Origin of the sequence: Asaia bogorensis NBRC 16594 (assembly GCF_001547995.1) — a bacterium.
Taxonomy (GTDB): domain Bacteria; phylum Pseudomonadota; class Alphaproteobacteria; order Acetobacterales; family Acetobacteraceae; genus Asaia; species Asaia bogorensis.
This window is the reverse complement of sequence record NZ_AP014690.1, coordinates 2,772,547-2,830,217: the sequence shown is the minus strand read 5'-3', so window position 1 is coordinate 2,830,217 and position 57,671 is coordinate 2,772,547. Positions and strand designations below refer to the sequence as shown.

Here is a 57,671-nt window from a genome sequence, read left to right as displayed (position 1 = left end):
CCTTGCGCACCAGATCGGGCATTTCGCGGTAGAAGAAGGTCATGAGCAGAGAAGCGATATGCGCCCCATCCACGTCAGCATCGGTCATGATGATCACGCGTCCATAGCGCAGTCGGGTGACATCGAAGCTTGAGCCCGATCCGCAGCCAAGCGCCTCGACCAGATCGCGCAGTTCCTGATTGGCCTTGAGCTTGTCCGCCGTGGCCGAAGCCACATTGAGGATCTTGCCACGCAGCGGCAGCACCGCCTGCGTTTCACGATCGCGGGCCTGACGGGCTGAACCACCAGCCGAGTCGCCCTCGACCAGAAAGATTTCGGTGTCGGCGGCATTTTCGCGCGTGCAGTCTGTCAGCTTGCCGGGCAGGCGCAGGCGACGCGTGGCGCTCTTGCGCGGCGTGTCCTTGGTTTCGCGTCGGCGCAGACGCTCTTCGGCGCGCTCGATGATGAAAGCCAGAAGGTTATCCGCCTGAGCCGGGTTGCCGCCCAGCCAGTGATCGAGCCGGTCGCGTAAGGCGCCCTCAATAAGGCGGCTGGCCTCCTGCGTCGTCAGCTTCTCCTTGGTCTGACCTTGAAAATGCGGGTCGCGAATAAAGACCGAGAGCTTGACCGCCAGCGCACCGAGCGCATCTTCCGCCGTTACTGCCGCCGCACGCTTCATGTTGCGGCTCTCACCCCAGGCGCGCAGCCCCTTGACGAGGGCCGATCTGAAGCCGGCCTCATGCGTACCGCCCTGAGGGGTCGGAATGGTATTGCAATAGGAGGTCATGCTCGACGCTCCCTGCTCCAGAAACGCCACGGCCCATTCCAGCTTGCCCCCGGTCCGGCCATCAGCGGCCTGGGGCAACTCTGCCTCACCCGCCCAGACCGGTGCCAGCAGGGCGGGGCTGGCACCCAGCTCTGCATTTAGGCTGTCTGCCAGACCATTGGGAAAGTGAATGGTCGCCTCGGAGGGTATCTCGTCCCCTGCCTTCAGCAGAGAGGGATCGACACTCCACCGGATCGTGACACCGCGAAACAGCGCCGCCTTGGAGCAGCAAAGGCGATAGAGCCGCAGCGGGGAGAAGCTGAGCCCGCCGAAGATTTCGGGATCGGGAGAGAAGCGTATGGTGGTCCCCCGGCGGTTGGGCGCATTGCCAACCTGCTGCAGGGGCGTCACCGGCTTGCCGCGGGCGTAATCCTGACGCCATAGCAGCTTTTCGCGGGCAACCTCGACTTCGAGCCGGTCCGAAAGGGCATTGACCACCGATGAGCCAACGCCATGCAGACCGCCTGACGTGTCATAGGCCTTGCCTGAAAACTTGCCGCCAGCATGGAGTGTGGTGAAAATCACCTCCAGGGCTGAGCGGTCGCGAAATTTGGGATGGGGATCGACCGGGATACCACGACCATTGTCGCGCACCATCAAAAGGCGGGGGCCCTCAAGGGCGAGGTCGATGACGCTGGCATGGCCTGCCACGGCCTCATCCATCGCATTGTCGAGAATTTCAGACGCGAGATGATGATAGGCTGTATCGTCGGTTCCACCGATATACATGCCCGGACGCCGTCTGACCGGTTCGAGCCCTTCAAGGACTTCAATCTGGTCAGCGCCATAATTTTCCGGCACGGGGGCCTGCGCGGCCTTTCTAGGCCGACGCACGGGCTTTTCATCGCTCTTGAAGAGGTCGTCGTTCATATTGCGTTCTTGACGGCCTCGCCGGGGCGTCGTCAAGCGCCCCGTGCAGGAAGAGGATCAGATTTTAGGCGCGTGTCTTGCGATGGGTGCGCCGTGTGGTCGTGCTGCGGCTATGGGAGACAGCTTCGGGGGCCGAGCAGGTTTCGAACGAGGCCGGCTGAACCACGTCCTTCGCATCAGCGTAATGCGCAAGATCGGCACCATCATCGAGGGCATCGACCTCGTCGAACATCGCGACCCGCTGCTGACAGAAGATCGTACCGGCCTTGAGGCCGCCTTCCGACTGCACATTGGCAAGCTGCGTGATGTAGTCGTCATGCGCCTTCATGGCGTTACGGCCATAGGCTGACTTGAAATAGGTGTTGAGGCGTTCTTCCTCGGCAGCCAGCTTGGGGCGGAACTTCGCTACGAACGCATTGTAGCGGTCCTGCGCGCTGCACGAGAGCGCCGTGACCATCAGTTCGCTCTTGAGACCCTGCACATTGAAGGCTTCATGGGCGGGTGATTCGCTGCACCCGGCGGCGTAAGCGGCACCGGAGGCGAAAAAGCTGCCAGCGACAAAGGCGCAGGCGGTGAGACGCGCAAACGGGCGCAGGAGACGTTGCCGGGCTGAAAACGACATCAAGGGACTCCACAAGGGCACAAACTGGAAAGCCGGAAATGCTCCGGGCAGGGCAGGCGGGCAGCGCACCGGATCACGCGGTGCGCTGCAATACGGAACTTTATTCGATTATGTCGCAGCAATTGCGGCGAGAAAATGCCCGTAGGCAAGGGTATAGGCCGATTTTGTAAAAAAAAACCTGAGCGCCCTTTTCTTTTGTTTCAGCCCCCGCTTCCCCCTTCCTGCGGGGCGCGGCTTGCGCTAGGGCCATTGATGAATTTGTTTTCAGGTGCGCACGGCGCGCGTCTGAACATCTTGTGTCGGGCCTGCTGGTACAAAGAAGGCAGAATCGATTTTCGATGACATGTGATCAGTGGAGTTGATGGTGCGACTGCGTGGTTCTGCAATTACTCTCGTTTCGGCCCTGACCCTGGCGGCCTGCGCAACAAAGCCTGTCGTGCAGCGCGTCGTGCCCCCCAATCCCTTCGGCTACCAGAAGGTCTCTGCTGTCTGTAAGACGACACCGGTCAAGACGGCGGCCGATGGCAGCATGACGGTCGACATGACCGTGCGTAGCGATGACGGTCTGTGTGCCCTGTCCGTGCAAAAGCCGGGCAACACCAATTACCGTTCGTTCGGTGTCTCGCCTGCTCCAGAGCACGGCAAGGCATTCATGTATAATTTCGACGACCACACCTACATCACCTACACGCCCAGCACGGCTTATGCAGGCAAGGACAGCTTCACGGCGATCCTGATCCCTGGCGGTACCGAGCCGCGTACGAAGCTGACCGTCAATGCCATGGTCGATGCGACCGGCGTGACCGTTGCTGCCCCGCCAGCGCCTGTTCTGGCCCCTGCTGCCAAGAAGCCGGTTGCCAAGCGTACGGCTACACGTCGCAAGACCAGCAAGAAGTAAGGGTCACAGCCGGGGGGGCTTTTTCGGGAGCCCCACCGGTCGACCCTTCCAGGGGCGGTGCCAGCCCTTGGGCCTGAGTGCGGCGGGATTGTCTCCCCCGCACGTATTATCTGCCCGACCCTGCGTTTTCTTCAGATCGAAAACGAAATCGGCTCGTGGACGGGCCGTCGGAGGCCTGCACCCTCGGCGCGGCGCACCATTTCCTCAAGGGTCAGGGCGGCCATTTCACTGCGAACCGTCTCATCCAGAACCTGCCAGCAAGGCTCGATAACGCTGCGGAAGAGCGCTCCCTGAGCTGTCTCCTCGGTCCCCGCATCGTCTGACACGACCACTCGAACGATCTCATCGAGGCCGATATCGCGTTGCGGCCGCCCGAGGCGATAGCCGCCACGGGGCCCACGCACGCTCTCCAGCAATCCCGAGCGCGACAGAGCCTGGAGCAGGGGCTCGATCCCACGGCGGGCCAGTCCCGCGCGCTCGGCGATATCCCCACCGCTCACCAGGCTTGAGCGCCCTGCATGGAAGGCCACATCGACCATGATGATCACGGCAACCATCGCCCTGTCCCTGCGGAGATACATGCAGATTTTTCCTCAATGACAAATTACGCGTAATGTAGCAGTTATTGCCTGCAAATCACAGACCGGCATCGCAGGAAAGCCGACATTGCAGGAATCATCGTCCTGCCATCTGATACGAGGGACCCATCTATGACCATTCGACACGAAAAGGACGAGGCGCGTGGTTTGGCGTCGCGCTATGCCGCACCGAGGGGCCGTGTCTATGAGTCGATTCTCGAAACGGTAGGCGGTACCCCGCTCGTGGCCGTGCCGCGCCTGACCGAGGCTGACAAGCTCCATGCCCGGTTGCTGCTTAAACTGGAATTCTTCAACCCGCTCGGCTCGGTAAAGGATCGTATCGGCCTCGCCCTGATCCAGCAGGCCGAGGCCAGGGGCGACATCACACCGGGGCGTACCGTTCTGGTGGAACCGACCTCAGGCAACACGGGTATCTCTCTGGCTTTTGCCTCGGCGGCTCTGGGCTACAGGCTGATTGTGACCATGCCCGAGAGTGCCTCGATCGAGCGACGCAAGATGCTGCGCATGATGGATGCCCAGCTTGAACTGACGCCCGCAGCCCGCGGCATGGCCGGGGCCATTCTTCGCGCAGAGGAACTCGTCGCCTCGCTGCCCGATGCCTGGATGCCGAGCCAGTTCGATAATCCCGCGAATCCGGAAATCCATGCCCTGACCACCGCCGAGGAGATTTGGGAGGATACGCAGGGCAAGGTCGATCTGGTGGTGGCAGGTGTCGGCACAGGAGGCACGCTGACAGGGATCGCCCGCACCCTGCGTCCCCGAAAGCCCGAGATGCAGTTCTGGGGCGTCGAGCCCGCCGAAAGTGCGGTGCTGAATGGCGATGATCCCGGTCCGCACGGTATCCAGGGTATCGGCCCCGGATTCTGTCCGAACACGCTCGACTCCTCACTGCTCGACGGCGTGCTGGCGGTGTCCGAGCGCGATGCGATGGCTGCGGCCCGGCGCTGTGCCCGCATTGAGGGTATCCCCATCGGTATTTCTTCCGGGGCCTCGCTCCATGCCGCTCTGGCGCTGGCGCAGCGCGAGGAAAACGCCGGCAAGACGATCGTCTCCATCGTGCCGTCCTTTGCGGAGCGCTACCTCTCGACGTCACTCTTCAACGGGCTGGTCTGATCACCGGGCATGAAAAAGCCCTGAAGCCGCCAAGCGGCTCAGGGCCTGTTTCATTGTCATCCGACCATGTCCGTAGCACGTCGATCCATCACGCGGCCCATCAGGCAGCGTGATGGCCCTGATCAGTGCAGGATGATCTCCACACGGCGGTTCTGTGGTTCACGCGTGTTGGGGCCGGTCTGGACAAGCGGGTTGCTCTCGCCATAGCCCTTGACGGCAATCAGCCCACCGGCAACGCCGTCACGGATCAGCTCGGCACGCACGGCATCGGCACGACGCTGTGAAAGCTTCAGGTTGTAGCTGGCGCCACGGGCGCCCGGATGAGCGGCGCTGTTATCCGTGTAGCCATTCACTTCGATGCGGGTCAGCTGCGTGTGGGTCGAGTTCTGCGCGGCCGTACCGACAATCGAGCGTGCCCTTTCGGTCAGCTCGGCACGATCCCAGTCAAAAAAGATCAGATAGCTGCGCGCTGGTGCAGGGGCAGGGGCGGTCATGACCGGAACGCTGCGCGGCGGCGGCGGGGCAGGATTGAACTCGTAGCGCAGACCCAGCAGCAGGGAGTGGCTGAAATCGTTGCGGGTGACACGATTGCCATCCATCGCCCCTGCAGGGCGCGGCGTGTCGTAACCGCCGATGCTGCCATATCCCGTTGCGTGATGGCCGTTGGGGCCAAGCAGCGAATAGAAGCGATACTCGGTGGTGAAAGATAAACCGACGGCAAAAGGCACCGGGAAGGACAGGCCGAAGATGCCCTGATAGGCAAAATTGCTCGTCGTCCCGCCAATTTTCTGGCTGAGATAGTTGTTCGGTGCGCGTACAGATGCGTTCATGGCCTGCCAGCCATAGCCGATACCAGCGCCGAAATAGGGATAGACCCAGTTGGCACCGATATCCATGTCAAACAGGGCATTGGCCATCACGCCATAACCCTGCTGACGACCACCCGCCGCTGAAGGGAAGTAGCTGGACTTGAACTGCTGCAGGCGATTGTTGCGGTAATTGCCTTCGACTTCGACGCGGAAGCCGTTGCCAAGCCCCCAGCCGACCGAGCCCAGACCCGTCACGCCAGCATCATAATGGTCACGACCGCTCGGCAGAACGGGTGACAGGCGCACGGTCTGATCCTGATTGAAGCTCGCGCCACCGGAGCCCGCCACATACAGACCCTTCACAACCTGTGCCTGGGCTGGTGCTGCAGCGAGGCCGAAACCGACAAATCCGAAGCCGGCAAGCGCGGTCAGGTTCAATCCCTGTCGGCGCATGAGGCGGGAGAAGGATCCGACCACCTGCCGGACATCGTAAAACGGGCGGCAAACGGTCTCACCGCGCGTTCGGTGTTCCAGCGTCATATCGTCTTCTCCATCCTTTTCACGCGGCAGACTGAGAGAAGGCCAGTCTCCTGGCCGTCCGCAGCGATCTGAATGCCGTCTTTTCGCTGAACTGTCATCCCTGTGCAACGCATGTTTCCTGTCCCGGTGCGTTCACCATGTGAGGCGCTTCCTTCTTCCTGCACCGAGTGTGGGATGGCTGCAACACTCCCCTGTATTGTGCTGAGGGTGTTCAGGTGCCTGATGGTGCGGGTTCAGGCCATCCTGCCGGGCAGGGTGGTCTCGATGGGCTCGGCCACATCGTGCACCGTAAATTCGAGAATCCATAGATCAGGATCGTAGCGTCTCTGGCGCTCGAGATACGCATCGAGGGCGCCGGCATCATCCATGGGAAGGCGTTCCCAGCCTTGCCCGAGGGCCGCGACGCGTAGAACAACAAGCTGGTTTTGCCTGTCTGTCAGGACGATCAGCAGGGCGCCGGCGTCCTCGTCGCCCTTCTTGAGCAGCATGGCCCCGTGGCCCTGCCCTTGCACCAGACGCATGAGCGCACGTGCCCATAATCCTGTTTTCAGGCGAGCTTCCGTCATGGCGAGGCGTCGTCCATATCATCCGGCATGGCGGCGAGGGCAGCGCGATAGCTGTCCGGGCGGTGCAGGAGCATAGCGGCCGTGTCGAGATCGGCATCCGTGCCCAGGGCAGCGGGGCAATGGCGGCGTATATCGAGAATGCGCGAGACGCTGACCGGGAAACGGATCTCGCGGCTGGCGCGCACCGTCTCGGCATCCAGCAATTTGCCTTGCCCCAGAGCACTCAATTGCTGTTCGAGCGAAAGGGCCCCGCGTGAGGTGCAGATTTGTGGTGTGACACCCAGACCCTGAAGCGGCCACCCCAAAGGCGCAATCACGCGGCTCCAGGTAACAAACAGCTCACCCCCGTCGGGCATCTGGCCAATGGCCTGCACCAGCCCCTTGCCCAGTGTCGCGCTGCCAATCACCACAGCCCGTCGATGATCGGATAGGGCCGCCGCCATGATTTCGGCGGCGCTGGCCGTTCGCCCGTCCACCAGCACCGTGATCGGCAGACCATGGGTCATATCGCCACCCTGAACCGCCCATATGTGGTTCGATTTCGGGTCCCGGCCTTTTGTTACCACCGCAATGCCCTGATCGAGCACCAGAGCCGTCGCGGTGACGGCCTGCTGCAGCACGCCCCCGCGATCGCCGCGCAGGTCAATGATCAGCCCTACAAGTTTCTTGTCCTGAAGGGCCTGGTCGATATTCTGGCTCAGCTCCTCAGCGGTATCGGATGAGAACGAGGCGATCCGCATGACGGCAATATGGTCATGCCCGCTGGCGAAAACGGTCTGAGGGGGCACGATCTGGCGTTCCAGACGCATGATGGCGCCGTGATGCCCTGGATCGGCAAGAAGAAGCCTGACCTTGCTGCCCGGTGCGCCGTTCAGCCAGCCTTCAACCGTGGCCGCGTCCTGATTGCGCGTTGAATGGCCATCAACCGCCAGAAGTTTCTGCCCGATATTGGCGCCAGCTGCCCAGGCGGGGCCATTGGCATTGATTGCACCGATAACCAGCCCCGTTCCATCGCGCTGGAGAGAGAGACCCACCCCGGCCACATCGCCCGTACGATTGGCCCGGTCATTGCCCGCGGGCGCAGGTGCAACATAGCGCGAATAGGGGTCGAGGTGATTGAACAGCTCGTCGAAAAAGCTCTGGAGCAACGCATCGCGGCCAGCACTTCTCAGTGCCGGCGAGGCACGCCACGCTGCATCCATGATCGACACAAGAACGCGGACCCATTCGCCAGTCTCGTTCTCTCCGGGCTCGCGGAATTCCGCAACGGTCTTCTGGCTCAAGCTCAGGCGAAGCGAAGCAGCTTCCTTCGGGCCGTGGGTCGGTTCCTCGATCGTGATCGACGGGTCGATTGCCGTCAGCCCATCCAGCCCCCACAGACTATAGGTACGGCTTGAGTGAGCATCGAGTGTCCTGGGCGTGAGGAAACGGAACGCGCTGGATAATACCGAAGACAGGAGCCCGGTATCGAGCGTTGCGCCCCCCTGTCCGCCTTCTGGCTGCTGCGTCGCGCGGGTTGGCGTGACGGCCGCAGGCGGACCGGCCTGCGCCAGCTCTGCCGGCTGAGGCCGTCTGGCACCCGAACGTGCGGCCTGGGCCGGCGTGATACCGGCCAGCATGGCTCCGGACAGCGTGGCCACGGCAACGGCCAGCCCCATTGCGCCCATAAGCCCTCGCGGGGGCGCGCCAGTCAGGAAAGGAACGTTGTTCAGAGCCGGTGACCTTGACCATCAGGGCGATGGCTTTCCCCATCGAGTGCCGCTTTAACGGTCCTGCCTGGACCGCGATAGGGAGCCTAACAGGGGGAGCGACGTTTTTGCCACGGTCTGTGGCATCAAAAACGCAAATTACGCGGCGTCATCACCATCTGTTGTCCCTGAAGCGCGCGATTTCCTTGCCGGTTTCTTAACCCCCTCTTTTTCAGGGGCTTTTTTCCCGGCTGACGTCGCCTTTTTGGCTGCCGGTTTCTTGGCAGCGGCTTTGGGGGCGGCCTTCTTGCGTGGCGCGGCCTTTTCGGGCGCGGCGTCGGCCGACGCAGCCTTTGTCGTGGTCTTGCGCGTGGTCTTGCCCTTGGCCTTCAGGGGTTTCCCCTTTTCAGCCAGAAGCGCCAGCGCCTCATCAAGGGTCACGTCATCCATCATCTGGCCCTTGGCCAGATTGGCCACGACCTGCCCATGCTGCACGTAAGGGCCAAATCGTCCCTTGCGGACCATCACGGCCTCGCCATCCTTGGGATGAGCGCCAAGATTGCGAATCGATGCCAGTTTCTTGGCCAGCGAGTCGATGGCGCGATTGAGCCCAACCGTCAGCACGTCATCGTCGGCATCAAGCGTACCGAAAATGGACCCCATCTTCACATAGGGGCCAAAACGCCCCAGCCCGGCCTCGATCATCTCGCCGGTTTCAGGGTGAGGGCCCAGCTTGCGTGGCAGGGAGAGAAGGCCGATCGCCTTGTCCAGCGTCAGCTTGTCGCCCTCCAGCCCCTTGGGAATGGTGGTGCGCTTGGGTTTGATCTTCTTGTTCCCGGGGTCGGCCTCGCCGCGCTGGATATAAAGACCGTAAGGCCCGCGACGCACGGTCACTTCCTCACCCGTTTCCGGATCCTGACCGAGGCTTTTCATCCCTTCCTTGAGCGTCTCGCCCTCGCCGCCATCCTCGGCCACGAGGCGACGGGTGAACTGGCAGGTCGGGTAGTTCGAGCAGCCGATAAAGGCCCCGAATTTGCCAAGACGCAGCCCCAGGCGCCCCGTACCACAGGCCGTGCACTGCCTTGGGTCACCGCCATCTTCACGCGCAGGGAAGAAATGCGAGCCCAGATCCTCATCGAGCGCATCGATGACATCCGAGATCTTGAGGTCCTTGGTCTGTGCTACGGCCGCCGAAAAATCGCGCCAGAACGCAGCCATGATGTCGTGCCAGTCGGCACGACCATCGGAAATGTCATCGAGCTGCTCTTCGAGCGTCGCCGTGAAATCGGTGTCCACGTAGCGTTCAAAGAAAGAGGTCAGGAATGCCGTGACCAGACGGCCGCGATCCTCGGGAATGAAGCGCCGCGCATCCAGACGCACATAATTGCGGTCGCGCAGTACGGTCAGGATCGAGGCATAGGTCGAGGGACGGCCAATGCCGATCTCTTCCATACGCTTGACCAGGCTGGCTTCGGAGAAGCGTGGCGGCGGCTGGGTGAAATGCTGGTCAGCCTCGACACCACGGGTCGAGAGCGCATCGCCCTCGCTCATGGCTGGCAGGACGCGGCCTTCATCCTCATCCGATTTGGTATCGTCACGCCCCTCGCTATAGAGCTTGAGATAACCGTCAAACGCGATGATCGAGCCATTGGCGCGCAGAATGGTGCGCTGCGCGGCATCGGACAGATCGACCACAACCTGATCGAGCTCCGCCGACTGCATCTGTGACGCGACAGCGCGTTTCCAGATCAGCTCGTACAGACGCATCTGCTCACCCGAGAGATGCCGGGCCATCGATTCAGGCGTGCGCGTGACATCGGTGGGGCGAATAGCCTCATGCGCTTCCTGCGCATTCTTGGCCTTGCTGGTATAGACGCGCGGCTTCTCCGGCAGATAGGGCGCTCCGTAACTGCTCCCGATCATGTCGCGGATGGCGTGAACGGCTTCGGCCGCCATCGTCACACCATCGGTACGCATATAGGTGATCAGACCGACCGTCTCGCCGCCCAGATCGACACCTTCATAGAGCTGCTGGGCAGCACGCATTGTCGATTGCGCGCTCATGCCGATCTTGCGCGAGGCTTCCTGCTGCAGCGTCGAGGTGGTGAACGGCGCAGGCGGGTTGCGTCTGGCCTTCTTGCGCTCGACGGAGCGGACCTTGAAACCTGTTGAGGCGACGAGATCGCGCGCCGCATGGGCTTTCTCGGCATTGTCCAGATCGAACTGATCGAGCTTGCGGCCGTCAAGATGCGTTAATCTTGCCGAAAAGGCAGCATTGCGCGGTGTCGCGAAAGACCCCGTGACCGACCAGTATTCGCGGCTTTTGAAAACCTCGATCTCGGCCTCACGCTCGCAGATCAGACGCAGCGCGACGGACTGCACGCGACCGGCGCTGCGGCTGCCGGGCAGTTTGCGCCACAAGACGGGCGAGAGGGTAAACCCGACCAGATAATCGAGCGCACGGCGGGCCATATAGGCATCGATCAGAGGCTGATCGAGCGCACGCGGATTCGCCATGGCCGTCTGCACGGCTGATTTGGTGATTTCATTGAAGGTGACGCGCTGCACGTTCTTGCCGCGCAGCAGGTTCTTCTCTTCCAGTGCGGCACGTACATGCCAGGAAATGGCCTCGCCTTCGCGATCCGGGTCAGTGGCGAGATAGAGTGTGTCGGCGTTCTTGACCGCTTTCGCGATAGTAGCGATCTGTTTCGCCCCACGCTCGTCGGTCTGCCAGTCCATGGCGAAATTCTCGTCAGGTCGCACACTGCCGTCTTTGGGCGGCAGATCGCGGACATGGCCGAAGGATGCCAGAACGATAAAGTTATCGCCCAGATATTTGTTGATGGTCTTTGCCTTCGCCGGGCTTTCGACCACTACGACATCAGTCATCTCTACTCCAGAACCGCTCCGGCCTGTTCGTAACCGGTGGATCAGGCTGTCAGGACAACCTGCCCCCCGGGAAGGAAGGTCGCTGTGCCGCCAAGTTCGAGTTCTGACAGGGCGGACAGCACCGTGGAAACCGAGAACTGGCAGTGCGCCACGATATCGTCAACTGCCACAGGCGTCGGAGAGAGAAGCTCACATATTCTTTTTTTGACGTTCTCGGGGTCCGGAGGCGGTAAAAACCCTGCGCTTTCGGGCTCTGAAAAGCCCGGCAGGCCTGTCCATCGGGGTTCGATACGGGTGCTGGCGCCGCTCTCGATCTGGTTCAGGACATCCTGCGCCGTCTCGGTCAGAATCGCGCCCTGTCGCAACAGGTCGTTGCCACCGCGTGAGCGCGGGTCGAGTGGCGAGCCGGGAACGGCAAACACGTCCCGTCCGTAATCGAGGGCAAGGCGCGCGGTGATGAGCGTGCCAGAGCGCATCGCGGCCTCGATCAGGATGACACCTAAAGAAAGGCCGGCAATCAGACGGTTACGCCGCGGGAAATGACTGGCCTGGGGAATCGTGCCGAGAGGGGCCTCGGTCACAACGCAGCCCCGTTCAGCAATGGCGCGATAGAGCCCCTCGTTTTCGGGGGGATAGAAACAGTCAAGGCCGCCCGCTGCGGCACCAACCGTCATGCCCTGATGCAGGGCGGCACGATGCGCGACAGTATCGATCCCGCGGGCCAGGCCCGACACGATCACACAGCCCTCATGAGCAAGAGCGCCGCTCAGGCTCTCAGCAATGCGCAATCCTCCGGCTGAGGCATTGCGTGCGCCGACAATTCCGATGGCCCGCTGTGAAAGCTTTTCAGCCTGGCCCCATAGGCTTAGAACGGGGGGCGCATCGGTAATGCGCGAGAGAAGGGCGGGGTAGTCCGGGTCGCCAAGGAGCAGCATGCGGCCACCGAGTCGTGTCAGAGCCTCCTGCTCGGCTTCGACACTGTCTCTCGACGGGATGGCAATGGTGGCGCGCCGTCCCGCCTTGCGCACGCGCTCGGGCAATGCCTCGATGGCGGCGCCGGCTGTCCCGTGTTCGGTCATCAAGCGTCGGAAATTGACGGGGCCGATGCCGTCCGTGCGGGCCAGGCGTACAATGTCGAGCCGTTCATTTCCCTGGGATACGGCCGACATGATGGGTCAGATTTCCTGCTTGGTCTGGGGCGGCGGGTCGATATTGATTCGCGATTCCCGTCCCGTGAGCAGACGCCGGATATTGCTCGTGTGACGCAGGAGAATGATGAGTGTCAGGATGAGTGTCGCGATGGAAAGCGGGCTGTGCACGGGCTGTTCGCTCAGCGGCGCCATGATGAACGGTGCCACGGCAAAAGCGGCCAGCGCCCCTGCTGACGAGATATGGGAGAGTTTGGCAACCGCCAGCCAGACCAGACAGCAGGCAATGCCCACGGGCCAGCACAGGGCAAACAGCGCCCCCAGCCCGGTCGCAACGCCTTTGCCTCCGCGAAAGCCGAGCCAGACCGGAAAGCAATGACCGATCACGACACAGACTGCGGCGACAGCCATCCCTGTCTGGATGCTGCCATCGAGAAGAAGGTGCACAACCAGCACAGCCAGTGCGCCCTTCAGCCCGTCGAGCAGCAGGGTTGCCGCAGCCAGTCCTTTCCGACCTGTGCGCAGGACGTTCGTCGCGCCAATATTGCCCGAGCCTATCTTGCGTATGTCACCCGCCCCGCCGACATGGCTGATCAGCAATCCAAAAGGGATACTGCCCAGCAGATAGGCGATACCGGCACAAAGCAGAAAAGGGGGCGTGAGCAGATGATGGATCATGATGCGGCACCATCGAAAACGCGCTGTCCGTTCTTCCACGTTCCCAGAACGCGTCCCTTGAGGCGCTTGCCGTCGAAGGGTGTGTTCTGCGCGCGTCCGGGCTGTTCGCCTGCTTCAACCACCCATTCAGCTGCGGGGTCGAACAGGCACAGATCGGCGCTGGCGCCGTCGTCCAGGGTTCCGGCCTCGCTGCCCAGCAACCGGGCAGGACGGCGGGTGAGCAGCGCAATGAGTTGCGTCAGGGTAAGCACGCCGTCATGCACCAGAGACAGACCGACACCAAGCAGCGTGGTCAGGCCTGTCCCGCCGGCGCAGGCCTGAGCGAAAGGCAGGCGCTTGTCATCGGCGTCCCACGGCGCATGGTCCGAGGCAATGGCGTCAATTGTCCCATCCGCGAGCGCCGCACAGACCGCAAGACGGTCCTCTTCCGCACGTAACGGAGGCGAAAGCTTGGCGTAGGTACGAAATTCGCCAATCGCCTCTTCATTCAGCGCAAAATAGGGGGGCGCCGTGTCACAGGTAATGGCCAGACCCCGGGCCTTGGCCTGACGGATCAGATCGAGCCCTTCGCCGGTCGAGACATGGCCGAAATGCAAGGGGGCGCCGGTCATTTCCGCAAGACGGATATCGCGGGCAATCAGAATGGCCTCAGCAGCGGCGGGTATCTGGGGCAAGCCCATGCGGGTTGCGAGCGCTCCCGCCGTGGCGGCCCCCCCTTTTGCCAGAGACGGGTCTTCCGGGTGCTGCACCACCAGAGCGCCAATCCCCTTGGCATAGGCCAGAAGCTGGCGCATGCGCTTAGTGTCGGCAATGGCATGAATACCATCGGTAAAGGCAACGGCCCCGGCCTCGCGCAACATGCCAAGCTCGGCCATTTCCTCACCCTTGCAGCCCTTGGTGAGCGCGCCGTAGGGCAGGATGGTGACGAGGCCTGTTTCCTCGCCACGGCCACGCAGCAGGCGCACCAGAGCGGGTTCGTCGATGGCAGGTTTGGAGTTGGGCAGGGCCGCCAGCGTTGTCACGCCACCGGCAACCGCGGCGCGGGCGCAGGAGGCGATGGTTTCGCGATATTCAAAACCCGGCTCGCCAATCGCGACACGCATATCGACGAGACCAGGGCAGAGAACCGCGCCCTGACCATCAATGCTCTGGGCACCTTCCGGCGCACCTTCGGCACCAGCCTTGTCACGCCCCGCGATGCGACCATCCGAAACACGCAGGCGCGAAAGCGCCTCCTGACCCGTTACCGGATCGATCAGCCGGACATTTTCGAAAATGAGATCGGTCATGACGCTGTCCGCATACGTGAGAGTCGGTCGAGCACGGCCATACGCACGGCCACGCCCATTTCGACCTGTTCCTGAATGACGCTCTGCGCTGAGTCCGCTACGTCCGAGGCAATTTCGACACCACGATTCATTGGACCCGGATGCATGACCAGTGCGCCGGGTTTCGCCAGGGCGAGGCGGCGGCTGTCGACGCCATAGAAACGGAAGAACTCGCGAGCACTCGGCACCAGCCCGGCGCCCATGCGCTCGCGTTGCAGGCGCAGCGTCATGACCACATCGGCATCACGCAGGCCGCTTTCCATATCATGATGGATCGAGACCGAACCCAGCGACGCCATTGCAGCAGGAACGAGGGTGGGCGGTCCCACCAGACGCACCTTGCTGCCCATCGCGGTCAGCAGATGGATGTTCGAGCGCGCGACACGGCTATGGCCGACATCACCACAGATCGCGACAGTCAGCCCGCTGAGCGTGCCAAGATGGCGCTTGATGGTCAGGGCATCGAGCAGGGCCTGTGTCGGGTGCTCATGCATGCCGTCACCGGCATTGACCACACTGGCCTCGACCTTCTGGGCCAGCAGGGCTGGCGCACCCGAGGCTGCGTGACGGACCACCAGCAGGTCGCAGCGCATGGCGTTGAGCGTGGCTGCCGTGTCGAGCAGCGTCTCACCCTTGTTCACCGAGGAGGTGGCGACCGTCATGTTGATGACATCCGCCCCCAGACGCTTGCCCGCCAGCTCGAAACTCGTGCGTGTGCGGGTGCTGTCCTCGAAGAACATGTTGATCACCGTCCGGCCGCGCAGCGCATCACGCGGGGCGGTGCGCGAACGGCTCAGCAGGGCATAATTGGCCGCGAGATCGAGATAGGGGGTGATCTCTTCGGCGCTCATGCCCTCAAGGCCGAGCAGATGATGCCGTCGGGTGAGCATGTCAGCCATGCGCGATCGCGGCTCCTATACGGGCCAGAACCTCGTCCCGGCCAAGGGCTTGCAGGGTCAGGTCGATACCGGGCGATACCGTGCTGCCGGTCATGGCCGCACGCAGGGGCTGGGCGACCTGACCCAGCTTGATGGCTTTCGCCTCGGCGAATTCGCGAAGTGCGGCATCGATGGCCGATGCCTCGAATGGCTCCACCAGAGCGAGGGCCTGCGCCACACCGCGCAGCACATCCTTGCCTTCTTCCGAAAGCTGCTTCTGTGCCTTGGCGTCATAGGTAAAGGGCAGGGAGCGACCCAGAAACGCGGCGCTATCGGCGAGGTCTGTCAGAAGCTTGGCGCGCTCCTTGAGGCCCGGCATTAGCGTCAGCACACGGGCGTGCAGCGCATCATCCACTGTCACGTCCTCGCGCTCCTTCAGGCGTTCGATCACATCGTCGGTCAGACGGGTATCATCAGCCTCACGCATATAGACACCGTTCAGATGCGTCAGCTTGACGTAATCCATGCGTGACGGCGAGCGGCCAACGCCATCCAGATCGAACAGGCGGATCTGCTCCTCACGGTTGAGGATCTCGGCATCGCCATGACCCCAGCCCAGACGCAGCAGGTAATTGCAGAGCGCTTCCGGCAGAAAGCCTTCATCGCGGAATTCGACCACTGACTGCGCACCATGACGCTTGGACAGCTTCGCGCCGTCCGGTCCGTGAATGAGCGGCAGATGGGCGAAATGCGGCAGATCCCAGCCCATGGCGCGATAGATCATCGCCTGACGAAACGTGTTGGTCAGATGATCGTCACCACGGATCACATGGGTGATTGCCATGTCATGGTCATCACACACCACGGCATGCAGATAGGTGGGTGTGCCATCCGAACGGAGGATGATCAGATCATCCATTTCGGCATTGGCGACGCGGACCTCGCCCTGGACCAGATCGTTGATAATTGTCTCACCCTCGCGCGGTGCCTTGAGGCGCACGGCGAAAGGCGCTCCCTCGGGAGCTTCAGAGGGATCACGGTCACGCCACATGCCATTATAGCGCGGCGGCTGGCCATTCGCGATGGCGTCCTCGCGCATCTGCTTCAGCTCGTCTGCCGTGCAGTAGCAGCGATAGGCCAGACCTTTTTCGAGTAGTTCCTGTGCCACTTCCGTATGGCGGCCCTGACGCGTGGACTGGAATACAGGCTCCTCATCCGCCGTGATGCCCATCCAGGCCAGCCCTTCGAAAATCACATCCACCGCGCGCTGCGTCGAGCGCTCGCGGTCCGTGTCCTCGATTCTGAGCAGGAATTGCCCACCGTGATGGCGGGCAAAAAGGAAATTGAAGAGGGCCGCACGGGCATTGCCGATATGCAGCAAGCCGGTGGGAGAAGGGGCAAAGCGTGTGCGAACGGTCATGGTGCTCCCATAGCATGATTGCGTGCGCCACACTACCGGATGGCGATTTGTTGTCCGGGTATCATGAGAGGCAAGTCATGCCTCGCGAGTGCGCTGCCCCATGCCCCGACAAAGGACACTCACCCTCATGGAATCCTGTCTGGTGAAAATCTGGCACGGGGGGAGCACGCCCCTTCCGGGCAGCGGGCCAAGCCCCGTAGAAGCTGCGGATTGCCGGTTGCCTTGCAAGGGGCCTATCGGCCAGATGTCTGCCGGGTCAGGCTCCAGATCGAAGCAGTATCCTACGAACAGTATTTGCAGAAACCTGTATTCGATGTAACGATCCCGATATGAAAAAACGATTGCTTCCCGCCTGCCTCGCATCTCTCGCCTGCGTTCTCGATCTGGGGGTGGCGTCTGCCCACGCTGCACCCGTCGCACCGCGCGTCATTGTTGTCGCAGGCTGGGAAAACGGCGCAGATACAGGCGATGCACCGGGCGAATATCAGGACTGGGTCGAGCGCGAGCATCTGAGCGAGACAGTGCCAGTGCGTGGCGTGAAGGAGCCCATCCTGCGACGCAATAACGACGGAGTGTACGGCATTGTGCTGCGTTCCGGCCCGTCGGAACTCATGGCTCTGGCGCTCGACCCGGCATTTGACCTGAAAAGGACCTACTGGATCTTCACCGGCATTTCCGGCGTGAACCCCAATGTGGCCTCGGTCGGAAGCGTGGCCTGGGCGCGCTGGGTGGTGGATGGCGATGCCCTGCGCGAACTCGATGACCGCACCATTCCCAAGGACTGGCCCTATGGGCTTTACGCCATTGGGGCAGACCGCCCGAACACCCTGCCGAAAGATCCCAATCACTATGGCTCGGTGACGGATGTCGCGCAGTTGACCAAGGCCTATGCGCTCAATCAGGGTCTGGCGCGGTGGGCCTATGGTTTAAGCAAGGATGTCAAATTGGCCGACGACCCGGAAATTGCCCGCCGACGCGCAGTCTGGCCTGCGAGCCTTCCGGCCAGCAAGCCCCCGATGATCCTGATGGGCGAGACCTTGGGGGCCTTGCGCTACTGGCATGGCGAGGCACGCAATGACTGGGCGCAGGACTGGGTGAAACTCTGGACGAAAAACCAGGGCGTTTTCGTCATGACCAACGAGGAAAGCCAGACCAACCAGAAGCAGATGCGCCTGCTGGCGAAATGGGGCTATGTCGATCCGGACCGGGTGATGGTGCTGCGTTCGGGCTCCAACCCTTCCATGCCGCCCCCACATGTTTCCCTGACCCAGTCGATGGGCGATGAGGGACCCGGCCAGAATATTGCTTTCGACAATAATGAGCGCGTCGGGGCCCCGGTCGTGGCGGAGTTGGTCCGTCATTGGGACCACTATCGTGACCATGTTCCCTCCGCCCCCTGAAGGCGCTGGACACGGTGCCTCTGACAGGTGCGCCTTGCCCTGTCGGGGCGGAGGGATGTGGCCCTGTCGGGGCAGGGAGAGGTGACGCTCTCCCGCCTTGCCGGGTCTCTTGAGACCATTCTGCTCTCGCAGGGGCGCGGGCTTGCAGCCTGGCTTGCCGTAGCATGGGCCGCAGGATGCCTGATCTATTTCCTGCCCCGTTACGAGCCCGGTTTCTGGTGCGCCAGTGCCTGCGTCCTCGCGGGGCTGGGCATAGTGCTGTCAGGGTGGTCCCGTATCAGTGCCAGAGGCCTGGGCTTCGTCATGGTGATGGCTGGCGCGGGGTTTCTGCTGGCGCGGGCGCAGGCAGGGCGGCAGCCTCCCATGCCTGCACTTCCCTCACTGGCGGTCGTGTTGCATGGCCGGGTGATCGATGTCGCTACGACCACAGAGCCGGGCCAGATCCTTCAGCGTTTGCGCCTCAGGGATGCCGTGTTCGAGAGCGGGGTCGATATCGGCATGGCCCCGCTTCAGCGTGATTTGCTGCTCTTTACTCACGAGGGCCAGACCTATGTTCCGGGCATGGTGCTGCGCCTGCGGGCTGTATTGCGTCCGCCCGACTGGCCGGATTTCCCCGGTGCGCGCGATCGGCAAAGAGAGGCGTGGTTCGATGCCCTCGCCGGGTCCGGACGAGTGCTGGGCGCGCCAGAGATCCTCGCGGCACCGCAGGGCTACAGGCTGGGGCGCTGGCGCGCCGCGATCACGGCAGAAATCATGCACCATCTCCAAGGGCAGCGCGCCGCCATTGCCGCCACCCTGCTGGCCGGGCATGGCGAGGGGATAAGCCAGCAGACCAGACAGGCCTATGCGGCATCGGGGCTGGCCCATATCCTTGCCGTCGCGGGGCTGCATCTGGGTCTGGTCATGGGCGCCCTTTTTGCGGCTGTGCGGATGGGACTCGTCCTCTGGCCGTGGCTCGGCCTGCGTCTGCCCTGTCGGGAAATCGCTGCTTTCGCGGCGCTGGCAGGGGGGGTGATCTATGTGGCGCTCACTGGGTTCCATCTGCCAGCCTTGCGCAGTCTGGGCATGGCGGGTCTGGCAACCCTTGCCCTTCTGAGCGGGCGTCGCGTGCTCTCCATGCGCTCGCTGGCTCTGGTGGCGCTGGTCCTGCTCATGGCGTCTCCGGTGCTGGTGCTCGATCTTTCATTCCAGATGTCGTTTGCAGCCGTCATGGCCCTGATTGCGGGCTACGAGGCCATGCGGCCTTGGTTTGTCCGGCGAGCCGAACAGGGGCATCAGGGCGGCATCGGCCATCATCTCGTGTTGCTTTCTCTCACCAGTGCGCTGGCGGGCGGGGCAACCCTGCCACTCGTCATGGCGGGCTTTGGCAGTTTTCAGCCCTGGTTCATCATGGCCAATCTTGTCGCTGTGCCGATAGCGGCATTCTGCATCATGCCCGCAGGGCTATGCGCGTTGCTGCTCATGCCATTGGGGGCCGCTGGTGCGCCTCTCTGGGTCATGGGGCAGGGGATCGGGCTGGTTTCGTCGTTGGCAGCCCATGTTGCGGCATGGCCAATGGCCCATATCGCTGTGCCCCATATGCCTTGCTGGGCCTTGGTCCTGTATATGGCCGGGCTGGTAATCCTGTGCCTCTGGCGTGGCAAGGCCCGTTTCATGGCGCTGTCTCTCATGCTGACGGGGGTTGCGTCACCGCTCTGTCTGTCAGCGCCTGTGCTGCTCGTCTCACCCGATGCCGGTCTCATCGCTTTCCGACAGGGGGGTTCCTGGGTCGCGGGGCCGCATGGCAGCCTTTCAGCCCATACGCTTTCTGCCTGGGTTCAGGCCTGGCCCCGGTCTGTCATATCATCGGCACAGCTGCCGGATTGCGATGCTCAGCGGTGCCATATCGAGCGGGGAGGCCAGAAAATCGCCATCCTGTTCTCCCGCCTCCGTTCAGCAGACCCACCTCTCGAGTGTACGGGCAACGCGCTCGTGGTCAGCGCTGCTCCCCTTCCATCGGCGTGCAAAAGGGGCATCTATGTCGATCGCTTCACGGTCTGGCGCGATGGCGCGGTCATGGTGCGCGATGGCGCGAGTCAAAGCAGGGGGGAAGCCTTGCAGATCATATCAGACCGCTCATGGCGCGGTGCGCGGCTATGGGTACCGCGCCCTGGTTTCAGGGGCGTACCCAATCTGCCTCTGGCAAAGGCTGAGTAGCCCTCAGCCCTTCTTTGGATAGAAATGAAGAGCGACACGCTCCATGCTCAATCCCTGCACCAGAATGGTAAAGACCACGATGCCGTAGCAGATCGGGGCAAGAACCTCCTTCATCGGTCCGGCAGGCAAAGTGAGCGCGAGCGACAGAGAAATGCCACCGCGCAATCCGCCCCAGGTCAGCACGGCCAGCATGCGCCCGCGATCTTCTCCATAAAGATGGATCGGCAGGATGGCGAGAAACACGCTGAGCGCCCTCGCTGCAATTGAAAGCGGGATACCCAGAAGCAGGGCCACGAGCGCACGCTGGCTGGGAATGGCGGCCAGCACCTCAAAGCCGATCATCAGGAAGAGGAGCGCGTTCAGAATCTCGTCAACGAGTGTCCAGAAGCTGTTGAGTTCCTCACGCGCATGGTCGTCCATACTGCTCTTGGCGCGTTCGCTCCCCAGGCAGAGGCCTGCCACGACCACGGCGATCGGGCCTGACATGCCAAGCGCATGGGCAAGGCTGAATGTGCCTGCCGCCAGGCTGAGCGACACCAGAAGCTGCAAGTGGCTGTCGCGTGCAGCCCGAAAGCAGAGCAGAGCAATCAGACCGGCCACAAAACCAAGACCCGCACCTCCTACAGCCTCGATCCCAAAAGCTTCGGCGGCATCCATCAGGGTCAGGTGATGCGCCTCGCCCGTGACCAGTGTCATGGCAAGGCCGAAAATCACGATGCTCACCCCGTCATTGAACAGGCTTTCTCCGGCAAAAATGGCCTGAATGGGTCCTGGCAGACCCAGCCGGCGCAACATGCCCACCACCGAAACGGGGTCGGTTGGCGCGAGAATGGCCCCTAGCACCACGCACCAGAGGAATGGCACGGGCAGTCCCACCTGCGCCATGACCCAGTACATGGCCCCGCCCAGCATGAACACCGCCAGTATCGTCCCCACGATGGCGAGGAAAAATACCGAGAATTTCCGCTCCATCAGATGGCGTGTATCAACCTGCAGGGCACCGGCGAAAAGCAGGAAAGACAAGGCACCGTCCAGCAAATTGCCAGGCAGGTCAGCCGAGGCCAGAAGCGTCATGGGCAGAGTGTGCAGATCGACACTGGGCAGGGCCATGTCCAGCCCCTTGACCACAAGCGACACGATCAAGGCAATCAGCAGGATGCCAATCGTCATGGGCAGGCGCAGCAGCTTGTAATTGAGAATGCCGCAGGCCGTGCAGAGTGTAAGAAGAATCGCGAAGAGGCTGAGGGAGGACATGAAATCTCTTTGCCGATGATGCCGGGATGAGCCGTTTTACCGCATGAGAACGTGAACGCACGTCCTTCGTCCAGCTTCTCACATTATGTCATCCTCATTTTCACGCCGTAAACACAATGCCTGACCCTTAGAGGCCATATCCATCGCCATCTATTGCGATGTCGTATCATATGAAGATAGCTTCTCTCCCGGTTCAGGAGTGAGGGTTTGCCTCTGGCCGGACAGGGAGGGAGGCTTTTATGGGTAAGATAGGGATCATCACTGCCCTCAGTCGTTTCGGCATTATGGCGACAGGGCTGCTGATCGCCCCACCAGAATGCTTTGCCGTGCCAACTGCTGAAACGGGTGCCGATGCCTGGCATCAGCAGTTGCAGGCGATGGGCTTACCCCCCGGGGTAGGAGAGAAGGCATCACGCGTCGGTCCGATTCAGCAGGTGACGCTTGCGCCACTCTTTCACGAGCCATTTGCCTGCGCGGAGCATCCGGTAGGACAGCTTCTGGGTACAGGTGATGCGCTTGGTACTGATTGTATGATCATAGGCGGTGCCGCTGATGCTACGCACGGCTACAACAAGCTTTATCGCGGCCTCGGAGAAAAGAACGCGGACTGGTACGGCTGGCACAAGACCGTGCATGCGCCGTTTGATTCAGTCGTGACCTATGTGCATGTGAATCCCGTCACCAACAGCCCGGGAAATATGGGCAAACCCCCGGCCAGCGCCATCATGTTCACCAGAACTGACGGCATGAATGTAATCTATGCCCATATTGCCAATATCCGGGTCAGGAAAGGGGATCACGTAAAAGCGGGTGATGTCGTGGCGCTAGACAGCAATAACGGTTTTGCGCGCAACCCGCATGTTCATGTCGGTGCCTATAAGGGCACGGAAGCCTTCCAGATACGGTGGGACCTCGCCGCCATGGGAGCGGTGCCGGCGCTAAGTGGAAACTAGGGGTTTTCGGGCCGACTGTAAGCGGCCCGAATTCCGGTCAGGGTCTTGTCACACCCCTTCGACGAGCGTGGCGCGGTACCTTGCTCCAGCAAAGCGGTGTTCGCGCACCTTGCGATAGGCGTCGCCATCGTACCAGGCCAGCGCCGAGACCTTGTCGGGAAATTCGACAATGACGATCCCTTCCGGCTCGCTGCCTTCCAATGATTTCTGCGCTCCATAGGCAACCACAGGTTTTAAGGGATGGCCCTCAAACGTCTCGGCAACGAGCGAGAAATAGGTGTCGAGTTCACTCTGGTCGAGCGTCTCTTCGCGGGTGAATACGATATAGCTGCTCAAGTATTTTCTCCTTTGTTGCCGTTTTTGATCTGGGTCTTGAGCGGGAAAAGGCAAGGCGTGAAGGCCACGCAGCGTCCACATTCGGGGCTGCGGGCTTTGCACACATAACGACCATGCAGGATCAGCCAGTGATGTGAGGGGCGGAGCATTTCAGGGGGAATCCGCTTGATCAGCCCCTCTTCCACGGCGCGTGTCGTCTTGCCCGGGGCCAGACCGGTACGGTTTCCAAGCCTGAAGATATGTGTATCCACAGCCATCGCGCTTTCACCGAACATGACGTTCAGCACGACGCTCGCCGTTTTGCGCCCGACCCCGGCCAGAGCCTCCAGTGCAGCCCGATCCGAGGGCACTTGCCCGCCATGCAGGGCGAGAAGTTGCTCGGAGAGCCTGAGCACGTTCTTCGCCTTCGCGCGCCACAGCCCGATGGTGCGGATATGTGCGGCAATGCCCTCCTCGCCCAGTGCTACCATGGCACGCGCATCCGGCGCGTCACGGAACAGGCCGATCGTGACCTTGTTGACCGATTTATCCGTGGCCTGCGCCGAGAGCACGACGGCCACGAGAAGGGAAAAAGCGTCTGTATAGTCCAGTTCGCTCTCGGCATCGGGCATGGACTCGGCCAGTGCCGTGATGAACTGACAGGTCTGAGCACGTGTCATGGGTCTTTTGGCCGAGGGGAGAGACATCAGAACCATTTCATCATGTTGCATAAGGGCGTTTGAAGCCCCACAATAAGCGCTTCCCGCCCCAGACTACCAGTATGCCCGCCCAGCCAAACGTCTGGCGGAGGAGCTTTCTCTCGTGTCCAATACCGACAACACCCCGACCCGGCCGCACGATATCGCCTTTGTCGATATCGTGCGCTTCGTGATGCGCCGATGGCTCGAGCATCCGGCCTTTCTGACACGCACCGTGCTCGGTATTGCGCTCGCCACCATTGCCGACGTGGCAACGCCGGTCCTGTCGGGTCGACTGGTAACCGATATCTCCAGCCATACTGGCGGTGCCCCTCATGATGCCGCACAAATGGCCCTGCGCAATGATGCGCTGTTCATGGTGGGTGGGCTGATCGCGCTTGGGCTGGTGGGGCTTCTGGGGCGGCGTTCCTCCTATCTTGGCATTACGCATCTCAGCCTTGCCATCATGCAGCGCGCCCTGTCTCAGGGCTTTGCGCGTGTGCAGCGCTTTTCGACCGACTGGCACGCCAATAATTTCGCAGGGTCGACCGTACGCAAACTGACCCGTGGCATGTGGGCCATCGACACGCTTGACGACACGTTGCTGCTGCTGATTGCCCCGGAGGTGCTGGTCCTGACCGGCACCACGCTTGTTCTGGCATGGCACTCTCCGTTTATGGGGGCCGTGCTGGCACTTTCTGTTGTGCTGTTCACCTGGCTCTCCGTCGTGCTGACACTGCGTTACGTGGCGCCTTCGGCCCGCGCGGCCAATCGCTGGGATACGAAAGTGGGCGCGGCCATTGCGGATGCCGTGACCTGCAACGCCGTGGTCAAGGCTTTCGGTGCCGAACATCGCGAGGAACGCCGGCTGGACCGCGTGTTGCGCGCCTGGAGCGGGCGCACGGCGCGCACCTGGATCAGGGGGACCAACAGCGCCAACCTGCAGGGCTTTGCCTCGCTGGTCATGCGTATGCTTCTGGTGGCGCTGATCGTCTGGCAATGGTGGCAGGGCAAGGCCGGACCCGGCGATGTGGCCTATGTGCTGACGATGGTGTTTCTTGTTCAGGGCTATCTGCGTGACCTGGGCCAGCAGGTCAGCCAGGTCCAGCGTTCTGTCAACGAGATGGAAGAGCTTGTTGCCATTTTTGATCAGGCGCCCGGCGTTCAGGACTACAAGGGCGCGGGCAAGGCCGCCTTTACGCAAGGTGACGTTCGTTTCGATAATGTGACGTTCCAGTATCCCGGTCAGGATACGCCGCTTTATCGTGATCTGGATGTCTCGATCACCCCCGGTTCGCGTGTTGCTCTCGTCGGGCCAAGCGGTTCGGGCAAGACGACCTTCACCAAGCTCATCCAGCGTCTCTATGACACAACTGGGGGCAGGGTGCTGATCGATGGCGTGGATGTGCGCGATGTCACACAGGACTCATTGCGGGCCCACATCGCCATCGTTCCGCAGGAGCCGATGCTGTTCCATCGTTCCCTTGCGGAAAATATCGCTTATGCCCGACCGGGGGCAACGCAGGCCGAAATCGAGCGTGCCGCGCAGCTGGCCAATGCGAGTGCGTTTATCGAACGTCTGCCGGAAGGCTACGCTACGCTCGTTGGTGAGCGTGGGGTCAAGCTGTCGGGCGGTGAGCGTCAGCGCGTGGCGATTGCCCGTGCGTTTCTGGCCGACGCCCCCCTGCTGATTTTCGATGAGGCAACGTCCAGCCTCGATTCCGAGTCCGAAGTTCTGGTGCAGGACGCCATGCATCGCCTGATGGCCGGTCGCACAGTGATTGTGGTGGCGCACCGGTTGTCCACGGTGATGGAGCTGGACCGTATCCTCGTGTTCAGCAAGGGCGCGCTGAAGGAGGATGGCTCGCATGCCGAGCTGGTGCGGCGTGAAGGGGGGATCTATCGCCGCCTGTTCGAGTTGCAGTCGCTCGAGGGCTGAGGCGTCATCTCTGCCCTCAAGGCAGAATAACTTGGGGGATGGGATCGAACTTTAAGCAGGTGCCGAGGCATCGTGGCCTTGGGGGAGATATTCCTGCAGCACGCCACCTGGCTGGAAAACATAGATCCGATCGGCATGGGCAATGGTCGCCGGTCGATGGGCCACGATGATCTGGGTGACATTCATGGCGCGCAATGCAGCGGCGACATGGGCCTCGGTCATTTCATCCAGATGGCTGGTGGCCTCGTCCAGAAACAGGATATCGGGTTTGCGATAGAGTGCGCGCGCCAGAATGATGCGTTGTTTCTGTCCACCGGAAAGTCCTGCGCCCATATCGCCAATCAGGGTATCGAACCCCATCGGCATATGCTCGATATCCTGCAATATGGCGGCTCTGCTGGCACATTCCCTGAGCCATGCCTGATCGATTTCCTCATTGAAGCCGCTGATATTATCGGCGATCGACCCCGAAAAGAGGCCGTCATCCTGAAGGACGCCGGCGATGCGGCTACGATACCCCTCCAGCGTCAGGGCCTCGATCGACTCGCCATCAAGCGTGATCTTGCCTGATGACGGCTCCATCAGCCCCATGAGCGTCTTGAGAAAAGTCGTCTTGCCGCAGCCCGAAGGCCCCACGACCGCAATAATCTGTCCGGCAGGGACATCGAGGGAAATGTCGCGAAAGACCCAGGCATCATGCGCGCCATAGCGGGCGGAGAGGCCCTGGCAGGCAAGAGCTCCCTGGCCGCCCCCGTCGGGCCGGGGGACAAGGCTGGTCGTAGGCTCGGACGGCTCCGTTGGGGTCATGACGATATCTGACAGGCGTTCTGTCTGCACGCTGAGCATGCGGATCTGGAAGCCGCTGCTGATCAGGCTGCCGATACGCCCTGCAAACTGGTCTTTGTAGGACAGGAATGCGACGAGCATGCCAACAGTCATGGCCCCTTTCATGACGGCCATCGCGCCGAGCACCATCATGATGAGCCTGTCTGCCCCGAAAATCAGCTCAGCCAGCCTGCCATAAATAAGGTCGTAGCGCTGGATGCGAAGCCGGACATTGATACTGTCGATCACCAGATTGAGCCATGAGATGCGACGGCTCTCGCGCAGGCCCAGCAGCTTTACGCTGGCCATGCCGCGTAGCGTTTCGATGAAATGACTTTGCTGGCGGGCATCAAAAACGATCTGCTCTTCATTCGCTTCGCGATAGAGACGGTAGGTAAAGAGCCTCAGCGTCACATCCAGTGTCACGGCGATCAGCGCCACGACAGCCAGCCACCCGCCATAGATGAACAACATCACGCCCATGCCCACGGCCATGAGGCCGTCCATGACCGTTTGAACCATATCGGTGGTCATGGTCTTCTGGATCGAGGCGATGGCGTTGAAGCGCGACAGGATATCGCCCACATGGCGTTTGGCGAAATAATCGAGCGGCAGGCGGGAAAGGTGGTTGAAGAGCCCGGTATTCCACTGGAGCCCTACCCGGGTGCCCATGATAAGCACGGACCATTGCCGCACGCAGGCAATGAGGAGTTGCAGGAGCAGCAAGAGCGCCACGCCAGCGGCGATCGTGCTCAGCAACTCGCGATCCGAGGTGACAACAACCTCGTCGATAATCACCTGCGATACCATCGGCATGATGATCGCAATGACTTCGAGCCCGAGCGACAATGCTCCCAGCATCAGCAGGGATGAGCGCAGTCCGGCGACATGCCTGAACAGATCCCGCAGGCGCAGGGTCTCCCGGGCATCCTCCTTTCGGAAATTCTCATTGGGGAACGCCTCAAGCGCGATACCCGTGAACTCGCGCGAGACCGTCTCGATGGGCAGGCTGCGCCGCCCGAAAGCGGGATCATGGATCGTGACCCGTTTGCCGTTGACGGCAGTAAGAACCACGAAGTGGTTCATGTTCCAGTGCAGGATGCAGGGCAGGCGGAGCCCCGATAATTCGTCCAGTTCCAGACGCACGGCACGCGTTGTCAGGCCCACACGCTCGGCCGTGGCCATCAGGTCGCGCAGCGTGCTGCCCTTGATCGAGAGGGCAAACCGTCGCCTGAGCGTCGGCAAATCGATGCGGTTGCCATAATGCCCAAGGATCATGGCCAGACAGGCCATGCCGCACTCGGCGGCCTCAACCTGCAGAATGACCGGCGTACGGGGCTGGAAACCATAGGCGAGGGATTTGAGGGCCTTCATCGCCCCGTCACCCTGTTGCCGGTCGCCTCGTTGCCACTCACCATGCCGCCGCTCACCATATAGATGTCATCACGGACACTGATCAGCGGGTCGAAAATCCACTGATAGAGTCTGCGGGTATCGATGGCGATATCGGCCTGCACGGCCATTCCGGCCTGGAGCGGCATCTGTTTTCCATAGGCGTTGACGTAATCCTGATCGGGCAGGATCCGTATGCGATAGAGAGACGGGTCCGAGCCGCGTTCAGTCCCGGTGCCTTTGCCTGCGGCGGTGGGGGCAGGACTGGCTTCAGTGATCGAGACAGGGGCGCGGGTCACTTCGAGAACCTTGCCGCGATAAAGCCCGAAGCGCTGATAGGGGAAGGCATCGTAACGCAGCAGGACCGGCTCACCCTCATGCAGGAACCCGATCGAGGCACTGTTGACAAAGAGCATCGCCTCCAGCGTGTGCCCTGTGGGCAGAAGAGTGGCCAGTGTCTGCCCTGCCTGCACATGTTGACCCAGATTACTGCGTATGGCCGTCAGGATGCCGTCATCGGGTGCAATGACTACGCTCGATTTCTGGGCTTCGCTCTCGACGATCTGCTGCTGGATACGCGCGATCTCCTTGTCGAGGTCGTTGAGGTCACGCGCCTGCTGGGTGTCGTAGCGCACCAGCTTTGAGGTCAGATCAGCAATCTGCCCCTCGATTCCGCTCATATTCTGCAGAAATTGGGCATGGCTGCTGAGTAGCTGTGCGTAGGTGTAGAGCTGATTCTGGAACTGCGTTTCGGTTACGATGTGCTGTGACTTGGCAGCCTGCATCCGCTTCATCGCCGATTCGACAATCGGCAAGACGTGGTTATCGCTCTCGATCTGACGCCGGATTTCATCGTGCTGCTGCGTGAGGTAACGGATCTGCGTTGCAATCGAGGTTTTCTCGATGGGTGCGTCCTGTAGCCTCAGGGCTTTCTGTTTTTTCAGGATGTCGGCCTGCTCGCGCAGATGATCGAGCACACGGGCCTGGGTCGGGCCTGAACTCGATGTCGCTTCAATATTGATCACATAGAGCACGTCGCCCTTGTGAACATGTTGGCCCTCGCTGGCTTTTTGTGCCGAGATAACCCCCGTCGTGTTGACTGCAATGGTGATCAGCCCGGTAGGTGGGGCCATATAGCCTGTCGCATGCACGCGTCGTGTATAGACACCAAAAGCTGCATAGAGCGTTGCCGCGATGCACAGGGCGACTGTCGCCAGAGCGACAAGTCGGAAGGAGAGGGGTTGGAGAAGCTGAACCCGCCCGAGCCAGGATTGTCGCCGGGCTTCAAGAACTTCGCGCCTGAAGAGGTCAGAAGTCATAAAAGACGACAATCGGAAGAAAAATCGGGAACACGGGAGGGCTCAGAAAAGGTTCATCCCTGCCAGCATTTCAGACTGGCAGGGAGTGAACGCTCAGACTTTAGGCAGGCTTGCTGGCCGGTGCGTTAGCTACGGCCGTAGCAACGATCTGGGTGATCCCGAGACCGGTTGTCTGGACAGCCTGCGGCACGCCGGTGAGGCTGTTGGAGGCGATCGAGTCGACAATTTCACCGATGCCCGTGCCGAGGTTGGAAGCACCTGCGACAGCGCTGGCTACGGGCGCCTTGCCACTGATCGCCTTTGTGGACCAATCGACAATGTTGCCGATGGCGCTGCCAAGCTGGAATCCGAAATTGCTGAAGAAACCGGCTCCGCTGACAGTTTCAATTTCAGTTGAGTTCAGTTCGCGCATGATTTTGGCTCTCTTGTTGTTTGCCGTGAAGGCCGTTGAATGAAGCCCAACTCAATATTGGCGCGTATCGATGGGCGCGACAATTGTCAGTCCGATGAACTAAGCGCGATCCATCGTGACAAATCCAGTAATCAATGCGGATATATCGTGAGAGATTACATATAGATATCAACACTTACGCCGCATAGTGATGCTTTTCAGGTCATGCGCTTTCCGTCGTTACTACGAAAAAATTGCTATTTTTTTCATGAGATCGAGGGCGAAAGCAGTGCTCTGTGCAGGCACATCTTTCTCCTTTGCGAGAGGATATAATCCGCTATCCTTCAAAGGAATTCGTGACCCTTTCCTCGCGGTGCCTCATATGACCCTGCAAACCTGGTGGCTATTCGTTGTCACGGTATTTTTCATTTCAGCGACACCTGGCCCGAATATGATGCATGCGCTCAGTCGCAGTGTTCAGGTCGGCTTCAATCGCAGTATTGCCGCCATGGCGGGCTGTATTACCGCGTTGCTTCTCGCGCTCGTTCTGTCAGTGATTGGTATCGGCGCCGTTCTTGTGGCCATGCCTCGGCTGTTCAACATCATCCGTTATGCTGGCGCCGCCTATCTGGTCTATCTGGGGATCAAGGCCTGGCGTGCGAGTGATACGCCGGAGGTGCCAGATACGGAAACAGGAAAAGCCGCGCCCGTGAGCCGCTGGGTTCTGTACCGCACCGGGTTTCTGGTCGGTATCAGCAATCCCAAATTACTGCTTTTTGCGGCTGCTTTCTTCCCGCAATTCATTGATCATCATCAGCCTGTTCTGCCGCAATTCGGCATACTGGTTGTGACCTATCTTTTTTCGGACGGGTTGTGGCTCACCCTTTACGGACTGGGCGGCCAGTCGCTCTCGCGTTTTCTGTCACGCCGGCCGGTCAGACGGGCTTTCAATCGTCTGACCGCCATCGTGTTTGTCGCCTTCGGGATCGTGATCCTACGAGCGAAGGCCTGATTGCGCGGCACCATGATGAACGCTCAGCCCTGTCAGCGTCACCGCAATCTGGTCTGGCGTCGTGCCAATATCATTGATGGCGTGGGCGCCGGTGCGGAACATCACTGGGATTGCCATCGCCTGAGGTGACAGGCGGAATGTGCTGGGCGTTCCGTTGGCCGCTACTGTCATCATGCCGTCAGGGCGTGTGTGAAGCATGATATGGGCGGTGTGGGTGTCGTCCAGCGTGCCGAGCACAACGCCATTCTCTGGCGCATTGTCGACCTGGCCATGCAGCACCAGACGGTCGCCATCAACCAGAATGCGCAGGATCGGGGTCGCATCCTCATCGGCGGTCAGTTCGGCCAACACGACATTCCCGCTTTTGGGGAAACGATCGATATGAATCGTCGCATCAAGCATGGCTTCGGCGTCAGCCACACGCCAGGGACGGGATTCGGAAAACTCTGTCCGGGGCTGGCGTGCGTGATAGGCTGTTGGCTTGCGCGCTTCACTGCTCAGGGCAATGCCGCCCGGCGTCAGACGATACGGGGCATCGGCCTTGGGCTGCCCTAATGCAGTGGCGGGCAGGACCGACATGCTGAAGGCCTTTGTTTCACGCAGGTCAAAGCCGGTCGGATCAAAAACGGGCGCCGCATGGGCTGCCGCCACAAAGGAGGCAAGGGCGCAGGCCGGAAAAAGGAACAAGCCTTTCTTCATGACGGGTACTCCTGTTGGAATTCAGTCGCCATCGGGTGCGACGCAGGTCTCCAGAAACCGGGCCAACGCACGACCTCTATGGCTGGTCGCGTTCTTTTCTTCCGCCGAGAGTTCGGCAAAACTGCGGCAATCACCTTCGGGAATGAAAATCGGGTCGTAACCATGGCCGTGCGCGCCGCGTGGCGGCCAGCAGACCGCCCCTTCGCAACGGCCTTCGGCGTAGCGTGTCACACCATCCGGCCATGCAACGCAGAGCACAGCCACGAAGGAGGCCGAGCGATCGGCCGCGTCGTTCATTTCGTCATGAACGCGCTGCATGGCCACCTGCATGTCACCGCCCGGGCCGGCCCAGCGGGCTGAATAGACGCCGGGACGCCCTTCAAGGGCGCTGACGCAGAATCCGGAGTCATCAGACAGGGCAGGCAGCCCCGTCGCGCGCGCTGCAGCGAGTGCCTTGATGGCGGCATTGCCCTCAAAACTGTCAGCCGTCTCTTCCGGCTCGGGCAAAGAGAGTTCGGCTGCCGAGACGATCTCGATGCCGCTATCGGCCAGCAGAACCCGGAATTCAGCCAGCTTGCCCTTGTTGTGGCTGGCGAGCACAACGCGCTCGCCTCGCCTGAGAACCCGTTGGCCGGGCTCGGTCATGTCGGCAGGCGCCGCGCTGCTCACGCTGTTTTTCCGTTTGCAGCGCTGCTGTTTGTCACGCTCTCAAGCGCCTCGCGCTGGGCATCGAACAGGCGCGACGTGCCCAGCTTCGCAAGCGCCATCAGCGAGGCGAATTCGCTCTCGCTGAACGGTGCGTCTTCTGCGGTGCCCTGAATTTCGACAATGCCGCCTTCGCTGGTCAGAACGAAATTCGTATCGGCCTGAGCTGAGCTGTCTTCAATGTAATCGAGATCGAGCACAGCGCCGGCATCGGTCAGACCGCAGGAGACCGCAGCCACCTGCGCACGCAGGGGCGAGCGCTTGAGCACGCCAGCCTTGATCTGCTTGTCGAGAGCAATGGCAAGGGCCACCCAGGCCCCTGTAATGGCGGCGCAGCGCGTGCCACCATCGGCATTGAGCACGTCGCAATCGAGCGTGATGGTCATCTCGCCCAGGGCACGCAGGTCCACACAGGCGCGCAGGGCGCGGCCGATAAGGCGCTGGATTTCCTGCGTACGGCCCGACTGCTTGCCCTTGGCTGCTTCACGGTTGCCACGGGTATGCGTCGCGCGCGGCAGCATGCCGTATTCCGCGGTAATCCAGCCCTGGCCCTGACCACGCAGGAAAGGCGGCACGCGATTTTCGATCGAGGCTGCACAAAGAACCTCGGTGCCACCCACGCGGATCAGCACGGAGCCCTCGGCATGGCGGGCAAAGCCCGGCTCGATGGAAACGACGCGGTTCTCGTCGGCCTTGCGGCCTGAAGGGCGGGTGCTGGACATGGAGCGTTTTCCTCGTTTCAAGCGCAGAGATGCGGTCGGGTGCAGCTTTAGCGCCTGGGGCCCTGAATGACAAAGCCGAATGACAAGGCAGAACCATGCGGGTCAGGTCCGTCCGGGACCCTGCCGTTACCGCCATCACCGAAGGCAACGGGTAAGGCACGCGTCCTCCGACCAGGGGCAGATTGTCAGGATAACCGGGCACGGCGTCGTGCCCAGCCGACCCGCTCAGTCGATCAGTTCAACCGCATCCCCAAGTCGGATGGTCCCTGCGTGGCGGATGACCGCATTCTGGCCGAACATGACCCCACCGGGACGGTGGCGAAACCCGGTCATGGTCTTGAGAGGCTCGCGCGGAACAGGAATCGTCCCGCTCTCCTGGTCGATGGTGGTGACGATGCAGCGGCTGCAGGGTTTGACCAGGTCGAGTTCAACTGTACCGATCCGGATGGAGCGCCATTCATCCTCCGCCCAGGGCTGATCGGTCTCGATGACGATATTGGGCCTGAAACGCTCCATCGGTACGGGCTGATCTAGACGGGCGTTGAGGTCCTCGAGTGACGCTGTGTTGGTGACGAGCAGGGGAAACCCGTCTGCAAAGCTCACACTGCCGAAATCGGTCGGTCTGGCATGGGCCGGGTCGGCCATATGCACGAGCCTGCACGCTGTGCCGAGAATAGCGCTCAGCCATGCCGCTGCCTCGTCTCCTGCATCCCGTGCCGCAATGGCATGGTCCTTCCAGACGCTTACTGTGATTGCGGGTGCCTGAGGGGCAGGCGGATCGATCCTCAGCGCCGAGCCGTCGCTACCAGTGAGGTGAAGTGTCTCACCGTTCAGCGCCGTCAGGATACGTGCCATGGCCGGATGCTGACGCTGCGTCATGAAGCGGCCGTCTGGCGCGATCACGAGCCAGCGTCGGTCGCCACGCGGCCCCCAGGGGTCGAGTTCGAGTGCCGTCATATCAACCCGGTGCAGGCTTTTGACAGGATGGATATATAAGGCTGCAAGGCGGGTCATCGGCACGACTCCGAAGCGGATGGACAGGACACGTCGTGACAGGTCTAGTCGCTCGGGACAGTGACAGGAAGCCAGCGGGCGCGTCGGGAAAAGGGGCAGGGCATGATCGATCTTTCAAACCTGCCGGGTGGCATGGATGCCCGGTCGGCGAATGTGCTGCGCGAGATTGTCGAGCAATACATGGAGACGGGTGATCCCGTGGCCAGCAAGACGCTTGCCCAGCGCCTGACGCCCTCGCTCTCTCCCGCGACAATACGCAATGTCATGGCGGAACTGACCCAGGCCGGATTGCTGTTCAGCCCCCATGTCTCGGCGGGTCGCCTGCCCACCGAGAAAGGCGTGCGACTGTTCGTGGACGGCCTGTTGCAGTTCGGTGCGCTCGATGAACTGGAGCGCGCCCAGATTGCCGGGCGTCTGGCGCTCAAGGGGCGATCCATGCAGGAGACACTGGCTGAGGCCTCCTCCATGCTTTCAGGGCTTTCGGCCGCAGCCGGTCTGGTTCTGGCTCCCAAGGGCGATGGCGCCCTCAAGCATATCGAATTTGTCGCGCTCGGGCCGGGCAAGGCTCTGGTGATCCTTGTGGCCGCCGATGGTCAGGTCGAGAACCGCGTGATTGAAACGCCACCGGGTCTGCCGCCGTCAGCCCTTGTCGAGGCGGGCAATTATCTCAACTCCCTGCTTGGCGATGTAACACTGAGTGCCTTGCGCCAGCGCGTCTCGGAGAATTTACAGCAGAACCGCTCTGATCTGGATGTGCTGGCGACCAGCGTGATCGAGAGTGGTCTTGCGATGTGGGATGAGCAGCATGGCACGCTCTATCTGCGCGGGCAGGGCAATCTGCTGACCGACATCACCGAAATCGAGAAACTCACGACCATCCAGATGCTCTTTGAGCGTCTGGAAGCGCAGGAAACGATGCTGCGCCTGCTTCAGCTGGCGCAGGAATCGGATGGTGTACGGATCTATATCGGTGCCGAGAGCGGGTTTTTTGGCATGTCGGGCGTATCGATGGTCGTGGCACCGGCGCGCAACGAAACGAATCGCATTGTCGGCGCCATCGGGGTGATTGGCCCGACACGGCTCAACTATGGGCGGATCGTGCCTGTGGTGGATTACACGGCCCGTGTGATCGGTCGCCTCCTGAGCTGAGCTGGCAAGGTCTAACACTGCTGTGACATGTTTTTTAAGAATCACTCGCAATTTATCATTGAGAATTATTCTCAAACGCTGTTAGGGTCGCGCCGTTCTGAAGTGGAATGGCTGATGATCGTCTGTTCGTGTAACGCCCTGACCAATCATGATATCGCTGATGCCGTAAGCAGAGGGGCCTCGCGCGCGCGGGAGGTCTATGCCTCCAAGGGGTGCAAGGCCCAGTGCGGCAATTGCGTGCCCGGCGTGGTGTGCGCCCTACGTAGCCTGCTGCGCGAGAGAAAGGAGGCCGCGATGGCCTTCAACACGGTCGATCAGGGTGCTGGCAACGCCGCTTACGCCTGAGTGAGGGCGCCCGCACCGGGCTGCGCTGATGGGCCGTCATATCGGCAGGCTTGTCGATCTGCCTATAGGGGGCCGGACACACCCGACCGGCCATAAAAAAACCCGCCAGCCTGCGCTGACGGGTTTTTCTGTTTCCGGGGTCCTGTGCGGGCAAGCCCGGGGCAGGTGTGTCCGGTTCTGTCTTACTCGGCGGTCTGGTCGGGAGCCGGCGAGGAGTTCAGCGTGATGTAGCGCTGGATACCGACCTGCTTGATCAGATCGAACTGACGGTCGATGAAATCCTCATGCTCTTCTTCGTTGGCGAGGATACGGATCAGCAGATCACGTGACACGTAATCGCGCACGCTTTCGCAATAGGCGATACCTTCGCGCAGATCGGCCAGCGCCTTCTCTTCCAGCTTGAGATCGCAGGCTAGGATTTCCTCAACGCTTTCACCCACCAGGATCTGGTTCAGACGCTGCACGTTCGGCAGGCCACCCAGATACAGGATGCGCTCGATCAGCCAGTCGGCATGACGCATCTCTTCGATGGATTCGTCATATTCCTTCTTGCCCAGCTTGGTGACGCCCCAGTGATTCAGGGTGCGGGCATGAAGAAAATACTGGTTGATGGCCGTCAGCTCATTGGTGAGCTGGATGTTCAGATGCTCGATAACCTTCGGATCTTTAAGCATGGTTGGCTCCTTTTTCTGTCCTGCACGCAGAAGGGGCGCATGGCCACTCCCCGCAGGCTGTGTGACGCTGTTCAAGCATGGAAAAGAAGCGGGTGCAATAGAAATAACGTTGTTCAGTATTGAAGTATCGAAGTTGAGAATGACTCTCTCTATTGGTGCGGAGTCAGTAAATGTTGTTGCAATTTAATTGCAACAACGAAGTCACCTCAAATCATGGGTGCAAAATCAGGCCCCTGAACGCAAAACACCCCGCACAAGGCGGGGTGCAGCGGGACAGAATCCCATCAGATCGCGAGAGCCGTCGCCCGGGGGCACAACCGCCCGGGCGAACACTTTTTATCCGATCAATAGCGCTTGCGCGACGAGCCCTTGCCGTTGCCGACCGAGTTGCCCTTGCGGAATGAAGGGCGGTCGCCGCGATCACCCCTGTCACCACCACGCTCACCTCTGTCGCCACCGCGATCGCCGCCACGGTCACCACCGCGGAAGCCGCCCTTGCCGCGAGGAGCAAAGCCACCCTCACGCGGGCGGCGCGGGCCGCGCGGTGGGGCAGAGGGGCCAGTCGGGGCGGAAGCCGGCTCGATCTTGGCTTCATCCGCATCGGCACCGGCAACGCAGGAGCGGAAACGCTCGGCGCTGTCAGGGGCAATCTCGAAGAGTGTGTGATCCGTGTCGATATGGATCGCACCGATCTCGCTCTTGGTCACACCACCCAGGCGGCAGATGAGGGGGACAAGCCATTTCGGGTCGGCACGTTCGGTGCGACCAATGGCGAGGCTGAACCACTCACCGCCCATACGGTCCACCCGGCCTGTGAATTCGCGGGGTGCACGATCGTCGCGCATGCCACGGGCAGGGGCGTCAACGCTGACCGTACGGATCGACTCGACGCTCGGCAGGCGGCTCTTGTAGAGGCGCACGAGGGCCGTTGCGAGCTGATGCGCGTCATGCGCATTTGCCAGCTGCGATGCCAGGGCATCTTCATTGGCCTGCGACGGCGCGAAAAGCGTCTCGTCTTCCATCAGGCGCTTGGCGTCCTGCTCAAGGATGGCATCCGCCGAAGGGACGCTTTCCCACTCGGCATTGCTGATCTTGGCAAAGGAGAGCAGGCGCTCAGCCTTGCGACGCTGGCTGACAGGCACCATGACCACGCAGGTGCCCTTGCGGCCTGCACGGCCCGTACGGCCCGAACGGTGCAGCAATGTTGCTGCTTCGCTCGGCATATTGGCATGGATCACGAGTGAAAGTGCCGGAATGTCGATGCCACGTGCGGCCACGTCGGTTGCCACGCAAACGCGTGCCACACCCGAACGCACGGCTTCGATGGCGCGTGAACGCTCGTTCTGGCCCATTTCGCCGGAGATGGCGACCGAGGCAAAACCACGCTCGACCAGCGCTGCCTGCACCTGCGCGACCATGGCGCGGGTGTTGCAGAACAGCATGGCGGTCGGGCTCTCGTAATAACGCAGCACGTTGACGACACCGCGACCAATGTCATTCGGCGCTGTCAGCACGCATTTATACGTGATGTCATCATGCTGCTTGGACGTGGAGACCGTGTTGATGCGCTCGGCGTTCTTCTGGAAGCGGCGCGCCAGATTGGCGATTTCCTTGGCGATGGTCGCCGAGAAAAGCAGCGTGCGGCGTTCGACAGGCGCGGCATCCAGAAGCTGTTCCAGCTCGTCGCGAAAGCCCAGATCGAGCATCTCGTCGGCTTCGTCCAGCACGACCACGCGCAGATCGGACAAGTTCAGGGCACCGCGCGACAGATGATCGCACAGGCGGCCCGGCGTCCCCACAACGATATGGGCACCGTTCGACAGGTTGCGGGCTTCGCGACGGGCATCCGTGCCGCCAATGCAGCTGACGATACGCGCACCGGTCTCGGCATAAAGCCACTGAAGTTCGGTCTGCACCTGCAGGGCCAGTTCGCGCGTTGGGGCAACCACCAGAGCGAGCGGGCTGTTGGCAGGCGGAAGACGCTCACTGCCCTCGGGAATGAGGGTCGGGGCAAAGGCGAGACCGAAAGCAACCGTCTTGCCCGATCCTGTCTGTGCGGAAACGAGGAGATCCCGTGTCTCAAGGCCTGGCTGCAGAACGGCTTCCTGCACGGCGGTCGGTGTTTCATAACCGCGTGCCGCCAGAGCGCGGCTTAGAGACGGTACGGTATCGGGAAAGGGCATGCGGTTCGGACTCAATCAGGATCGTGCGAAGAGAGAACGCCGAGACAGGAATGCGCTGTTCGAGCATGGCTCGCGGCGTAAGGAAGGCGGTCAATAAAGAATATGCGAGCTGAAATCTAGGATTAAACGGCACCCGTGCTGAAAACGCTTCTGCGGGAACCTGACTCGGCACACTCCCAATATATGGGACATGCGCGCCAAATTGAAGCGATTGCTGCCACACAAACCGTTAAATTCGGGTAAGACGCCACGCATGATCGCCGCGTTCTTCTCTCGTCAAAAGGGTGCGTTTCTGCGCCTGCATGCGCAGCAATGGCCTTTGAAATGGCTTTTTGCCCCCAGCGGCAATGCGTTCGAATTCGCCTTGCGCAATACCATCGCCTCGCTCGTCGCGCTCGGAATCGCGTTCTGGATGGAACTGGGCGAACCGCAATGGGCCGCCATGACCGTATGGATCACGGCGCAGGGCTCACGTGGCGAGAGCCTCTCCAAGGGTCGGTGGCGTCTGGTCGGCACCGTGCTGGGCATGGCAGGCGCGGTGGGGCTGGTTTCGGCGTTTCCCCAGGCTCCGTGGCTGTTCATTCCTGCGCTGGCGCTCTGGGCCGGGCTCTGTACGGGGCTGGCGACGCTGTGCCAGAATTTCCGCGCCTATGCCTTTGTGCTGGCGGCCTATACCTGCGCCATTATCGCAACCGGCGCCCTGAACGCGCCCGATCATGTGTTTGAAATCGCCATGGCGCGCGGCACATATATTTTTCTGGGTGTCGTGTGCGAGATGGTGGCGGGGCTGGTCTTTTCGGCTTCTCTGGCGGTCAAGGCCAGACGTACCATGCGCGGCTGGCTGATCGAGGCCATAGGGGCCGCCTCAAAGGTCATCGGTGATGTGCTTGATGGCGCCCCGCCGCCCGAGGCGGCGATACGTGCCGTGTTCAGCCGAACGCTCAGTCTTAACGAGCAACTCGAATTTACCGTGGTTGAGGTCGGGCGCAGTGACCATGCAATCGCCTGCGCCTATGCCACAATCGGCATCCTGTCGCGACTCGTCTCGCGTGCGTTGGGGATGCAGGCGCGACTGTCCACACAGCTTGTCCTTTCCGAACGCGCCAGAGTGGGGCTAGCCGAGGTGGCGCGTTTTGTCCGCAACGTACCGGCAAGGCTGGACGATGCTGACACGCTTTTGGCGCAGCGTCGGGATCTCGAGGCGCTCGCTGCACGCTGCGACATCCTGCATGACGAAGCTGGCGCGACCGATCATCCGGGGGAAGGGTTCAACCCCGATGACGCGATCATCCTTCAGGGTATGCGCCTGATTCTGGAGGAATATCGCACGCTGCTGATCTATTTCGAGGCTCGCCCGACCGAAGCCACGACTCCCGCGCGGTATCGGCTGCGACGCGTGCTGCATTTTCATGCGGCATTCCATAACGCCATGCGGTCTGCCGCTGCCATCTGTCTGGCCGGACTGGTATGGGAGGTCACGGCCTGGCCACAGGGGGCAGCGTTTATCTCGTTCATCGCTGTGGTGGTGGGGCGGTTTGCCACCACCGATAATACCGTGCTCGTCAGCAACCGCTTCTTCTACGGTGCCTGTCTCGCCGCTCTGGCTTCCATCCTGCCGGTATTCTTTCTTATCCCAACCGGGACGGGGTTCGAGGCCCTTATCGTGGCTCTGGCCCCTTTGATGTTCATTGGTGGCCTTGCCGCACGCAACCCTGCCACTGCCACCGCAGCGGGGTCATATAATACCTTCCTGCCCGCGCTTATCGGTCTCGATAACCATATGCGCATGAACGAACTGACCTGGTTCAATGCCACGATCGCCCTGCTGCTCGGGCTTGGGGCAGGGGTGCTTGTGTTCCGTTGTATCCTGCCATTCAATATCTATCAGGTATGTGCCCTGTTGCGACGACGTGCCCTGCATGGATTGCAGCGTATCTGTGCGACGCCGCGGTTTCTGCCGGCCGAGAATCGCTGGATCGGGCTCATCACCCAAGGCATGGAACGTGTCATCCGTTATGCAGGCGCCTCGCTCACCCCGTTCATGGAACTCAACCTGCATGGTCTGCTCTCCACCATGACCCTCGGGCGTAACCTGCTTTTTCTGCGTGGTGTCGCGGCACGGCCTGCACTTCCTGCGGCACTGCGCGACATTCTTACGCAGTTCTTTACTGGGCTCGGTCCCCATTGGCTTCGTGGCCCCGGTGTCGAGGCGGCCGTGTTCACGTCGCGGATAGAAAGCGCCATCAGCGCCATTCACCAGCATGCGGCATCGGCGGACGACACGGAATGTCCGGCTTATGCCGAGGTGCTCGGGAGCCTGCTCGTGGTGCGGCACGAATGGCAGGGCAATCAGGACTGGCTGAATGACCGGCACTTCAGGCGCTGCCTGCAACTGGCCCGTGCGACCGGGCAGTAATCTGCGCCACAGGACCGGATTGCCCGGAGGGCATCAGATGGAATGTTAGTCGATCACAGCCAAATGATCGTTTCATAACGAATTTATGTTCCGATTCGGGTGTGAGAAGAGAATATAAATTCTCTCATGCGGGCCATTCCACCAGTCCCGTCACACTGAAAGGGTCGTCACGCCATGAAGATCGGTTTCGTTTCCGACAGTCTCGGCAAACTTTCTTTCGAAGCCATGCTGGATCAGGCCGTTGCGCTCGGCGTGTCGGGCGTGGAGGTCAATACGGGCGGGTGGTCACCGGCGCCGCATGTCGATCTCATGGAACTCAGGCAAAGCGCCGAAGCGCGTCGGCGTTTTGTGCGTGCTTTCGAGCAGCGCGATCTCGAAATTATCGCCCTGAACGTCAACGGCAACCCTCTCCACCCGGTGGATACGCGTCAGGGTCAGGATCTTGAGGAGACGATCCGGCTGGCGGGTGATCTTGGTATCGGCACGATCTGTACCATGTCAGGCCTGCCGGAAGGGCAGGAGGGGGACCGTTTGCCCAACTGGGTGGTGAGTTCATGGCCGCCCGAAGGTCAGGTTGCCAAGGAATGGCAACTGCGCGAGCGTTTGCTGCCCTATTGGGAACGTATCCTGCGTATGGCGCCTGATCACGGTATCACGCGCATCGCGCTCGAACTGCATGGCGGACAATGGGCCTATAACGTTCCCAATTTCCTGCGCCTGCGCGAAGCGCTCGACCCCATGATCGGGGCCAATCTCGACCCGTCGCACATGTTCTGGATGGGGGCTGACCCGATCGCCGCTATCGATGCGCTGGGTGACGCCATTTTCCATGTCCACGCCAAGGATGCCGGTTTCAATGAGGCGAGGCGGGGGGTGACATCGAATCTCGAAAACGGCCCGCTGGGTCTGCCTTCGGCACGTGCCTGGTCGTATCTCACGCTTGGCTATGGGCATGACACGCTATGGTGGCGTCAATTCTGCTATCGTCTGCGCATGGTGGGCTATGATGGCTGGCTGTCCATCGAGCATGAGGACCCATTGCTGGATGCAGTGGAAGGGCTTGAGAGATCAGTCGCCCTTCTGCGTGAGGTCATGCCAGTGGCCCTTGGCGGCTTTAATCAGATGGATATCTGAACGGTGACCCTTTTGGGCTTTACCCAAAGGCCGGCCTCGGACATGCGGTCGTCCGCAGCCAATCAGGCCGCGAGTTTCTTGCGGCCAATCACGGCATGGACGGTATCATTCCACGCCGTGAGGTCCTCGGGGGGCACGACCTCACCGGTGTCCAGATCACCAAAACCTGCCTTGTCGAGCAAGAGCGTGACAAGACGGGTGCGGTCGGCGGGCTCAAGAGCCTGCCACAGGGCCACGGCTTTCTGCGCGATGAAATTGTCGGAGAAGGTGATGATGAATGGCGCGCCGGGTCGCAGCACGCGGTTGACCTCCTCCAGCACGGCCAGCGGATTGGTCAGATAGGCAAACCCGTCGCACAGACACACGGCATCGAGCGTATCGTCAGGCAGGTCGAGTGCCGGTGTTTCGTTCAGATCCTGCTCGATCCGTCGTGTCAGGGCGATATTGGCCTCAAGGGCCTTGCCGTTCACATCCAGCCCAAGCACGGTTTCAAGCTGCGCCTCCGCAGGGAGGTGGCTCATCGTCCCGGCCATGAGGTCGAGTACGACACCCGTGGCAGGAAGCGCGGTTTGGTAAAGGGCCGTGACCGCGGTGCGGGCGCCCGCATCCATCTGCGTTGAATCGCCACGACCAGCATAAAAACTGCGGTCGGGGTCGTTATTGGCGCGGGTGAAGGCTGCCGGGTGCAGCCCTGACGGGGTATCAGTCATCGGACCAGTCCTGCCTGTCTCTGCTCTGGCGTGCTCGCAGCATTGCGAGGACCCGCGCAGGGATGACGCCATGACAGGCACACGTCAAGGCAGACAGTCTCTCTACGCGCGCTTCCCGCCAAGGCGATGTGAGGCCGGGTTCAGAGCGCTGCGCCATGCCATTCGAACGGACCATCGGAAATCCCGGCGATGCGGGCGTGACGGTCCACCGGTATGGCCTGTTGGCGCAGAAGCGGCTGCAGCGCCTCGCTCACTTCGCGATAGGGCGCACGGGATGGCGGCGCCGTGAGGATGACATCAAACAGCCCAAGCTTGCGATAGTCATTAAGGCGCTGCGCGACTTCCTGTGCGGTACCTACGAGCGCCGAGGCAGCCACCTGCGAAGGGAGTCCCTGATCGATCAGGGTTTCGGTTTCGTCCCAGGCCTCTTCCGTGCTGTCCTTGAGCACGATGTCCAGTGCTACTACGGAGCGGGCCGGGTGGTCGACAATCTGCGATGGCAGGCAGTGCTCGTAGAGCGCCATGGTTTCAGCCACGCTACCATCGGGCCTCAGCCGTTCAATGCCGCCAGGGCCCTGGCGCAGCAGATTATGCTGCGCGGCGTGACCACGCATCCAGTCGATCATGTCATCTCGAACGAGCAGGCTGCATCCGGTGGGCAGTTGTGTCAGGCATTTTTCAAGCGCCTCCCGGCTCATATCAAGGCACGACCAGATGAGACGGACATGGCGTGCAATGGCGGGGGTGTCGTAGGAGGCGATGAACATGGGTCTGTTATCCTGCACCGCAACGGGCGATGCGTCGGCTTTGAAAATTTACGTCAAGAAACCGGAGGTTTCCCGTGCCGTGGCGGCCCGGACCCACTATAACTGCCCGTATGATGATCCGGTTCCATAAGATGCAGGGCCTCGGCAATGACTTCGTCATTATCGACAGGCGCCACGAGCGTTTCGACGCCACATTACATACCATGTCCAAGCTCTGTGACCGTCGCTTTGGCGTCGGGTGTGACCAGCTTGTGCTGCTCGATGCGCCAGATCGCGATGGAGCCGATATCCGGGTACGTTTCTACAATCCTGATGGATCCGAAGCAGGGGCGTGCGGCAATGCCTCACGCTGTGTCGCTGCCCTCATTGGCAATGCGCCGGTATTACAGACAAGTGCGGGATTGCTGCCGAGCTTCATCACGCCTGAGGGTGAAATCGGGGTGGATATGGGTGTGCCCGCGCTGGACTGGCAGCGTATCCCCCTGTCACAGGCGATGGATACCGTCGAACTGCCCCTGCCGGGCAGCCCTGCGGCCTGCTCGATGGGTAATCCGCATGCGACCTTCTTTGACGGGATGGACCGTGCGGACCGCGAGGGCGCCGCGCTGGAGCGCGATGCGCTCTTTCCGGAACGCGCCAATATCGGCTGCGCCGAGATTGTCTCCCGTGATTTCATTCGGCTGCGCGTCTGGGAGCGCGGCGCCGGACTGACACTGGCCTGCGGGTCCGGAGCCTGTGCTGCCGTGGTCAATGGTGTGCGTCGCGGCCTTCTGGACCGCGAGTGCCGGGTGGAAATGGATGGCGGTGCGCTGCGTATCCATTGGCGCGAGGCAGACGGTCATGTCCTCATGATCGGCCCGGCGACCCATGTTTTCGAGGGGCTCTATCCCCTCGGGACGCATGACGGATGAGCGGTGCCCGTCTCCTGACCTTCGGCTGCCGCCTCAACCTGCATGAAAGCGAGCGTATGCAGGCCCTGACCGGCCATTTGCCGGATGTCGTGGTGGTCAATACCTGCGCGGTGACGACAAGCGCTGAACGTCAGGCGCGTCAGGCCATCAGGCGTGCCCATCGTGATGACCCCGGCAAGCGTATTGTGGTCACGGGCTGCGCGGTCCAGATCGCGCCGCAGGACTGGGCCAGCCTGCCCGGCGTGTCGCATGTGATGGGCAATACCGAAAAGCTCGAGGCGGCTAGCTGGACGGAGACCTCCTTGAAGCAGCAGGGGGCTGTTGCTGATATCATGCAGGCCGCACCCGCTCCCGCCTCGCCCGTGGTCGAAACGGGCGGGCATGTGCGTGCCCTGCTTCAGGTGCAGCAGGGCTGCGACCATCGCTGCACATTCTGCATTATCCCGTATGGGCGCGGCCGCTCGCGTTCGGTGCCCACCCGGGACGTGATCGCCCGCGCCCGGGCGCTGGTGGAGGCGGGCCATCATGAAATCGTTCTGACGGGTGTCGATATCGCCTCCTGGGGGCGGGACCTCGATGGCACGCCTGCACTGGGCACGCTTTGCCGTGACGTGCTGTCAGCCGTGCCGGAATTGCCCCGACTGCGCCTGTCCTCGCTCGATCCGGCCTCCGTCGATGCCGATCTGTGGTATCTGCTGGCCGAGGAGCCCCGTTTTCTGCCGCATCTGCATCTCTCGTTACAGGCAGCGAGCGATATGGTGCTCAAGCGCATGAAGCGCCGCCATTCGGTGCAGGATGCCGCCAATCTGATCGCGCAGGTGCGGCGCCTGCGCCCCGATATCGCGATCGGGGCCGATTTGATTGCCGGCTTTCCGACTGAAACCGAGGCCCAGGCGCAGGAGACGCTCGATTTTGTCGTGCGTCATGAACTGCCCTATCTGCACGTCTTTCCCTATAGCGAGCGCCCAGGCACCCCGGCGGCCCGTATGCCCAGCGTCCCCAATGCAAAACGTCAGGCGCGTGCGGCGGCTCTGCGTGCGGCAGGCGAGGCCAATCGGCAGGCCTATTGGCGCGGTATGATGGGGCGCCCTCTCGATGTTCTGATGGAGGGTGCAACCAAGGGCCACTCGGCCCATTTCGTGCCGGTGCGTCTGTCTCGCGGGCAGGCAGTTCGTGGCACACGCCTTACCCTTGTCGCCCGAACCCTTGACGAAGCAGGGCTGGTAGCAGAGATCAACTGACATGGCCGGATTTTTCTCACGTCTGAAACAGGGGCTGACGCGTTCGACGCAGAAGCTGAATGCTGCTCTCACCCATCGCTATCTCGACGAGACAGCGCTGGAGGAACTCGAGGACGAGCTGATTGCAGCCGATCTCGGCCCCGCAGTGGCCGGGCGTGTGATCGAGGAATTCCGCACGTCGCGTTTTGGCCGCAATGTCACGACCGAGGAAATTCAGGAGGCTCTGGCCACCGAAATCGCCCGCGTGCTCGAACCCGTGGCCCAGCCCTTCGAGCTCAAGACCGAGCACAAGCCGCATGTCGTGCTCGTGGTGGGCGTCAATGGCGTGGGCAAGACCACGACCATCGGCAAGATGGCCAAATGGTTCCGGGATCAGGGGCGCTCGGTCATGATGGTGGCGGGTGACACGTTCCGCGCCGCTGCTGTCGAGCAGTTGCAGGTCTGGGGTGAACGTACTGGCGCGCCTGTCATTGCGGGCAAGCCGGGTGGGGATGCCGCAGGCCTCGCCTATGAAGGCATCAAACAGGCGCGTGAATCAGGAACCGACCTGCTGTTCGTCGACACGGCCGGGCGTCTGCACAACAAGGGCGCGCTGATGGAAGAGCTCGCCAAGATCATCCGCGTCATGAGGAAGTTCGACGAAACCGCTCCCCATTCAGTGTTGCTGGTGCTCGATGCCACGACTGGACAGAATGCAATGGAACAGGTGCGTGTTTTCCGTGAACTCGTGAATGTAACGGGTCTGATCGTGACCAAGCTCGATGGCTCCGCACGGGGGGGTATCGTTGTCGCACTGGCTGACGCCTTCAAGCTTCCGGTGCATCTGGTGGGCGTGGGTGAGCAGGTCGAGGATCTGCGTCCCTTCTCGGCTCAGGAATATGCGCGTGGTCTCGTGGGCGGGAGCGGTGCCGATCTGACCAGCCATCTGATCGACGAAGTTCAGGATTGAGCCAGTAATCTGGCTTATCCATGCGTGGCCTGTGATGGCTACGCCACCGACACCATGCCGGCATGACTTTTCGTAGGTGAGGGCCTGTATCGGCCATCACGCGCCTGAGCAGGCGTCTGTTGCGCAACGCTGACAGCCGTGCAGTCCCGCACCTGACACAGCCGGATTCCGGGGGCGGGGGCACTGCCGGTCCGGAGGCGAGTCACGCCTCATGCCAGATGTCGTTCTCATGCTGAAATGAGCGCCTGGGATGATCATTTTTTGCGAGGCCTCCCTCCATAACGTGTCATTTGCGCAACGAAAAACCGGACACCAATGGGGTGATTAACGGTATGATAACGAAATAAGGCTGATTCAATTAATTTTTAAAGTTCGATACAAAACAGAAATATTTCGTCGCACGCGTCCGGTTCTCGTTATGCCAGCGTTACGTTTCAGATGAATTACGTTACGTGTGGAGCGTGTGACCTATGGCGTTGAGCCTGCGCAGATCTTTCCTTTTGACGTTTACGGCAGTGGCCGGACTATCTACCTCGGCAGCCATGGCGGCCACGGTGCCGATGGATGCAACCGCCACCAAGAAAAAGACCCTGGTCAAGACCAAACAGGCCACGCCCAAATCAGAAACGATCATGGTAACAGGATCGTATCTGCGCAGCTCGAACAACAGCTCGGCCAACCCCGTCCAGATCGTGACTGCCAAGCAGATCCAGCAGACTTCGGCTGTTTCGCTGGGTGACTATCTTCAGCGCCTCCCCTCGGTCGGCTCATCGGGTACGCCCAACCAGCAGACCAATGGCGGTGGTGGTGTGAGCTGCACCGATATCCGCAATTTCGGCTCCAAGCGTGTGCTCATCCTGATTGACGGCAAGCGCACGGCAATTAACGCGGCCACATCCTGTGTCGATCTGAACACGATCCCCATCGAGGAAATCGCCAGCGTCGAAATGCTCAAGGATGGCGGCTCCGAGCTTTACGGTGCGGATGCCGTCTCCGGCGTGATCAACATCAAGCTGCGTCATGACGTCACCAAGGCGACCATCACCATGCGTGGCGGGATCTCGCAATACGGCGATGCCAAGACGGGCCTGCTTTCCGCCATGAAGGGTTTCAACTTCGATCACGGCAAGGGCAACGTCACCCTTTTCGGCCAGTATAATACATCTGGCGGAATCATGAGCCAGGACCGCGCCTGGGCGGCCAACCCGCAGCAGAGCAACCCGGTGACCGGCACGCCACTTTATGGCTCGTCCATCATTCCGGCTGGCCGTGTGACCGACCCGCGCACAGGGGCCAATCTGGTTTCGAATGGGGATGGCACCTTTCACCGGTACAGCAATGCCGATCGGTATAATTTTGCCAAAGACACGATGGTGCAGAATTATAACCAGAATTCAGCCCTGTCCGGCGATGCCCATTACGATGTGGACAGCCATTTCAAGCCCTACGCCAACGTGCGGTACAGCCACACGACAACGGCACGGCAGATGGCTGCAGCCCCGGTTTCCGGTGGCATCAAGCCGTCTCCGTTGCTGTCGTCCTGGACCATCCCGGCAGGCAGCCCCTATAATATCTGGGGACGTGACGCGATCATGTCGCGCCGTATGAACGATCTCGGTCCGCGCAAGATGGATTATGCGACCGATACCTGGACCGTTATCGGTGGCGCCAAGGGCAAGATCTGGCGTGGCTGGGAATATGATGCGTCCATGACATACGGCCAGAGCCGCTGGACCGCCAACACGCAGAACATGGGCAATTATCGTCATCTGCTGCAGATGACCGGTGTGCGTCAGCTCGACCCCACCAATCCGGGCAGCAAGATTGTGTATGACCCGACCGTCTGCACCAGCCAGCCGGGCTGCGTCTTGTCCAACCCACTCGCGCCGCTTTCACCCGAGGCTGCTGCCTATGGCAAGTTCACGCAGCATGATCATGCCGAATATCAGCTGCGCGACTTCAACCTGCGCATCAATAACAGCAGCGTCGTCAAGATGCCCTACGAGCATGGCGGCAATGTCGGTATCGCTTTTGGCATGGAGCATCGCAGCGAGCAGCTGAGCAGCAAGCCCGACCCGATCGTTGTGAGCGGTGATTCCACGGGCAATGCCTCAAGCTATAGCGGCGGTGGCTTCAATGTGAATGAAGTCTATGCCGAAGGTCAGATTCCGCTGCTTCAGAACGCATTTCTTGCCAAGGATCTGACCATTGACGGTCAGGGCCGCTGGTCAGACTACAACACCTTCGGATCGACCAAGAACTGGAAGGTCTCGATCAACTGGGCCCCGGTGCGCGATATCCGCTTCCGTGCGACACTCGGAACGTCCTATCGCCAGCCCAACGTCTACGAGCTATATGGCGGTCAGAGCCTCGGCTATCCGTCGGCATACGATCCCTGCAGTGCCGTTTCCAGCTACGGCGTACAGGCCGCCGCTGTCCAGGCCCGCTGCGCAAGCGAGGGGATCAATACGGCGACTTTCGTTCCGCAGAACACGGGGCAGGTTCCGACGGTTTCCGGCGGCAACGCCAAGCTGCAGCCTGAGAGTGGTCGTACCTATACGGTCGGCACGGTTGTCACGCCGCGCTGGGTACCGGGTCTCTCCGCCTCGGTCACGTATTGGCATTATTCGCTCAACAACACGATCAGTACGCTGGGCACGCAGTATATTCTCGACCAGTGCTATACCGGTGCGGATACCAGCAATTGCGGCGCTATCGCTGCGCGCTCTTCCTCGCAGCAGCTGACTTCGGTCAACGCGTTCTATCAGAATCTGGGCGGAATCCGCACCAGCGGCATTGATTTCGACCTCGACTATCATGTGCGTCTGACGCCCCATGACAGCCTCACCGTGTCGAACAACATGCAGCAGCTTGTCAGCTATCTGCAGCAGAACGTGCCGAATGGTAAGTGGTACAACTACACCGGTCGTCTGTTCTACACTGGGGGAAGCGGCCAGCCACGCGTAAGCGATTATGCCCAGGCGACCTGGCAGCATGACGATTTCAGCTTCACCTACATGATGCGCTATATCGGCGGCATGGTGTGGAGTAACGGTGTGACCGATCTGACGGCCAAGACAGCCGGACAGTACAAGACGCCCGGTATCTTCACACATGACATCACGCTGGGTTATCGCCTCAACCGTTGGAACTTCCAGGCAGGCGTCAGCAACCTGCTCGACAAGAAGCCGCCCTTCGTCATGGATGCGGCCACCAACACCAATATCTATCAGTATGGCAGCCTCATTGTTGGCCGCTATGCCTTCCTGCAGGCTGGCGTCAGCTTCTGATCCAGCCCAGTTACCGGGCGGGCCATGCCTGATGCATGGCCTGACCTGAGCAGGCTTCGAGACCTGTATTCCCGTTATCCGGCCTGTTCGTTACAGGTCGGGGGCGGCGGAAGAAAAACCTGGAACGATCAGCACTGATCACGGTTTGGTGATATACTGAACCCTTCCTCGTCTTCCTGCCCGGTTACCATGCGTCGCCCTCATGCTCTTCGCCGTCTCTGGCGGTCATCGCTTCCTGTTGTTCTCCCCGGCATCATGCTGCTTGGCGCAGGGGTAAACCCATGCCGCGCGCAGCGGGCGGAGGGAGCACAATCGGCGGGCGGTTTCGCTCCCGGAGCGCGTGCCTCGGCCTCGGCCAATGGCACGCTCGATAGCGTCGTTGGCAATCGGCCCTCTCCCGTCAAGGCAGAGGTCGGACTGAATGGCGAGACCTATCGCGTCACCCCTGCCGGCGCATTGATCGGGCCTGACGGACAGGCCGTGTCCGGCGGCTGCCCGGCGCCCGACAGCGTGGCATCAGGCCAGTTCGTTGCAGGAGGTGCGCCATCTGAACCGGCCCTTAGGGGGAGTGCCGGCGCAGGGATCGGTGCCCGCAAGGACGAGGCTGTCATGATTGGTGTGACGGATCAGGCCGCCCCCCTTAAAACAGCTCGTGACGAAAACGAACGCGCAGGGAATAGCGGGATACGTCCGCAGGCCACCATGAACGCCTCTTTTGGCCCCGCAGGCGTGTATGTGCTGCCCGAGCCATGCCGTCATCATGGCGCGGGTAAGGCGGCCATGATTCATGATGCTGCGGCTTCGCTCGCTTCAGCCGGAGGCAATGTGTTTGCTCTGGCGGGTAATCGCGATGGAATGCGACAGGCCAATCATGCCGTTGCCTTGCCCGATGGCGATGTGCTGCTGACGACAGAGCGCCCCGACCATGCAGAGCCGCGCCTTGCACCGATTGCAACGGACGACCGGGTTGCCGCATCCACCCCGCAGGAAGTTAGACCATGAAGGGGCTGCGCAAGCGAGCTTTGGGTCATTCGGGACAGAAGAGGGCAGGATGCACGCCCTTCACGGTCAGACTCCTCAGGGCCGGTGCTCTCTGCTGCGCCGCCATCGGTATGGCCAATTCCCCCTTGGCGCAGGCTCAGACGGTCTTTCATTCCGGCGCAACCAGCCGCAGCGCAAATCTTCCGGATCTGTCAGCGCCTGCGAGCAGAACCCACGATCTCGCGCCCGTTGCCTTGCAGTCGGACCGCCTGGTGCTGCCCCAGCTTCGTGCACTCATCATCCAGCCTGCAGGGCGTATCAGCGAACAGGACGGGCGCTCCTCCCTGACCACTACCGGGCTCGATATTCTCCGCTCTCCTGATTTCACAGCCATCATGACGCCGTTCATCGGGCAGGCTCTGCGCTTCGGGCAGATGCAGGCGCTTATCGATGCCGTGGTCGGGTATTATCGCGCCAGGGGTCATGCCTTCGTGACGGTCAGCGTACCGCCCCAGAAGATCCATCAGGGCATCTTGCATATCGATGTGCTCGAATATCGCATCGGTGCGATACGGGTTGTCGGCAATCGCTGGTTTTCCGACCGCACCATCCGCAACCAAAGCGGGCTCCGAACAGGTCAGACACTTTCGCTGGACAGCCTCCAGACCGATCTGAGCTGGGTCAACAGCAACCCGTTCCGGACCATTGATATGGTCTATCGCCCCGGTGCCGCGCCGGGTTTGACGGATGTCGACCTGAAGGTTGCCGATCGCCTGCCGCTCTATGTTTACGGGGCCTACAACAACCAGCTCGATCCCACGCTGGGCCGCGTGAACTGGGATCTTGGCATATCATGGGGCAACGCCTTCAATCTGGGGCATATCCTTACCTATCAGTTGCAGCGCAGTGTCTCGGGGCGTTTCACGGGGCATAACGGCAGCTGGGAAATTCCGTTGACTTCCCGCGATGCCCTGCTGGTTTTCGGGAGTTATTCGGTCTCTTATCCGGTGGCCGATCAGCCCCTTACCAATAAGGGTATTTCAGGTCAGGCATCTCTGCGCTGGCAGCATATGTTGCCCCATATCGCCCTTGGTACGTTGTTCGGCCTCGATGGCACGACACAGCTTGGTTTTGACTGGAAATCGACCATCTCGGACCAGTTTAGCGCGGCTGTGCCACTCATTCTGGCCAATGCCGAGACCAACCAGTTTGTCGCCGGATTCATGGGATCGCTACAGGACCCTCTGGGCAAGACCGAGATCAACAACCAGATCGTTTACGGGCCGCCCGGTATTTCAGCCTATAACAAGAGGGGCTGGTATGAGACGATCTTCCCCAACGCCAAACCGAATTACGTCTATGACCGCCTGACCCTGAAGCGCGCCTTATCGCTCCCCTGGGGGTTCAAGGCCAATACGCGTGCCGCGTGGCAGGGCGCGACCCATAACCTGCTATATAGTGAGCAGCTGATGATTGGCGGCATGGGCACGGTGCGTGGCTATTACGTCAACACGTCCTTCGGCAGTCGTGGCCTGATGTTCAGCGAGGAGATCAATACCAAGGGCTTCTCGCTTGGCAAATGGACGGGGCTCAGCGCGTTGGAAGACACCAATACGCTCGGCGCGTTCTGGGACTGGGGCGATAATTCGCAGGTTCATCCGGCCGGTATCGGGCCGCGTGTGGTAACGCTTTCCAGCATCGGGGCCGATCTGAACAGCAAGATCAATCGGCATCTCAACATGACGGTCGACGCAGGCTGGCGTCTGCGCCGCGCAGCCAGTCGCGGCGATCGGGGCGTGTTCTGCGATTTCAATCTGGTGGCAGGGTTCTGATTGAGACGGAAGTACCGATCAGATCATTCAAAAGTAATGATCAAAGTGTCCTAAGGTAATATACTTTCGTATAGAGAGGGCATACCAAAGAGGTCATTTTATCGAAAGCATATTGTCATTAGAGAATTCCCGAACAGGGAAAATCTCGACATGAGCCATGATATGCATCACCTGAAAACCGCTTATTCCTGGGGGAATCGGATCGTTTTGCCGCGTCAGGCGGCCTGCATGGCCGGCCTGATGCTTCCCCTCATCCTGCCCTGCGAGACAGCTCTGGCCGCTGAAGGGGCCGCGAGGGCAAAAGCCGCATCCGAGGCGGAAAACCCTGCTGGTGCAGCGTCCAAATCCGCAGAGTGGAAAAAAGGCCGGAAGGCTTTTCGGGCTAAAGGGGGGAGCCATAAGATTGCAGCAAATACGGCGACTCCTCAGACCGAGACCATCAGCGTGGCCAGAGATGTCCACCGCGCGGCTCAGCCCAATATGACCGTGCTCACCCCAGCTGACTGGCGCAATACGCTGAGTGGTTCCAATCCGCTCGCTCTCCTCGCCCAGACGCCCGGTGTTTCCTATACGTCATCAGATTCCTACGGCCTCGACGAATCCGATGCGAGCCTGTTTCTGCGTGGGTTTCATATGAATGAACTCGGCATTCTCTTTGAGGGCATTCCGCTGAATGATTCGAGTTTCGGGACGCTGAGCGGCACAAATGTGCTCAATATCAGTGTCCCTGATACGATCGGTTCCATTGTCGTGTCTCCCGGTACCTCACGCGAGAGTACTTTTTCGAGCAGCAATAATGGCGGCGAAATCCGCTACATGCTCATGGCGCCCACAGAAACACACAGCCTTGCCGTCAACCAGGCCGTAGGGAGCAACAACACCCTTGTCACGACGCTCGTAGGGCAATCCGGTACGCTTGGCACGTCGGGACCGCGTGTGCTCGCCGGCTTCCAGCGTATCAGCAAGGATAAATATCAGGGGCAGGGCTCGCAGAACATGCTGCGCGGCAATATCAAGGCTGTGCAGGATGTCGCCTGGGGTGATCTGACTGCCTTTTTCTCGGCCTCGCAGGCGCAGGTCTGGGGCTATAACAACGTGTCCCACGATATGCTGGACAAGCTAGGCTGGCGCGGTGCGGATTTCACCTATCCGAATTATGAGGCAGCTTACGATATGGCGCGCCCTGAAAATGCCGAGGCGCAATGCGGCCCCTATAGCTGTGCGGAGCGTGCCGCCCTGACCCCGTATGACAGCGGTCAGGTCTCGCAGGATTTCATAGGGTCTCTGGCCCATCGCTTCCGGATCGGAAGTCGCCTTCATGGCAAGGCGCTCTTCTACGGGGCAAGCACGTATACCGACGCCAGCGTTTCAGACCCGACAACCCCTTCCGAAACTGGCGCTCCGTTTTCAGAGCAGGTCTGGCATTCTGCGGTCCAGCGCTTCGGCGGCAGTCTCACCCTCGACTACCGGATCGGGCATCATCTTCTTTCTGCAGGACTCTGGCAGGAGACATCACGCTCGGTTGCCGATCAGTCCTGGTATAACGAGCCGCTCCTGGGGAGTGGGGCACCACTCCGGGCTATCGGACCGTTTGATCGCTACGGACCCGCCTTTCAGACACAAAATCTCTCCCGTTGGCACACATCTTCGCGCCAGATCTTTTTGCATGACGACTGGAAGCTCACGCCTTCCCTGCTCCTGGGGCTAGGGTTCAAGGCAATAGATGTGCATTCCTCGGGCGGTGGTGTTGGGGATGATGGCGCCCCGCGAGGAAATCTGCGCTCGCAAAACGGCTTCCTGCCGCATCTCTCCCTGCTCTGGACGCTGTCGCCCCGTCAGGATCTGTTCATCGACGCCGCCCAGACCCAGAGCGGCTATCGCATGTCGCCTCGCGGCAATATCGGCTATTCCGCCTCGATCTGGTCCGCTTCGGATCAGGCAAGTTTCGATGAGGCCCTGTCGCGTATCGCTCCTGAAAAGGACATGACAGTCACGATCGGCGGACACAGGAAAGAGGGACGCTTCAGATTGTCATGGGATGGGTACTTCTCGCTTGTCGAAAACCGGCTTGTTTCGGCGTCGATCGGCACGTTGCACAGCCCGGTCAACACCGTCGGGATCGTGCGGGCATCGCATATCTGGGGGGGAGATGTCGCGGCCAGCCTGCCTCTGGGACCGTATCTGACACTCAGCCAGTCACTTTCGGTCAGTCGCTTCCGCTACGGTGGCGATCTGGTCGCCGGAGGTGAAATCTTCCCGATTAGGGGAAAGGCCCAGCCGGGTTACCCGGCCCTGTCTCTGCAAAGCTCGGCCTTTGTGCATGTCGGACAGGTCGAGGCCGGTGCGACGAGTATAGTCTATCTCGACCGTCCTTTCTCGTACACCAACGACATCATGGGGCCGAATTACTGGAATACCACGGCCTATATTGCGTGGAAACGCCCTGGTCATGCAGGCTGGCCGCCGCTCGACATGCGTCTTGATATCTATAATTTGCTCAACAGCAAGATGATCGGCAACCTCAACGTGGATGGCGCCCCGTTCTCCGGAGATTATCAGACCATGCAGCGCTCGGCGCCGAGACAACTCGTTTTCAGCCTGGGTACGAGGTTCTGATCATGAGGAGAGGGAGCGGTACGCCCGAGACCGCCCGCATGGTCGCCCGCATGGCCCGGCAGGGAAAACGTCAGAGTCCCGAGCCACGTCAGGTCGGTTCATCCGGCTCCGGGAGGGGCGGTCATGGCTTGCAACCCCCTGCCAGTGCGACCCGTCCCATCCTGCTCGGCCTGATCATGGCCGCCATTTTTGCTGCCGATACGATCACCCACTACGAGATCGCGATACCGGTGCTCTATACGGTGGTGCTCCTAGGCGCCGCCTTCTCTTTTCGGCCAAGAAACCTGATCTGGCTTGCCTGCCTGTGTCTTGGTCTAACCGGAGTGAGCTTCGCGTTCACCCTGCATGGCAACGCGGCTACCGGAGCGGTCAATCTGCTGATCAGCTCGGCAGCGATCGTCATCACGGCCTGGCTTGCCATCCGGCTTCAGCATGCCAGGGAAATGGCCCTGCAGGGGCAGTCCCAGCTGGCACGCATCGCCCATGCGCAGATGGTCAGCGGTCTGACTTCGTCCATCGTGCACGAACTCAACCAGCCCCTCGCCGCTATCGCCACTAGCGGGCAAGCTTGCCAGCGCTGGCTCTCCGCAACACCGCCCAATGTCGGTCGGGCAGAGGCTGCCCTGGAGCGCATCATACGCGATACCACGCGTGCTGCTGATATCCTGACACGCATGAAGGATTTGACCCGTGGCAAGGTGACCGAATGTCAGCGTTTCAACCTGGCAGATGCTGCGATGGACGTGGTGGCAATGGCCCAGCATCGCCTTGAGCACCACGATATCGCGGCACGTATCCGCTGCAAGGCCGGTACCCTGCCTGCCTGGGGAGATCCGGTCCAGATTCAGCAGGTTGTGAGCAATCTTCTGCTCAACGCGATCGAAGCAATTGCGGCGCAGGGTACGGGTGGTGGCCATATAGAGATAGCCCTATGGAAGGAGGATAATGCCTGCCTGTGTAGGGTGAGCGATGACGGTGCCGGGATCGCCCCCACTCTCACGGATCACCTTTTTGAGCCCTTTTGGAGCACGAAGCAGGAAGGGACAGGTATCGGCCTCGCGATCAGCCGTACGCTGATCGAAGCGAATAAAGGCCGGATCTGGCTGGCTCAGGACCGGCGTGAAGGGGCAGCGTTCTGCTTCAGCATCCCTGCAGCATGCGAGGAGGAGGCGTAATGGATGCTCGTAATGAGTTCACGGGAGAAACGATCGTTTACGTGGTCGACGACGATGCCTCTATTCGTCAGGCACTCGATGATCTGCTGAGCGCGGTTGGGCAGAAAGTTCGATGCTTTGCCGATGCGGAGAGCTTCATTGTCGCGCCGAAAGAGAACTGCCCCGCTTGCCTGATCCTCGATATCCGGATGCCGGGCCTGTCCGGGATGGATTTTCATCGGCGCATGGCTGGGCTCGGTCTGGATTATCCGGTGGTCTTCATCACCGGTCATGGGGATATTGCCATGGGGGTCGAAGCGATGAAGAACGGGGCGATCGAATTCCTGACGAAGCCGTTTCGCGATCTCGATCTGCTCGATGCCATCCAGCGGGGCCTGGCGATTGATGAGGCATCACAGCAAAAGAGAGCGGAGGGCGAGGCGCTTCTACGGCGCTGGCGTAGTCTGAACGCTGGTGAGAAGCAGGTTGCCCGTCTCGTGGTCACAGGGTTGCTCAACAAACAGACGGCGGGAATACTGGGGGTCAGTGAGATCACTGTGAAAGTGCGTCGTGCGCAGATCATGCGCAAGATGGAGGCAGGCTCATTGCCAGATCTTGTGCGTGAGATGGATCGTCTGAGAGGGCTCTCGCCAGCCGACCTCGAAAGCTGAAAGAAGTCCGGTCCCTGTGCTTCAGTCGAGCGGGATAGCAACCGCTACACCGGCAGCCATCGAGCCATGGCCCCGTCTCTGGTCGTTGGCACCCGCGCCGCCGGTCAATGCATCGCCAACCTGATGATGGTTACGCTGGAAGAAATCCGGGCGCAGTTTCGTATCGTCATCCCCGCCACGCTCTTTGGGGGCGTCGAGCGAGTCATCGGGCAAGGGCGCTTCGGTAAAGCCGTCATGCGATGCCGGTGCCTGCGCCCTGACGGTCAGCGAGGCCTGTCTGATCAGGGGGGCGTCTGCCGTTTCGGGCTCAAGTGAGAAGGCCGAAACCGTGTTGAGGCCTGAGCGGAGGGACCGCATATGGCCGGGGGTTTTTTGTGTTTGGGCTCCGGGCGTCGCCGCATTGTCGGGGGCGGGTCCATTGCCGGGTTGGGCCGAGGAGGCGTCAGGCGGCGCAGACTGTCCTGCTACACCGGTTTCCGCTGCATGAAGCGGGGCGATGGAGGCGCAACTCACAAGGCCGAGTATCAAGGCAGAACAGAAACGCAACAGCGCGATCCTCTTTCCGTTGGTGCAGTATTTCACGAAAATACCGGACTCGATTACCGGCTGACGTGACTGTATCCAGGTCAGAAAATCTTATGCAACCGAAACCCGCCGATTGTATCACGCTGTCATCAAACGTGATGCAACCAGGCGGGTAAGCTGTTCCCGATCAGATCGGGAAAGCGTTGCGGGCAGCGTCTGTGAGCACTGCAATACCGGGCAGAAGCTTGCCCTCGAGCCATTCGAGGAAGGCACCGCCAGCCGTCGAGACATAGCTCATCTGGTCGGCAACCCCCGCGTGGCGCAGCGCCGAGACGGTATCACCACCACCGGCGATGGTCTTGAGCTTGCCTGCCTTGGTCAGTTCAGCCGCCTTGCGGGCGACAGAAACCGTGGCCGTATCGAAAGGCTTGATCTCGA

Annotated in this window: 48 protein-coding genes (2 of these 48 only partly in view); 20 read left to right on the top strand and 28 right to left on the bottom strand. The window is 61.1% G+C overall.

What is annotated here, in order from left to right:
- Window positions 1-1,675: the 5' portion of a DNA topoisomerase IV subunit B gene (gene parE / locus Asbog_RS12370; protein ID WP_062165359.1), read on the bottom strand. 344 nt of this gene lie to the left of the window's left edge; 1,675 of the gene's 2,019 nt are visible here — the first part of the coding sequence; it begins with the start codon at window positions 1,673-1,675; the stop codon falls past the left edge of the window.
- A gap of 64 nt (window positions 1,676-1,739) precedes the next feature.
- Window positions 1,740-2,297 (bottom strand): hypothetical protein, encoded by a 558-nt coding sequence (locus Asbog_RS12365; RefSeq protein WP_231944582.1) that lies wholly within the window; start codon window positions 2,295-2,297, stop codon window positions 1,740-1,742.
- Window positions 2,298-2,658: 361 nt separating this feature from the next.
- Here Asbog_RS12365 and Asbog_RS12360 point away from each other — a divergent pair, with 361 nt between their 5' ends.
- A complete protein-coding gene (locus Asbog_RS12360; RefSeq protein ID WP_231944581.1) occupies window positions 2,659-3,195 on the top strand; it encodes a hypothetical protein in 537 nt (178 codons plus the stop codon).
- 131 nt (window positions 3,196-3,326) lie between these two features.
- Here the strand turns inward: Asbog_RS12360 and Asbog_RS12355 are convergent, their stop codons facing one another.
- Window positions 3,327-3,776 (bottom strand): RrF2 family transcriptional regulator, encoded by a 450-nt coding sequence (locus tag Asbog_RS12355; RefSeq protein ID WP_062165358.1) that lies wholly within the window; start codon window positions 3,774-3,776, stop codon window positions 3,327-3,329.
- A gap of 129 nt (window positions 3,777-3,905) precedes the next feature.
- Between Asbog_RS12355 and cysK the strand changes: the two genes are divergently transcribed.
- Entirely contained in the window at window positions 3,906-4,907 is a 1,002-nt protein-coding gene (gene cysK / locus Asbog_RS12350) for a cysteine synthase A (protein WP_062165357.1), read from the top strand.
- A gap of 122 nt (window positions 4,908-5,029) precedes the next feature.
- Here cysK and Asbog_RS12345 read toward each other — a convergent pair whose 3' ends face one another.
- From Asbog_RS12345 to gltX, 9 genes are all read right to left on the bottom strand, one after another.
- Entirely contained in the window at window positions 5,030-6,169 is a 1,140-nt protein-coding gene (locus Asbog_RS12345; protein ID WP_062165995.1) for an OmpA family protein, read from the bottom strand.
- Between the two features lie 320 nt (window positions 6,170-6,489).
- The gene (locus Asbog_RS12340) at window positions 6,490-6,822 is read right to left on the bottom strand and encodes a DUF1491 family protein (RefSeq protein WP_062165356.1); all 333 of its coding nucleotides are present in this window, start codon (window positions 6,820-6,822) and stop codon (window positions 6,490-6,492) included.
- A complete protein-coding gene (locus Asbog_RS12335; protein WP_062165355.1) occupies window positions 6,819-8,480 on the bottom strand; it encodes a S41 family peptidase in 1,662 nt (553 codons plus the stop codon). Before Asbog_RS12335 ends, Asbog_RS12340 begins: the two co-directional genes overlap by 4 nt.
- Before the next feature lie 189 nt (window positions 8,481-8,669).
- Window positions 8,670-11,399, bottom strand: coding sequence for a type I DNA topoisomerase (gene topA, locus Asbog_RS12330; protein ID WP_062165354.1), 2,730 nt, complete (start codon window positions 11,397-11,399; stop codon window positions 8,670-8,672).
- 41 nt (window positions 11,400-11,440) lie between these two features.
- The gene (gene dprA / locus Asbog_RS12325) at window positions 11,441-12,568 is read right to left on the bottom strand and encodes a DNA-processing protein DprA (protein WP_062165353.1); all 1,128 of its coding nucleotides are present in this window, start codon (window positions 12,566-12,568) and stop codon (window positions 11,441-11,443) included.
- Window positions 12,569-12,574: 6 nt separating this feature from the next.
- Window positions 12,575-13,225 (bottom strand): glycerol-3-phosphate 1-O-acyltransferase PlsY, encoded by a 651-nt coding sequence (gene plsY / locus Asbog_RS12320; RefSeq protein WP_062165352.1) that lies wholly within the window; start codon window positions 13,223-13,225, stop codon window positions 12,575-12,577.
- The gene (locus Asbog_RS12315) at window positions 13,222-14,514 is read right to left on the bottom strand and encodes a dihydroorotase (protein ID WP_062165351.1); all 1,293 of its coding nucleotides are present in this window, start codon (window positions 14,512-14,514) and stop codon (window positions 13,222-13,224) included. Before Asbog_RS12315 ends, plsY begins: the two co-directional genes overlap by 4 nt.
- A complete protein-coding gene (locus Asbog_RS12310; RefSeq protein WP_062165350.1) occupies window positions 14,511-15,452 on the bottom strand; it encodes an aspartate carbamoyltransferase catalytic subunit in 942 nt (313 codons plus the stop codon). Before Asbog_RS12310 ends, Asbog_RS12315 begins: the two co-directional genes overlap by 4 nt.
- Complete coding sequence (gene gltX, locus Asbog_RS12305; RefSeq protein WP_062165993.1) at window positions 15,445-16,851, bottom strand: glutamate--tRNA ligase; 1,407 nt, start codon at window positions 16,849-16,851, stop codon at window positions 15,445-15,447. Before gltX ends, Asbog_RS12310 begins: the two co-directional genes overlap by 8 nt.
- A 329-nt stretch (window positions 16,852-17,180) precedes the next feature.
- Between gltX and Asbog_RS12300 the strand changes: the two genes are divergently transcribed.
- Window positions 17,181-18,251: a purine-nucleoside phosphorylase gene (locus Asbog_RS12300; protein WP_083510874.1), complete on the top strand. Its 1,071-nt coding sequence runs from the start codon at window positions 17,181-17,183 to the stop codon at window positions 18,249-18,251.
- 27 nt (window positions 18,252-18,278) lie between these two features.
- Window positions 18,279-20,447, top strand: a complete 2,169-nt coding sequence (locus Asbog_RS12295; protein ID WP_231944580.1) for a ComEC/Rec2 family competence protein — start codon at window positions 18,279-18,281, stop codon at window positions 20,445-20,447.
- Between the two features lie 3 nt (window positions 20,448-20,450).
- On the opposite strand, the gene Asbog_RS12290 is transcribed toward Asbog_RS12295, so the two are convergent.
- Window positions 20,451-21,701 (bottom strand): cation:proton antiporter, encoded by a 1,251-nt coding sequence (locus Asbog_RS12290; protein WP_062165348.1) that lies wholly within the window; start codon window positions 21,699-21,701, stop codon window positions 20,451-20,453.
- 239 nt (window positions 21,702-21,940) lie between these two features.
- Between Asbog_RS12290 and Asbog_RS12285 the strand changes: the two genes are divergently transcribed.
- A complete protein-coding gene (locus Asbog_RS12285) occupies window positions 21,941-22,654 on the top strand; it encodes a M23 family metallopeptidase (protein WP_062165347.1) in 714 nt (237 codons plus the stop codon).
- A 48-nt stretch (window positions 22,655-22,702) separates the two neighbouring features.
- On the opposite strand, the gene Asbog_RS12280 is transcribed toward Asbog_RS12285, so the two are convergent.
- Entirely contained in the window at window positions 22,703-22,990 is a 288-nt protein-coding gene (locus Asbog_RS12280; protein ID WP_062165346.1) for a DUF1330 domain-containing protein, read from the bottom strand.
- Window positions 22,987-23,649: an endonuclease III gene (gene nth / locus Asbog_RS12275; protein WP_146926524.1), complete on the bottom strand. Its 663-nt coding sequence runs from the start codon at window positions 23,647-23,649 to the stop codon at window positions 22,987-22,989. The genes Asbog_RS12280 and nth overlap by 4 nt, the downstream gene beginning before the upstream one ends.
- Window positions 23,650-23,830: 181 nt before the next feature.
- On the opposite strand from nth, the gene Asbog_RS12270 reads away from it, so the two are divergent.
- On the top strand, window positions 23,831-25,606 hold the full coding sequence (locus Asbog_RS12270; RefSeq protein WP_371861672.1) for an ABC transporter ATP-binding protein: 1,776 nt from the start codon (window positions 23,831-23,833) through the stop codon (window positions 25,604-25,606).
- Between the two features lie 51 nt (window positions 25,607-25,657).
- Here the strand turns inward: Asbog_RS12270 and Asbog_RS12265 are convergent, their stop codons facing one another.
- From Asbog_RS12265 to Asbog_RS12255, 3 genes are all read right to left on the bottom strand, one after another.
- Window positions 25,658-27,805: a peptidase domain-containing ABC transporter gene (locus Asbog_RS12265; RefSeq protein ID WP_062165344.1), complete on the bottom strand. Its 2,148-nt coding sequence runs from the start codon at window positions 27,803-27,805 to the stop codon at window positions 25,658-25,660.
- Complete coding sequence (locus tag Asbog_RS12260; protein ID WP_062165343.1) at window positions 27,802-29,142, bottom strand: HlyD family efflux transporter periplasmic adaptor subunit; 1,341 nt, start codon at window positions 29,140-29,142, stop codon at window positions 27,802-27,804. The genes Asbog_RS12265 and Asbog_RS12260 overlap by 4 nt, the downstream gene beginning before the upstream one ends.
- 100 nt (window positions 29,143-29,242) lie before the next feature.
- The gene (locus Asbog_RS12255) at window positions 29,243-29,554 is read right to left on the bottom strand and encodes a hypothetical protein (RefSeq protein ID WP_023979371.1); all 312 of its coding nucleotides are present in this window, start codon (window positions 29,552-29,554) and stop codon (window positions 29,243-29,245) included.
- 361 nt (window positions 29,555-29,915) lie between these two features.
- Here Asbog_RS12255 and Asbog_RS12250 point away from each other — a divergent pair, with 361 nt between their 5' ends.
- The gene (locus tag Asbog_RS12250) at window positions 29,916-30,545 is read left to right on the top strand and encodes a LysE family translocator (RefSeq protein ID WP_023979372.1); all 630 of its coding nucleotides are present in this window, start codon (window positions 29,916-29,918) and stop codon (window positions 30,543-30,545) included.
- Here the strand turns inward: Asbog_RS12250 and Asbog_RS12245 are convergent.
- From Asbog_RS12245 to Asbog_RS12230, 4 genes are all read right to left on the bottom strand, one after another.
- Complete coding sequence (locus Asbog_RS12245) at window positions 30,528-31,244, bottom strand: hypothetical protein (protein ID WP_062165342.1); 717 nt, start codon at window positions 31,242-31,244, stop codon at window positions 30,528-30,530. The two genes, Asbog_RS12250 and Asbog_RS12245, sit on opposite strands and share 18 nt — an antisense overlap.
- A gap of 21 nt (window positions 31,245-31,265) precedes the next feature.
- Window positions 31,266-31,889, bottom strand: coding sequence for an RdgB/HAM1 family non-canonical purine NTP pyrophosphatase (rdgB, locus tag Asbog_RS12240; protein WP_062165987.1), 624 nt, complete (start codon window positions 31,887-31,889; stop codon window positions 31,266-31,268).
- Between the two features lie 20 nt (window positions 31,890-31,909).
- Entirely contained in the window at window positions 31,910-32,671 is a 762-nt protein-coding gene (gene rph, locus Asbog_RS12235; RefSeq protein ID WP_062165341.1) for a ribonuclease PH, read from the bottom strand.
- A 225-nt stretch (window positions 32,672-32,896) separates the two neighbouring features.
- Window positions 32,897-33,685, bottom strand: a complete 789-nt coding sequence (locus Asbog_RS12230; protein ID WP_062165340.1) for an MOSC domain-containing protein — start codon at window positions 33,683-33,685, stop codon at window positions 32,897-32,899.
- Window positions 33,686-33,787: 102 nt separating this feature from the next.
- On the opposite strand from Asbog_RS12230, the gene hrcA reads away from it, so the two are divergent.
- Both hrcA and Asbog_RS12220 read left to right on the top strand, forming a co-directional pair.
- Window positions 33,788-34,834: a heat-inducible transcriptional repressor HrcA gene (hrcA, locus tag Asbog_RS12225; RefSeq protein ID WP_035444483.1), complete on the top strand. Its 1,047-nt coding sequence runs from the start codon at window positions 33,788-33,790 to the stop codon at window positions 34,832-34,834.
- 114 nt (window positions 34,835-34,948) lie between these two features.
- Window positions 34,949-35,179, top strand: coding sequence for a (2Fe-2S)-binding protein (locus tag Asbog_RS12220; protein ID WP_062165985.1), 231 nt, complete (start codon window positions 34,949-34,951; stop codon window positions 35,177-35,179).
- 182 nt (window positions 35,180-35,361) lie between these two features.
- On the opposite strand, the gene bfr is transcribed toward Asbog_RS12220, so the two are convergent.
- Together bfr and Asbog_RS12210 are read right to left on the bottom strand one after the other, a co-directional pair.
- Window positions 35,362-35,853, bottom strand: a complete 492-nt coding sequence (bfr, locus tag Asbog_RS12215) for a bacterioferritin (protein ID WP_023979379.1) — start codon at window positions 35,851-35,853, stop codon at window positions 35,362-35,364.
- Window positions 35,854-36,197: 344 nt separating this feature from the next.
- Complete coding sequence (locus Asbog_RS12210; protein WP_062165339.1) at window positions 36,198-38,036, bottom strand: DEAD/DEAH box helicase; 1,839 nt, start codon at window positions 38,034-38,036, stop codon at window positions 36,198-36,200.
- 253 nt (window positions 38,037-38,289) lie between these two features.
- Here Asbog_RS12210 and Asbog_RS12205 point away from each other — a divergent pair, with 253 nt between their 5' ends.
- Window positions 38,290-40,452: an FUSC family protein gene (locus Asbog_RS12205; RefSeq protein ID WP_062165338.1), complete on the top strand. Its 2,163-nt coding sequence runs from the start codon at window positions 38,290-38,292 to the stop codon at window positions 40,450-40,452.
- Window positions 40,453-40,626: 174 nt separating this feature from the next.
- Window positions 40,627-41,586 carry a sugar phosphate isomerase/epimerase family protein gene (locus Asbog_RS12200; protein WP_062165337.1) on the top strand — a complete coding sequence of 320 codons (960 nt, stop codon included), beginning with the start codon at window positions 40,627-40,629 and terminating at the stop codon, window positions 41,584-41,586.
- Window positions 41,587-41,648: 62 nt separating this feature from the next.
- Here the strand turns inward: Asbog_RS12200 and Asbog_RS12195 are convergent, their stop codons facing one another.
- Both Asbog_RS12195 and Asbog_RS12190 read right to left on the bottom strand, forming a co-directional pair.
- Window positions 41,649-42,296 carry a class I SAM-dependent methyltransferase gene (locus Asbog_RS12195; RefSeq protein ID WP_062165336.1) on the bottom strand — a complete coding sequence of 216 codons (648 nt, stop codon included), beginning with the start codon at window positions 42,294-42,296 and terminating at the stop codon, window positions 41,649-41,651.
- 140 nt (window positions 42,297-42,436) lie between these two features.
- Entirely contained in the window at window positions 42,437-43,063 is a 627-nt protein-coding gene (locus tag Asbog_RS12190) for a hypothetical protein (protein ID WP_062165335.1), read from the bottom strand.
- Between the two features lie 110 nt (window positions 43,064-43,173).
- Between Asbog_RS12190 and dapF the strand changes: the two genes are divergently transcribed.
- The 9 genes from dapF (at window position 43,174) to Asbog_RS12145 (ending at window position 56,708) form a co-directional block, all read left to right on the top strand.
- Entirely contained in the window at window positions 43,174-43,974 is an 801-nt protein-coding gene (gene dapF, locus Asbog_RS12185) for a diaminopimelate epimerase (protein ID WP_062165334.1), read from the top strand.
- A complete protein-coding gene (gene mtaB / locus Asbog_RS12180; RefSeq protein WP_062165333.1) occupies window positions 43,971-45,215 on the top strand; it encodes a tRNA (N(6)-L-threonylcarbamoyladenosine(37)-C(2))-methylthiotransferase MtaB in 1,245 nt (414 codons plus the stop codon). Before dapF ends, mtaB begins: the two co-directional genes overlap by 4 nt.
- Window position 45,216: 1 nt before the next feature.
- Complete coding sequence (gene ftsY / locus Asbog_RS12175; RefSeq protein WP_023979386.1) at window positions 45,217-46,164, top strand: signal recognition particle-docking protein FtsY; 948 nt, start codon at window positions 45,217-45,219, stop codon at window positions 46,162-46,164.
- Window positions 46,165-46,724: 560 nt separating this feature from the next.
- Window positions 46,725-49,454: a TonB-dependent receptor domain-containing protein gene (locus tag Asbog_RS12170; protein ID WP_062165983.1), complete on the top strand. Its 2,730-nt coding sequence runs from the start codon at window positions 46,725-46,727 to the stop codon at window positions 49,452-49,454.
- A 189-nt stretch (window positions 49,455-49,643) separates the two neighbouring features.
- A complete protein-coding gene (locus Asbog_RS12165; RefSeq protein WP_062165332.1) occupies window positions 49,644-50,456 on the top strand; it encodes a hypothetical protein in 813 nt (270 codons plus the stop codon).
- Window positions 50,453-52,267, top strand: coding sequence for a ShlB/FhaC/HecB family hemolysin secretion/activation protein (locus Asbog_RS12160; RefSeq protein ID WP_062165331.1), 1,815 nt, complete (start codon window positions 50,453-50,455; stop codon window positions 52,265-52,267). The genes Asbog_RS12165 and Asbog_RS12160 overlap by 4 nt, the downstream gene beginning before the upstream one ends.
- Window positions 52,268-52,417: 150 nt before the next feature.
- Window positions 52,418-54,883, top strand: coding sequence for a TonB-dependent receptor (locus Asbog_RS12155; RefSeq protein ID WP_083510871.1), 2,466 nt, complete (start codon window positions 52,418-52,420; stop codon window positions 54,881-54,883).
- A 2-nt stretch (window positions 54,884-54,885) separates the two neighbouring features.
- Window positions 54,886-56,058 (top strand): sensor histidine kinase, encoded by a 1,173-nt coding sequence (locus tag Asbog_RS12150; protein WP_083510870.1) that lies wholly within the window; start codon window positions 54,886-54,888, stop codon window positions 56,056-56,058.
- Window positions 56,058-56,708 (top strand): response regulator transcription factor, encoded by a 651-nt coding sequence (locus tag Asbog_RS12145; protein WP_023979391.1) that lies wholly within the window; start codon window positions 56,058-56,060, stop codon window positions 56,706-56,708. Before Asbog_RS12150 ends, Asbog_RS12145 begins: the two co-directional genes overlap by 1 nt.
- Before the next feature lie 21 nt (window positions 56,709-56,729).
- Here Asbog_RS12145 and Asbog_RS14425 read toward each other — a convergent pair whose 3' ends face one another.
- Entirely contained in the window at window positions 56,730-57,254 is a 525-nt protein-coding gene (locus Asbog_RS14425; RefSeq protein WP_146926522.1) for a hypothetical protein, read from the bottom strand.
- Between the two features lie 166 nt (window positions 57,255-57,420).
- A protein-coding gene (locus Asbog_RS12135) for a phosphoglycerate kinase (protein WP_062165327.1) crosses the window boundary here: on the bottom strand, window positions 57,421-57,671 show its 3' portion. It continues 967 nt past the right edge of the window; 251 of the gene's 1,218 nt are visible here — the last part of the coding sequence; its start codon lies off the right edge, out of view — the gene reads right to left on this strand; it ends in the stop codon at window positions 57,421-57,423.

What these genes read in the sequence shown, in the direction of transcription:
- bfr (WP_023979379.1), bottom strand. Translation starts at nt 35,853, where the DNA reads ATGCTTAAAGATCCGAAGGTTATCGAGCATCTGAACATCCAGCTCACC.
- Asbog_RS12345 (WP_062165995.1), bottom strand. Translation starts at nt 6,169, where the DNA reads ATGCGCCGACAGGGATTGAACCTGACCGCGCTTGCCGGCTTCGGATTT.
- hrcA (WP_035444483.1), top strand. Translation starts at nt 33,788, where the DNA reads ATGATCGATCTTTCAAACCTGCCGGGTGGCATGGATGCCCGGTCGGCG.
- Asbog_RS12360 (WP_231944581.1), top strand. Translation starts at nt 2,659, where the DNA reads ATGGTGCGACTGCGTGGTTCTGCAATTACTCTCGTTTCGGCCCTGACC.
- Asbog_RS12310 (WP_062165350.1), bottom strand. Translation starts at nt 15,452, where the DNA reads ATGGCTGACATGCTCACCCGACGGCATCATCTGCTCGGCCTTGAGGGC.
- mtaB (WP_062165333.1), top strand. Translation starts at nt 43,971, where the DNA reads ATGAGCGGTGCCCGTCTCCTGACCTTCGGCTGCCGCCTCAACCTGCAT.
- Asbog_RS12195 (WP_062165336.1), bottom strand. Translation starts at nt 42,296, where the DNA reads ATGACTGATACCCCGTCAGGGCTGCACCCGGCAGCCTTCACCCGCGCC.
- Asbog_RS12255 (WP_023979371.1), bottom strand. Translation starts at nt 29,554, where the DNA reads ATGCGCGAACTGAACTCAACTGAAATTGAAACTGTCAGCGGAGCCGGT.
- rph (WP_062165341.1), bottom strand. Translation starts at nt 32,671, where the DNA reads ATGTCCAGCACCCGCCCTTCAGGCCGCAAGGCCGACGAGAACCGCGTC.
- Asbog_RS12200 (WP_062165337.1), top strand. Translation starts at nt 40,627, where the DNA reads ATGAAGATCGGTTTCGTTTCCGACAGTCTCGGCAAACTTTCTTTCGAA.
- Asbog_RS12190 (WP_062165335.1), bottom strand. Translation starts at nt 43,063, where the DNA reads ATGTTCATCGCCTCCTACGACACCCCCGCCATTGCACGCCATGTCCGT.
- Asbog_RS12355 (WP_062165358.1), bottom strand. Translation starts at nt 3,776, where the DNA reads ATGTATCTCCGCAGGGACAGGGCGATGGTTGCCGTGATCATCATGGTC.
- Asbog_RS12250 (WP_023979372.1), top strand. Translation starts at nt 29,916, where the DNA reads ATGACCCTGCAAACCTGGTGGCTATTCGTTGTCACGGTATTTTTCATT.
- ftsY (WP_023979386.1), top strand. Translation starts at nt 45,217, where the DNA reads ATGGCCGGATTTTTCTCACGTCTGAAACAGGGGCTGACGCGTTCGACG.
- plsY (WP_062165352.1), bottom strand. Translation starts at nt 13,225, where the DNA reads ATGATCCATCATCTGCTCACGCCCCCTTTTCTGCTTTGTGCCGGTATC.
- topA (WP_062165354.1), bottom strand. Translation starts at nt 11,399, where the DNA reads ATGACTGATGTCGTAGTGGTCGAAAGCCCGGCGAAGGCAAAGACCATC.
- gltX (WP_062165993.1), bottom strand. Translation starts at nt 16,851, where the DNA reads ATGACCGTTCGCACACGCTTTGCCCCTTCTCCCACCGGCTTGCTGCAT.
- Asbog_RS12145 (WP_023979391.1), top strand. Translation starts at nt 56,058, where the DNA reads ATGGATGCTCGTAATGAGTTCACGGGAGAAACGATCGTTTACGTGGTC.
- Asbog_RS12230 (WP_062165340.1), bottom strand. Translation starts at nt 33,685, where the DNA reads ATGACCCGCCTTGCAGCCTTATATATCCATCCTGTCAAAAGCCTGCAC.
- Asbog_RS12300 (WP_083510874.1), top strand. Translation starts at nt 17,181, where the DNA reads ATGAAAAAACGATTGCTTCCCGCCTGCCTCGCATCTCTCGCCTGCGTT.
- Asbog_RS12365 (WP_231944582.1), bottom strand. Translation starts at nt 2,297, where the DNA reads ATGTCGTTTTCAGCCCGGCAACGTCTCCTGCGCCCGTTTGCGCGTCTC.
- Asbog_RS12205 (WP_062165338.1), top strand. Translation starts at nt 38,290, where the DNA reads ATGATCGCCGCGTTCTTCTCTCGTCAAAAGGGTGCGTTTCTGCGCCTG.
- dapF (WP_062165334.1), top strand. Translation starts at nt 43,174, where the DNA reads ATGATGATCCGGTTCCATAAGATGCAGGGCCTCGGCAATGACTTCGTC.
- Asbog_RS12340 (WP_062165356.1), bottom strand. Translation starts at nt 6,822, where the DNA reads ATGACGGAAGCTCGCCTGAAAACAGGATTATGGGCACGTGCGCTCATG.
- nth (WP_146926524.1), bottom strand. Translation starts at nt 23,649, where the DNA reads ATGACACGTGCTCAGACCTGTCAGTTCATCACGGCACTGGCCGAGTCC.
- Asbog_RS12245 (WP_062165342.1), bottom strand. Translation starts at nt 31,244, where the DNA reads ATGAAGAAAGGCTTGTTCCTTTTTCCGGCCTGCGCCCTTGCCTCCTTT.
- Asbog_RS12150 (WP_083510870.1), top strand. Translation starts at nt 54,886, where the DNA reads ATGAGGAGAGGGAGCGGTACGCCCGAGACCGCCCGCATGGTCGCCCGC.
- Asbog_RS12260 (WP_062165343.1), bottom strand. Translation starts at nt 29,142, where the DNA reads ATGACTTCTGACCTCTTCAGGCGCGAAGTTCTTGAAGCCCGGCGACAA.
- Asbog_RS12290 (WP_062165348.1), bottom strand. Translation starts at nt 21,701, where the DNA reads ATGTCCTCCCTCAGCCTCTTCGCGATTCTTCTTACACTCTGCACGGCC.
- Asbog_RS12220 (WP_062165985.1), top strand. Translation starts at nt 34,949, where the DNA reads ATGATCGTCTGTTCGTGTAACGCCCTGACCAATCATGATATCGCTGAT.
- Asbog_RS12160 (WP_062165331.1), top strand. Translation starts at nt 50,453, where the DNA reads ATGAAGGGGCTGCGCAAGCGAGCTTTGGGTCATTCGGGACAGAAGAGG.
- Asbog_RS12155 (WP_083510871.1), top strand. Translation starts at nt 52,418, where the DNA reads ATGAGCCATGATATGCATCACCTGAAAACCGCTTATTCCTGGGGGAAT.
- cysK (WP_062165357.1), top strand. Translation starts at nt 3,906, where the DNA reads ATGACCATTCGACACGAAAAGGACGAGGCGCGTGGTTTGGCGTCGCGC.
- Asbog_RS12335 (WP_062165355.1), bottom strand. Translation starts at nt 8,480, where the DNA reads ATGGGGCTGGCCGTTGCCGTGGCCACGCTGTCCGGAGCCATGCTGGCC.
- Asbog_RS12210 (WP_062165339.1), bottom strand. Translation starts at nt 38,036, where the DNA reads ATGCCCTTTCCCGATACCGTACCGTCTCTAAGCCGCGCTCTGGCGGCA.
- Asbog_RS12165 (WP_062165332.1), top strand. Translation starts at nt 49,644, where the DNA reads ATGCGTCGCCCTCATGCTCTTCGCCGTCTCTGGCGGTCATCGCTTCCT.
- Asbog_RS12315 (WP_062165351.1), bottom strand. Translation starts at nt 14,514, where the DNA reads ATGACCGATCTCATTTTCGAAAATGTCCGGCTGATCGATCCGGTAACG.
- Asbog_RS12285 (WP_062165347.1), top strand. Translation starts at nt 21,941, where the DNA reads ATGGGTAAGATAGGGATCATCACTGCCCTCAGTCGTTTCGGCATTATG.
- dprA (WP_062165353.1), bottom strand. Translation starts at nt 12,568, where the DNA reads ATGTCGGCCGTATCCCAGGGAAATGAACGGCTCGACATTGTACGCCTG.
- Asbog_RS12265 (WP_062165344.1), bottom strand. Translation starts at nt 27,805, where the DNA reads ATGAAGGCCCTCAAATCCCTCGCCTATGGTTTCCAGCCCCGTACGCCG.
- Asbog_RS12170 (WP_062165983.1), top strand. Translation starts at nt 46,725, where the DNA reads ATGGATGCAACCGCCACCAAGAAAAAGACCCTGGTCAAGACCAAACAG.
- rdgB (WP_062165987.1), bottom strand. Translation starts at nt 31,889, where the DNA reads ATGACCGAGCCCGGCCAACGGGTTCTCAGGCGAGGCGAGCGCGTTGTG.